Raw genomic sequence first — 56,019 nt, 5'->3', positions numbered from 1 at the left:
ACTGAACGCACCGCGCCTATCTCTGTTTCTTAGTGAATTGGGGGGTGAGGTCGCTGCCGCGAGAGTTCTGGATGGCCCTGCTTTGCTTTCTAAAGCCGAAGGTTTCAATGTCTTATTTGTTGTTTCTGGGACTGAGGCATTAGAGGGTACAAAGGAATGTGCGCTCGCCACTGCACCTTATGGTAAGGCCATAGCCGCCGAAATGAATGATACTGTTCAAAGACTTTTGAGTGGTTTCGAGCATCCCAACCCGACAATAAATGCCGCTCTCGGTCCCACAGATTGGTTGAGCTCCTATTACTACCACGAAAGTGAGAACTGGATCACTGTCGTTGTTGTAATGCGAACCCCATCGGCGCACCAAATAGACCACACAATGATACGGCTGTTCGACCAGCCGGAAGACATCTGTGTGCACAATCTGGCGTGCCTAAGTAGGTAGATATGGGCTCATTCCAGACCTTCGCCGCATCATTCACGAACAGGGCTCTTCCTTATTTGCATCGGGATTTGTGTGTTCTGTGCGCCCATTCGGCTTGCTCTAAGGTGAACACGTCTCAGAAAAGGCATCAACCTTCGTCGCGCAGTAAAATTTCGCGGGAGGTGGAGGCGAATTCGCGTCGCAGCAGGATGAACAGGGTGAGCGTTGTGCTCACCAGCAAGCCGACCGGGCCAAGCAGCCATCCAAGCGAGCCAAGCGCGAAATAAATGCCGCGCAAGCCACCGTTAAAGGCGCGGGCCGCTGTGATGTTCAAATCCCCCGCCTTTTGCGCGCGGGGCAGGGCCAAGGGGTCGTTTTTGTCATTCGGCACCGAAGCCATGACCACGCCGCAATAGCCAAACAGCCGGTTGGACCAGATGAATTTTAAAAAGGCGCTGGTGATGAACAGCAGGGCCAACAGAATTTTAACTTCCCAAATGATTTCAGGCGCATCGAGAGCGAGGTTTTGGGCCACGTCACTCAATTTTTTCGCGTTCGAGATCGCCGCCAAGCCACCGCCGATGGCGATCAGACAGGCGGAGGCAAAAAACGATGTGCCCTCGCGCAGGGTGCCTAAAATCGTTGCGTCAAAAATCCGTGGCTGGCGGGTGATCATCTGGATCATCCATTGTTTTCGGTAATTGGCCACCAAAACAGAGGTCGAGATACGCGATCCCAACGGGCGTTCGATGACATAGCCAATCCCGAACCACGCCAACAGCAAATAGCCGACGGCGAGGGCATCGAGGGACGTGAAAAATTTGAGATGATCCATGAGTTCCATATCATAGCAATACGCAAACCATGTAGACTTGTCATTCTGGTAAATTGGTTATAAAAAGTTACCAATGAAAGCGAGGAGATCACAATGGACATGCCGACCCCCAATCCCGACCTCCTTGCGCAAAAGCCAAAACTTGTGGCGCAACTGCGCGCGGTTCTGCCGTCTGACGCGGTGATCGACGCGCCCGAAGAAGTGCGGGCCTATGAATGTGATGCGCTGACCGCCTATCGTTGCGCGCCTTTGGTGGCGGTGTTGCCGAGCACGACCGAAGAGGTGGCCGCCATCCTGCGCATCTGTCACCAGATGGGCGTGCCCGTGGTGCCGCGTGGATCGGGGACCTCGCTTGCGGGGGGCGCTTTGCCGACGGCGGATTGCGTGATCCTTGGGGTGGCGCGGCTGCGTGAGGTGATTGAGATCAACACCAGCGACCGCTACATCCGGGTGCAAACGGGCATGACCAATCTCTCGGTCACCGCCGCGGTCGAAAGCGACGGATTTTTCTACGCCCCCGATCCCTCAAGCCAATTGGCCTGTGCCATTGCCGGCAACATCGCGATGAATTCCGGCGGCGCGCATTGCCTCAAATATGGGGTGACGACGAACAATCTTTTGGGCGTCACCCTGGTTTTGGCCGATGGTGAGGTGGTCGAGATCGGCGGCGCACATATGGATGCGGGCGGGCTTGACCTTTTGGGGGTGATTTGCGGCTCCGAAGGGCAGCTTGGGGTCGTCACCGAGGCGACTCTGCGTATTTTACCAAACCCGAAGGCGCGCGTCCGGTGTTGATCGGATTTGACAGCAACGAGGTTGCGGGGGCCTGTGTGGCCGACATCATCAAATCGGGTCTGATCCCGGTGGCGATTGAGTTTATGGACCGTCCGATCATCCGCGCCACGGAATCCTTTGCCGGGGCGGGTTACCCCGATTGCGAGGCGCTTTTGATCGTCGAGGTCGAAGGATCGCCACAAGAAATCGCGGACCAACTGGCCCGCATCACCACCATCGCCAAACGCCACAATCCGGTTGAAATTCGCGAAAGCCAAGGCCCGGAGGAAAGCGCACGGATTTGGTTGGGGCGCAAATCCGCCTTTGGCGCGATGGGGCAGATGGGCGATTATATTTGCCTTGATGGCACGATCCCGGTGGGTGCGCTGCCCACTGTGCTCAAACGCATCGGGGAGCTGTCCGAGGCCGCAGGGCATATGGTCGGCAATGTGTTTCATGCGGGCGACGGCAATATGCACCCGCTGATCCTGTTCGACGCGAACGAGCCCGGCCAATTGGAAAGCGCTGAGGCGTTGGGCGCGGATATTTTGAAGCTCTGCGTCGATGTGGGCGGCTGTTTGACCGGAGAGCATGGCGTGGGGGTTGAGAAACGCGATCTGATGACCCATCAATTTTCCCCCGCCGATCTTGAGGCGCAAATGGCGGTGAAGGATGTATTTGATCCGACGTGGATTTTGAACCCGGCGAAGGTTTTCCCGCTTGCTGTGAGCGCGGGTCGGAGGGGTGCGCAATGAGTATTATGGCCACGGTAAAAGACATATCCTGCGACAGTGAAGCGCAGCTTGCCGATATGATCCGCACGGGCGGGCCGTTTGTGGTCACGGGCGGCGGGACAAGCCGGATTGGGCTGGCTGAGGGAGATCGGTTGCTTTGGACCGGCGCGCAGTTTGACTATGATCCGGGGGCTCTGACGCTTGTGGTGTCGGCTGGGATGGCTGTGGATGCGGTGAGCGCACGGCTTGCAGAAGAGCATCAAAGATTGGCGTTTGAGCCGCCTGATTTAGGGCCGCTACTTGGACGCGACGGGGCGCGCAGCATCGGCGGGATGGTGGCGACCAATGCCTCTGGCCCGCGCCGGGTGGCGGTTGGCGCCTGTCGCGATGCCTGTCTCGGTGTGCGCTTTGTCGATGGTCGCGGCAAGATCGTCAAGAACGGAGGGCGGGTGATGAAAAATGTCACCGGGCTTGATCTGGTGAAGCTGATGGCGGGCAGCCAAGGCACGCTAGGGGTCTTGACCGAAGTGAGCCTCAAGACCCAGCCGATCCCGGAAACCACCGCGACGTTGATCTTTGAAGGTCAAACGGAGGTGGAGGCGGTCAACACGATGTCGCGTGCTTTGGGCACGCCTTTTGACATTACGGGTGCGGCGCATCTCCGCCAAGTGGCGGATGGCACGCCCGCGCGCACGCTTTTGCGGCTCGAAGGGATTGAAAGCGCGGTGCGCTACCGGGTGGAGGCATTGCAACAACGGCTGTCTGATCTGGGTGAGGCTGCCGTAGAGTGGGAGGCCGCGCAGAGTGAGGCGACATGGCGCGCGATCCGCGATGTGACGCGGTTTGTCGGCGTGCCCGGCGATGTGTGGCGGCTGTCGGTGACGCCGTCTGAGGCACCGGGTTTGGTGGCCGCAATCGCACCTTTGGATGTGATTTATGATTGGGGCGGCGGTCGGCTTTGGCTTTTGATGTCTGCGGGCACGGATGTGCGCGCCAAGATGGGCAAAGGTCACGCCACTTTGGTGCGCGCCAGCGACGAGACCAAGCGCGCGCTTGGCGTGTTCCCGCCGGAAAACAGACTCGTTGCGCAGTTGTCCAAGGGGCTGCGTCAAAAATTCGATCCAGAACAGAAATTTAACCCTGGGATGATGGGCTGATGCAGACGAATTTTACTCCCGAACAGCTCACCGATCCCGGTATTGCGCGCGCCAATGAGATCTTGCGGTCCTGTGTGCATTGCGGGTTTTGCACCGCGACATGTCCAACCTATGCGGTCTTAGGCGATGAACTAGACAGCCCACGCGGGCGGATTTATCTGATCAAGGATATGTTGGAAAATGACCGGCCCGCCGACGCGCGCACGGTCAAACATTTGGATCGTTGCCTGTCCTGTCTGGCCTGCATGACGACCTGCCCGTCGGGGGTGCATTACATGCATCTGATTGATCACGCGCGCGTGCATGTTGAGAAAACCTACAAACGCCCGATGATGGATCGGCTGCTGCGCTGGACCTTGGCGCGGATCATTCCCTATCCGAACCGGTTTCGCATCGCGCTTTTGGGGGCCAAAATTGCCAAGCCTTTGCGGCATCTTGTGCCCGATCCGCGCCTGAAAGCGATGTTGGAGATGGCCCCGAAGGTCATTCCGCCAGTGTCGCGCAATGACGATGCACAGGTGTTCCCGGCGAAAGGCCCACGTAAAATGCGGGTGGCTTTGATGACGGGTTGTGCGCAAAAGGCGCTTGATACCGATATCAACGACGCCACCATCCGGCTGTTGACCCGGTTCGGCTGTGACGTCGTCGTGGCCAAAGGTGCTGGCTGTTGTGGTGCGCTGACCCATCACATGGGTAAAGAGGCGGAGAGCCACAGTGCTGCGGCCAAAAACATCCGCGCTTGGATGGCGGAAATCGTGGGCGAGGGCTTGGATGCGATTGTGATCAACACCTCGGGCTGTGGCACTACGGTGAAGGACTACGGCCATATGTTTCGCGGCTCTGGGATGGCGGAAGACGCGGCTCAGATCGCCGCTTTGGCCAAAGATGTCTCCGAAGTTTTGATGCAACTCGACCTGCCCGCGGGCAAACAGGAGTTGAAAGTCGCCTACCACGCCGCCTGTTCGCTGCAACACGGCCAACAGATCAAAACCTATCCCAAGGACCTTTTGAAACGGGTGGGATTCGAGGTGGTTGAGCCACGCGATGGCCATTTATGTTGCGGATCTGCAGGCACCTACAACCTTTTGCAGCCCGAAATTTCAAAAAATTTGAAAGCCCGAAAAATAAAAACTTTGTCGGAGAAGACACCAGATGTCGTGGCTGCAGGCAATATCGGCTGCATGATACAGTTGGGATCAGGCATAGATGTGCCGGTGGTTCACACGGTTGAATTGCTTGATTGGGCAACAGGTGGCCAAAAACCGCCCAAATTGTTCTCGAATCGGCCATAATCCCGCCCTGAAGTCCCATTACCGCTGGGGGGCGAACAGGGAATGGGACCTACAATGAAATATTTGCTCACCGTCGTCTTTCTGCTCCTCTCGTTGGGGCAGGCACAGGCCGATAGCGCGCTCAAGGCCTTTCGGACCGGGGACGACAGTCGCGGATGGGAAGCCGTCGGGCGTCTCGATTTCGCCGGGCGCAGCTTTTGCACCGGCTCTTTGATCACCGAAACTTTGGTGCTGACGGCGGCGCATTGCATGTTTGACATCTATTCGCACAAACCCCACGCACCCAGTGACGTGACCTTTAAGGCCGGGTGGCGCAATGGCTCGGCTCAGGCCTACCGCACGGCTCGTGCCATCTATGTCCACCCCAGCTTTTCGATTTCCACCGGAGATCGCCATGATCGTCTGGTCAATGACATCGCTCTGATCGAATTGGACCGCCCGGTGCGTGATGGCTCTGTGCAGCCCTTTCCAACCGCTGCGCGTCCTGAAAAAGGCCAGGCCGTGGGCGTGGTTTCCTATGCCCATGACCGGGCCGAAACCCCGTCCTTGCAGGCGAGCTGTCTTGTGATGGCGCGTCAGGGGGGCGTTTTGGTGACCTCTTGCGATGTTGATTTCGGCTCCTCCGGTGCGCCGATTTTTGACATGACCGGTTCGCGCCCGCGCATCGTTTCGGTGATCTCCGCCAAGGCGCGATATCACGGCCAAAAGGTTTCGGTTGGCACGTCGCTTGACGGCTCCTTGGGCGATCTTTTGAAACTGGCCGCTACCGGAAAAAGCAGCTTTAAAAAGGTCGACGCTGGCCCGTTGCCCGAGTTGACGGACACCGAATTTGTGGTCGGTGTGGCCGGGCATTGAGCGAGCATTGAGCCACCTCTTGAAACCTCTTTCCCCCATCCCCAAATTTACAGGGTCGGACGCCTAGATAGGGTCCGGCCCTTCGCCTGTCCTGCCCAATTGGGCGTGTGGAAGGCTTAACATTTGGATTCGCTCACTGGAGGATACCCATGCGTAACTTTGATCTTGCCCCGCTGTACCGGGCCACTGTCGGCTTTGACCAAATCGCGGATATGATGGACCGCGTTCTGACCCAAGAGGTCACTCAGCCAAGCTACCCGCCTTATAACATTGAAAAAACCGCTGATGATGCTTGGCGTATTTCGCTGGCCGTTGCCGGGTTTTCAACCGAAGACATCGCCATTGAACAGCGCCATAACGCGTTGATCATCGCCGCGCGCAAAGCCGATGGTGAGGACGAAAAGTCCAAAACCTATCTGCATCGCGGCATCGCCACCCGCGCCTTTGAGCGTCGGTTCCAGCTTGCCGATCACGTCAAGGTGACGGGCGCGTCGCATGTGAATGGCATGTTGCACATCGAGCTTCAGCGCGAAGTGCCAGAGGCGCTTAAACCGCGTCAGATCGAGATCACCGGCCCCAATACGGTGGAGACCAAGGTGATTGAAACCGCGCCGGAGACTGTCGAGGTCTAATCGACTTCCTGGTCTACATCCTCAAACAAAAACGCCCGCCATTTGGCGGGCGTTTCCATGTTTTTCAGGGCAGATTACATCTTGCCGATGGACCAGAAGAAGGTCTCACCCGAGCTGTCATCCACACCGTCATTATCGGTGGAGACAAACATCTCGCCGTCTTTGGTGATGGCAAGGCCTTCGACCTTATCCACCACATAGCCGCCAAAGGATTTCAGGTCCGGGATCAGGTCGCGAACTTCTTCTTTCGACACAACTGGAAGCTCAGAGCCAAGCGGCGCAGGCACCATTTCAGAGGCCGGGATGCGGTAGATCTTTTTGATCTTGGCATCGGCGCCGATCTGATTGTCACGCTCGATGACGTAGAAGTAATCACCATAGGCCACGAGGTCAGACAGACCAACCCAGCCCGTGCCCGGGGTCGCCAGCGGATAGGACACAGCGCCCCATTCCTCGGTCTCAAGGTTATAGGCGACCAGTTTCACGCTGTGCTTGGCGTCGTCTTTCCATTCGCGCTGAACCGGCATCCAAAGCGTGTCACCAACCTTGGTGATGCCTTCAAAGCCAAAACGGGTCTCAACGTTCAGCAACTCAGCCGGCAGGCCGATCTCTTTTTTGATCTCGCCCTTGGCGTTCACATTGTAAATCGCATGGGGGGTGACGCGGTCTGTGCGGCCTTCGGACGCAACCCAGAAGCCGCCTTTGCCGTCCAGCGTGATGCCTTCCATGTCGAGTTTCTGCGCCGCATCGCCATTGGCACGGGTCACGCGGATCGCATCGACGATTTTCGCCGGTTTGGCCGACGGGTCGATTTTGAAAATGGTCGGCTGATAGCCATAAAAGCTGTCGTTGACGGCGTAGATCATGCCGTCTTCATCCGCGACCATGCCAGAGATTGCGCCCCAGCCGGTCAATCCGTCCATGCCTTCAGAGGTCAGCGTCGGGTACTGAGCCGGAGCGTCTTGCAACTCATAGACCATGACATGCGACCGCACGCCGCCGTCTTCGATCAGATCGGCTTCGTTGGCGGTCACAAACAGATTGCGCGACGGGATGGCGATCACGCCTTCGGGCGCGATACCGGAGGGCAGGAGTTGCTTGAACACCGGGTTGGCCGCATCGGTCACATCATAGACGGACACGGTCGAGGCGCGCTCGGCCAGAATGAAAGCGTAGGTTTTGTCACCGAATGTGGCGACTTCCATGCCCTCAGGTTCCGCGCCTTTGGCGTCGGAGCGTTTGTCCGGGTAATGGCCGGATTGAATGATCGGCGTTTCAAATTCGGAGTTCGATTCCCACACCAATGCGCCATCTTTTTTGAACACGGTGACAGAGCGCGAACCGCCGTCCATGTCGCCTTCGTTGGCAATCATGAAGTGATCGTCGTCGAGCCACTGAACCCCATCGGGTTCGCGCAGGCGGCCCATTTGTTCGCCGGTGAAATCAAGCGAGGCGCGCTCGTCTTCGGTATCAATGCGGACCAGATCGACAGTGCCAGCCGGGAAGTGTGAGATCACCGCACCATTGGCGTCGATCACAACCATTTCGTTGTTTTCTTGCATCGTGACGACGGTTTCGTTCAACCCGTTCACGTCAACAAACTCGGGCTCGGGATCGTCAGCGCCGATTTCGGCGAGACCTGTCACATCGGTGGTTTTCAGAGTGGCACAGTCGGCCAGATCATCCGCGACGGAGACCATCGACACCCAACCCGCGGGCATTTGACCGATGCGGCCATCGCCTGCGTCTTCGTCGCGCTCGTTCTCGATCGCGATGACAACAAAGCTGCCAGCTGCATCATGTGCAGTCGAATCCGGCTGGCCGCCCAGATCACAGGTGCCGGTGATGGAGCCGTCGGCCATGTTCACGGAGACCAGTTTGCCCGAGGGTTTGACATAGCTCTCAGAGGTGTTGACGGCGACAAAGGCGGTGTTGCCGATCACGGTCACGGAGGTCGGTTCGCCGCCCATGTCGACATTGCCTCTGGCAACCGGGTTTTTCGGGTCGGTGATGTCGATCAATCCGATCACGCCCAAGGGGCTGTCGGTGTAAACAAGCGTCATGCCGTCCTCGGAGGCACCGATGATTTCGGCGGAGGTGGGGCGGGCGCGATCTTCGCCCTCGGCCATATTGTCCGGCGTGGCAAAAGATGCGATGCGGTTGAAATTCATCTCGGCATTGGCCGCAGTCGTGCAGAGCGCAAGACCGGAGGCCGCCAGCAACAGGTGCTTTTTCATCATATATCCCTCGGGGTTTTCGTTCCCACGCGGTGTGGCGCGCCTTGGTATCGTGTTCGTGACGTTTGTATTTCAGTTTTGTGAAACGCGACTCTGACCCTGCGCTGTGCATGGATGCGTCCCTGTGCTGTGCGTGAATGCGGATCACTATTCATGTCAGCGGTGTTGACTTAAATGCAGCGGAGAGCGAGATACAAAGCAATGGAGGTCCCTCATGAGTCTGTCATCGCTTTTCGCCAATCGCACATCCCGGATGAAAGCCTCGGAAATCCGCGAGCTTTTGAAGCTTTTGGATCAGCCCGATGTTATTTCTTTTGCCGGGGGCATCCCCGATCCGGCCTATTTTCCGCGCGACGCCTTTGCGGCGGCGATGGCCAAGGCCACCGATGTGCATGCGGCGGGGGTTTCGCTGCAATACGCCACCTCTGAGGGCTATACGCCGCTGCGCGATTGGATCGTGGGCTATATGGCGCGGCTTGGCGTGACGTGCGAACGCGACAACATCCTGATCACCGCCGGATCGCAACAGGCGTTGGATTATCTTGGCAAAGTGTTCCTCGACAAGGATGACACGGTGATGGTCGGCTGGCCGACCTATCTGGGCGCACTTGGCGCGTTTAATGCCTATGAACCGCTCTATGATCGACTTGACCCGGCCGACAACCGCAGGCCGCAAGACATCCTTGCGGCCGCCGAGCAGAACGGTGGCAAAGTCAAATTTTCCTATCTGTCGCCGGATTTCGCCAACCCCACCGGAGTGACGCTTTCCGTTGAAGACCGCCGGGCGATTTTGGCACAGGCACAGGCGTTGGATTGCGCCATTGTCGAAGACGCCGCCTACCAATCGCTGCGCTATTCCGGCGAAGATCTCCCGCCGATCCTGGCGCTTGAGATGCAAGAGACCGGCGACATCAACGCGTGCCGCACGATTTATCTTGGCTCCTTTTCCAAAACCCTCGCCCCCGGTTTGCGGGTCGGCTGGGCCGTGGCGGCCAAGCCTGTCATTTCGCAATTGGTGCTGACCAAACAGGCGGCGGACCTGCAAACCGCAACGATCAACCAGATCGCTGTCGCCGAAGTGGCGCGGGCGGTGTTTGACACCCATGTCGACACTTTGCGCAGCGTTTACGGCACGCGGCTTCAGGCGATGCTGACATCGCTTTCGACGCATATGCCCGAAGGCGTGTCCTGGACTGAACCTGCGGGTGGGATGTTTGTCTGGGTCACTTTACCGGAGGGCATGGATGGGGCCGAGCTGTTGAAACAGGCGTTGCAGGCCAATGTGGCCTTTGTGCCGGGGGCTGCGTTTTTCGCTGATGGCTCAAACACCAACACGCTGCGGCTGAATTTCTCGATGTCGGCTCCGGCCAAAATTGAACAGGGCATCGCGCACCTCGCTCAGGTTATTCGAGCGCAGATGTAAGGCAGAGTGAGGCGGTGCAATCCCGCCTCAACTCTAAGTCTTATGATCGCAAATCTCAGTAGCCGAACCGGCCCAGATCGCGAAAATTGATCTGTTCAAGAAGCGGAACGATCACATCTTGTTCGCCGCCTTCCACCTGAACCAAAACGCGCCCTTCGATCAGCGCCGACACTGTGCCGTCCTGATCGACGAATTTTTCGCGCCCCACGCGGATGGTTTTCAGGCCCATCGCCCCGGCGTTTTGCAGCATCCCGCCCATCATCCCGATCATCGGGCTGTCGACGACGATGGTCATGGTAAACTCTTCTCCCGCGTCATTGAAATAGCGTTTCGCCGCTGCCGTGCCGCCGCCCATCATGGCAAAGCCCGCCACCGTGTCGGCGTCGTCTTCCATGGTCCACCCGTCAGGCGCGGCGGGGAAAAAGTCGGACAAGGCGCCCGTTTGCATCTCTTTGAGCAACTGTTTGGCATAGTCGAGTTCGTCAATGGCATAGCTGACATCGCCCTCGCCATAGGCTTTCAGTGCGCTTTCAAGCGTGTCTGTGACCTCGTCGGCAAAAGCGGCGGTGGTCATGGTGGTGAGCAAGGCCGTGGTCGTGAGCATTCTCGTGAAACGGTACATAATGGTCCCTCCAGCAAACAATGTATAAAGCTAAGCGTCTCCCTTGGCTTCGGGCAAGGGGGAAGAATAAGGCGCAGGCGTCAGTTCTGATCGGTCCAGACAGTTCAGACATCCATTTTTTGTTTGCGACTGTTGGGTTAGGTTTGTGCACCGGACCATGGCGCGATGAGCAAGAGGAGAGACAGATGGGTCATTTGGGTGAAAGCGGCGGGTTTTTTGTCGCTGTTGCGCTGCCTGTGGTGCTGATCGGCGCTGCGGCACTGACGATTCCTTTTGTGGTGACACCGAAAGGGACGCGCTCACAGCGGCGTTTGTTTCTTTCGGTTCTGATGAGCGCTCTTCTCCTGTTTGGGCTCAGTGCTGTGCTGTTTGCGGTGCTCTATCAGGCGGAGGGCAAACCGCTTTGGCAGGTTTTCCCACAGCAACCGCAACAGGTATGTGCCTTTTTGGCCCGCCGCGCCGTGCTTGCCACCCTTGTCTGGGGGCCGCTGATGCTTTTGGCTTGGCTGAGCCTCGCGCGCCGAATTGAACGGATCAAGGCCGAGGAGGGGATGCGCCTCCACCCCATGGACGACGCATCGTAACGGTAGGTGCCTGACCGGCACAGGATCAAAGCCCCTCGCGCTTTTATCGGAAGCCCGCTAAACAGAACCTTGAATATGGGCTGCACGGCACTGTGCCGGATTGGCGACCCCTCAGACAGGAGAGACAAACATGCTTGGTTTCCTGCGCTTCTTGGTGATCGGTTTCGTGCTTTTGAGCGTGCTTTACGGCCTTTTGATCATTTACGTCCGCTCGCTGACCCGCGAAAGATTAGAGGACGAATGGGCGGAGGAGGGTTCCATTGGCGACAGGGACGCTTATGTGGAGGAGGGGATCAAAGAGTATGAGCGCTCGTTTCGGCCAAAGCTGTTGCTGCTCGTCTATATCCTGCCGCTGATTGCCTTTTGCGTGATCTTCTATGTGACCAATTTTATGTAAGGACGGCCCCGATGCGCTACGTCAAATGGACCCTGATCGCTCTGATCGTTTTGCTGGTGGGGGGATTTCTTCATTACACCCTGCCACAACATGACATTGTGCGGATCGTGAACACCTATGAGGAGCGTCAGGATATTTCCGGTTGGACGTCGATGTTCTGGCAAGCGCCCGACAATGGCTCGACCACAACGCAAAACCGCGATGTGCAATTCATTCAGGCGGTGCGGCCAAACGGCAAATCCATCGTCTACCGCAATGAGGACACCGGTTGGGGCTGGCCGCCCTATTTCAAATTTGACACCGCGAATCTCTACACCGAAGCCAATGACGCGATTTCCAACAAGGAGACCCCGGAATGGGTCTCTGTGACCCATTATGGCTGGCGGTCTCAGGTCCTGTCGCTGTTCCCGAATGCCATGGGGATCAAACCGGTGTCCGGTCCCGACGCGACCATCATCCCATGGGTCAATATCGTGATCCTGACCTTCCTCGCCGTGGTGGCGTTGTTGATCTGGCGGATGCTGGCGCAGTTCCGCGAGCGCACGATTGATCCGCTGGTCGAGGATGTCGAAGACGCGTGGGATGTGATGGATGAGAAAAAGGACAATGCCGTCGATAAGGTCAAAGGCTGGTTCAAAAAACGCTAAAGGAAAGGGGCCAGAAGGCCCCTTTTTCATGTCTCGTTTTCGTGTCGCATCATTCGCCGTAAGGCACCCAAATCGTTTTGACCTCGGTCGCCTGCGCCAACCAATCGCGCGCTGCATAGGTTCGCGTCTGACCAAAGTTGACCCAGGTGCGTTTGAGGTTCCCGGCACTTTCCAATTCGATCGTTTTGGAAATGTCAGCACCGGAAAACGACCACACCGCCTCAAGATCCATGTGACCCGCCATCGGTTTCGCCAAATCGCTATGCGATCCGGTGAGGATATTGACCACGCCCGCAGGCACATCGGAGGTGTCGAGCACCTGATAAAAATCGGTGGCGGCCAAGGGATAGGCCTCGGAGGCCACGGCGACCACCCGGTTGCCCATGGCAATGGCGGGGGCGATGACGTCGGTCAACCCGCCCAAAGGCCGGTCATCACAAAACGCACCGATCACGCCCACCGCCTCATTCATCGCCAAGGCCACGCCGCGCATCGGCACGGGTTTCGCCGCCCCGTCGAGCTTGTCGGCCCAAGCGGCAAAGGTGAACAGCGTGTCGATGGCCTCCGCCACTTCCTCTTTGGCTTTTGCCTCAGTTGTGCCGGTCAGGTCGCGAATGCGCTGAGCAAATTCATCCGCTCGGGCCGAGAGGTTTTCCCCAACGAAATAGAGCACTTGTGCACGGTTGTGCGCTGTGGCTTTGCTCCAGCCTTTCGCCCCCTGCGCTGCTTCCACCGCGTTGCGGATGTCTTTGCGCGAGGCCAGAGAGGCATGGCCCAAAAGTGTGCCCTTGGGCGCATAGATCGCTTGCGAATAGCCACTGTCAGGCCGCGCCTGCTTGCCGCCGATGTAGAGTTTTGCTGTGCGATCGAGGTTCAGAACCTCCACCGTGTCGGGTTTTGAATGCGCCATCGCGGGCTTGACGGTGGTGGCCTTGCCCTTGGGCTTGGTGTAGGCCATCAGACCCTCCCAACCGCCCTCACGACCAAACCCGCTTTCGCGCACACCACCAAATCCGGCGGCCGCATCGAACATGTTCGACCCGTTGACCCAAACCACGCCGGCGACCAGTTTGGGCGCAATATCAAGCGCCAGATTGACGTTCTCGGACCAAACCGAGGCGGCCAGGCCAAAGCGGGTGTTGTTGGCGACCTGAACCGCTTCTTCGGGCGTGCGGAAGGTGGTCGAAACCAACACCGGACCAAAGATTTCCTCCTGCATCAGCATCGCAGAAGGGTGCAATCCGCTGATCAAGGTCGGCGGGTAGAAACAGCCCTCGGGCGCGGGACAGGGTTGATTGACCGTGCCCTCCATACCGCCTTTGGCAATCAGTGCCTCGATCCGTTCCAACTGTTTCGGGTCCACAATGGCCCCCACGTCGATGCATTTGTCCAACGGGTTGCCAATGCGCAGTTTCGACATGCGGTCAATCAGCCGGGCGTGGAAATCCTCCGCGATGCCTTCTTGCACCAAAAGCCGCGAGCCTGCGCAACAGACCTGCCCTTGGTTAAAGAAAATCGCGTCCACCAGCCCCTCGATGGCGCTGTCAATATCGGCGTCTTCAAAGACGATATAGGGGGATTTTCCGCCCAGCTCCAAGGTCAGAGATTTGCCTGATCCGGCTGTCGCCTGACGGATGCGACGCCCCACGGCGGTCGATCCGGTAAAGGCGATTTTGTCGATGTCTGGATGGGTGACGATCATCTCACCCACGGCCCCATCGCCGGTCACGATATTGACCACGCCTTTCGGCACACCCGCCTCTTGGCAAATCTGCGCAAACAAAAGCGCGGTGAGCGAGGTATATTCGGCGGGTTTCAATACCACCGTGTTGCCCATGGCAATCGCGGGCGCGACTTTCCACGCGAGCATCAATAGTGGGAAATTCCACGGGATGATCTGACCACAAACGCCAAGCGCCGCGCGGTTGGGCAATTCTTCGTCCATCAACTGCGCCATGCCCGCGTGGTAATAGAAATGCCGCGCCACCAAAGCCACGTCGATGTCACGGCTCTCGCGGATCGGTTTGCCGTTATCCAGCGTCTCCAGCACCGCAAACAGGCGCGCGTGTTTTTGCACCAGACGGGCCAAAGCATAAAGCACCTTGGCACGGGCTTTGCCGCCGCGTTTTTCCCATTTGGCTTGGGCTTTTCGCGCGGCCGCCACGGCCATGTCCACCTCGCCCAAAGAGGCTTGGGTCAAATGCGCAAGCACCTCGCCCGTCGCCGGGTTTTTCGCCAAAAACACCTCACCGGGCGCTGTCGCAGGCGCGGTCATTTTGCCATCAATGAAATGGCCAAACCGGTCGCCCCCCTCCACCAGCCACGCCAAAGCCTCCGCCGCCGATTCCGGTGCTGCGCCATAGTCCATGGTCTCGAAAATCTCTTTTACGGTCATCATTGTGATCCTTCTTGCGGGCGCTTAACCGATGGCATGGCGGTAGCCCGCCGAATAGTGACCTGTCACATGATGCTCCAACTGGCGCTCGATGTCGCCCAAAAGCGAGGAGGCGCCAAAGCGGAACAGATGCGGTGACAGCCAATGGTTGCCCAGCTCTTCTTTGATCAAGGACAGGTAGACCAAAGCGTCCTTGGCCTTGGAAATCCCGCCCGCCGGTTTGTAGCCGACGCGGTAGCCGGTGCGGGCGTGGTAGTCGCGGATCGCGCGGATCATCACGAGGGAGACGGGCAGGGTGGCGTTGACACTTTCCTTGCCTGTGGAGGTCTTGATGAAATCGGCCCCGGCCATCATGCAGACCTGCGATGCGCGCGCGACATTGCGCAGCGATCCCAACTCACCGGTGGCCAAAATCGCTTTGACATGGGCCTCGCCACAGGTGGCGCGAAACTCGCGCATTTCGTCATAAAGCGCTTGCCAGTTCCCGGCCAAAACATGGCGGCGCGAAATCACGATGTCGATCTCTTTCGCCCCGGCCTTGACGCTTTCCTCAATCTCTTTGACCCGCAGGTGATAGGGCGACAGCCCCGCCGGAAAGCCGGTGGACACGGCGGCAACCGGGATGCCGGTGCCGTCCAGGGCCGCGACAGCCGTTTCCACCATCTCGTGATAGACACAGACCGCGCCGGTGGTGATCGGCCCCATGCCGAGCGCATCCAGAATGTCGGTGCGCACCGGATGGGCCGCCTTGGCGCAGAGCCGTTTGACCCGGCCCGGCGTGTCATCGCCCGCCAAGGTGGTCAGATCAATCATGGTGATGGCTTTCAAAAGCCACGCCGCCTGGTGATCCTTTTTGACACTGCGCCGCCCCGGCAGGGTGGCACACCGCCGTTCAATCGCCGAGGTGTTGGCCTGAACGCCCCGGATCACATCCAGATCAAGCGCCATGCCCGGATTGCGCGGTTCATGGATCTGCGGCAGATGCATGCCTGAGGTGGCGGCACTGGTGTCAGCTTTGGTCATTTCGGGTGTGCCCATGGAAAGCTCCGTCCTTGCTTACTCACAAGCTGGCATGTGTGGAGGGATTTGGCAATCATTGACCAGTTGGTCAAATGGGCTGGGCCACGCCTTTTTGATGTTTCACCCGGTATTGCCGCGGCGTCATGCCGAAACGGGTGCGAAACAGCCGATGAAAATGGCTCATGTTTTGAATGCCGATTTCCTCAGAAATCTCAGAGAGCGAATCCGGCGTGCCGCGCAATTGCCGGGCGGCATAATCCATGCGCAGCCCGTTTACGAAATCCGAGGGTGTCATTCCCAAAGACGCCTGCATCGTGCGCGCGACATGGGCATGGGCTTTGCCGCATTGCGCCACCAACCCGGAGGCGCCATCACGAAACACCTCCGGTTTCTCCGCCGCGATCATGGCCTCATTGAGCCAAACCGGCATGGCGACGCTTTGATCGCGCGCCTCACTGGCCAGTTCCGCGATCAGGGGCAAAAGAAAGGCTTCGAGGTAGAGCGCGGTGCGTGGCGCGGCGTCCAGCGCCTTGGCGGCCGCCGAAAGACGCGACAAATGCCGCATGTCGCGATGGACCACGGTCGGTGCGGCACCGGGGCCGGGGAACACCTGTGCAACCTCTGCAAATCGCGCCAATACCTCTTTGATTCGGCGCTTTCGAATGATGACATTGACGATATGGCTTTCCTCGCCGACGCCTTGCAATCCATGCGGATGACCCGGCGACAAAAACACGATGTCACCTTCATTCAGCGCCAGTCTCGCCTCAGGCGTCACAAGACGCGCCCGTCCATTGTGCAACCAGAACAGCTCGTAAAAATCTTGGTTATGCAGCGCTTTTGGCCGCGCACGAGACAAAACTGAGCGTGAAAAATGAAATTCCTCGCCCTTGGCTAAAATGTCTTTGGCCCAAATGTCTTTGGTCGCAGTCTCGATGGGGATCAGTTTCGCTGGCATCATGTGCAAAACCTAACACAGGACCTTCTTTGGATCGCATGAAATTCCGCCACGTCATGAAAATTTCGCGATGCAATCGCGGTTTTGCTGCATTCGCGAGCATGGTGCTCTTCAGGTGACAGCGCGGCCTAAACCGGGTAAGGCCACGGGCAAGCATAGACCACCCTGAGGAATCGCCCAGATGACCGACATTCTTTTCGACCGTTCCGTGAAAATTGCCCCCTCCATTCTCGCGGCCGATTTCGCCAATTTTGGCCGTGAGATCGAAGCCGTTGAGGCCGAGGGCGCCGATTGGATTCATGTCGATGTGATGGACGGGCATTTCGTCCCGAACCTGACCTTTGGTCCGGCAATGTGCAAGGCGATCCGGCCACATATCAAGACCGTGATGGACGTGCATCTGATGATCTCTCCGGTCGATCCCTATATCGACGCCTTTGCCGAGGCGGGTGCCGATATCATCACCGCCCATGTCGAGGCCGGTCCGCACATCCACCGCACGCTGCAAGCCATCCGTGGGGCCGGCGCAAAGGCAGGGCTGGCACTCAATCCGGGCACCCCTGTTGAGGTGGTCGATTACCTGTTGGATATGGTCGATCTGGTCTGTGTGATGACGGTGAATCCGGGCTTTGGCGGTCAGAAATTCATTCACTCTCAGGTCGAAAAAGTGCGCAAGCTGCGGGCGATGATCGGGGATCGCCCGATCCACATCGAGATCGACGGCGGCGTTGATCCGATCACAGCCCCGTTGGTGGTGGCCGCAGGGGCAGATGCGCTTGTGGCAGGATCTGCCGTGTTCAAAGGCGGTTCGGTGAACAACCCGGCGCCATATGGCGACAACATCCGCGCCATCCGCGCCGCTGCCGCAAAAGTGCTATAAGCGCCGAAAGGGTCGTTAGCCTGCAATGGTCGCAGGCAATAGGAATGTGATGTCATCGCGGGCGGACAGTTTCGCGATGTCTTCTTCGTAATGCTGCGTGACCATATCGATCACGCCAGCGTCCCAACCCGGCAAATCACAGGGCTCATCAAGCGCGTCTTCTTTGCCGTATTTATCCAAGAATGCCAAAACCGTGCGTTCATATTGGGCGTCGGTTTCGGGCGGATGTTTGGTCAAAAACACCTGAAGCCGTTTCAACCCCTCCGGTTGGATCAGATCGCGCAAAGCGGCGAAACTGCCGCGCAATTTGGCGTCGTTGGGCAGGCCTGCGATCTGGCGCATCACCCGCGGCCAGATCAGCGGCGTGTCCTCTTCGCACCACAGCGTCAAGGGCACGTTGGGCAAGGCGTTGCGCAGGGCCTCCACCGTGTCGTGCCAGCGTAGGTTTTCCGGCTGGACGCTGCGCAAAAACGAACTCGTCGCCCCCCGCGCCTTGCCGGAATCCTGTAGGTTTTGGGCAAACACTGCCGGGTTGCGCAGGGCCAGGCTGAGGCGCAGATCCGAGCTTTCAAACAGTTCGGCAATTGGGGCAACCCGCGTTCCAATGTCGGGGTACAGCCGATCTGCATGAAGCGCCTCGGCCAAGGGCGAGGCCCAGTTGGCGTCGGCCATGATCACCGTCTTGGCGGCGTTGCCCTGAAGAATTTCGTCCAAAAGCGCGATCTCTTCCGCTTCAATCGGTGGTAAACCGTCCAGACGCTCCAAAAGTTCGGTCATCGCCCGTCGATAGAGACGTGCTGGCGGTGTGCGAATGTCGCGTTCGGCAAAGCCTTGCGAATTTTGCCGCAAACCCTCGACGATTCGGGTGGTCCCGGCAAAATGAAGGCCAATATGCAAATGAACCCGCTTGCGCACAGGGGGTTGATCAGTGGTTTGATCGGTCTCGGTCAATGCACCGTCTCCCCTTTGTCCACGGTGAAAAAGAAATCCTCGTCTGGGTCTTTGGCGACGATTTCATCAGGGACGGTTTGTGGCCCATTCAAAAAGACATTCGCGCCAAAATGCCGATGCATCCGCGCCAGTTTTTCCATCCGCCAGCCAGTCAACTCCTGGTAAAACGCGGCGTAGTTTTCTGTGGCACGCAGCGCGTCGATTTTCTCGCGGTGCGCTTTGACACAGGCCTCATGCTGAGCGCGGATGTCAGGGTCGGCCATCAGGCGGTCAAATTCCACCTGCAACTGCGGGATCATCCGCTGAATCGAAGTTTCTTGCTCGTAATTGTTGTTCATGCGGAACCAATAGGCCAGCCCCTGATCGCGGTCCACATGGTTCACCCGGCCCCGGTCGCGTTTGACCAAAAAGCTTTCGGCCGAGCGCACGGCATAGTGATTGAGCTGCACCACGTCATAGCCATAGGTCGAGGCATTCGAACGCCAAGCGTTGCGAAACTCGTTTTTCGGCATCGGCTTGGCCGAGCCGTTGTACCAGCGGATTTTGTCCCAGATTTGCGGTTTCAGCCCCTTGGGCCGATGCACGCCGAGTTTTTTGAACAGGCCGACATTTTTAAACAGGGTTTTAAAGCCCCAGGCCTGATGCGGTTTGTTGGCAAACTCCGGCGCACAGCGATCAAACTGCGCCAAGAGGAATGCGTCCTCATACTCATGCACATCAGCATTGCCGAACAGCCGCCATGTGCAGGAAATCAGGTTGGCATCGGGCACCACATCAAACAGCGCGCTCATCGTGCCATCCCCGACTTTGATGTTGATGAACTCATCCACATCCATCGAAATCGCCCAATCCGCGCCCGTCACCACCTCTTCGTTCTCGGCACTTTGCAAGGCGTGGTGCTGTGGTTTGAGGCCCGTGTCGTGGAACTTATTGTCGCGGTGTTGGACATAGCCCTTGGCTTGCAACAGGTCCAAAAACGTGTCGGTGCCATCCGTGCAATCATTGGTGTAGACCAAAAATCCCTCGACCCCGATGGCGCGGTGATAGGCGATCCATTCCAAAATGAACGGGCCTTCGTTTTTCATACAGGTGACAATCGCCACCGAATTGTCGCCGCGAGGCGGTTTGGCCACCTTTTCTTCGGGCATCAAAATCGGTTTGTGACCCCATTCCGAGGCGGCCATGTCAATGAGCGCCTGCGCATGAATAAGCGAGGCTTTCGGCACGATCCGCGACACGGTGGGCGCGACGTGGCGCAGCGCCATGTAGCGGTAAAACCCGTAGCGCGTGGTTGGTTCGACCCCGCCGACCCGAACCAGCCGAAACACCGCCCCCTCGGGCAGTTTGGCGGGGGCCACACACCAGCGCCCCCGGCGCTTTTTCTCATCGAACTGGACGCAAACGTGATCGCCAAACTGTACCGTGTCGCCCTCGCGCACCCGCCATGGATAACATTGCTGGCCGATCAGTTGCACAACCCCATGTTCGGCCTCTTGTGCCAGATCGAACACGGAGCCTTCGGGGGCGGGCGGGATCAGGTCATAGACCTCGATGTTGGCCACGGCGCGGGCCTGATGCAAATACAGGTGCCGCAGGATTTCATAGACCAAGACATCCGCCAAAGGCGCGCTCCACGGATCGGCCTCGGGCACCTCCATCCGGTCCTTGCCGGGCGCGCCGGGGGTGACATAGGGATGGGTTTCAGAGGGCAAATGGGGATGGCCCAGCGGCACATCACAATTCACCAAAACCACCGCCATATCGCCACTCAGCTCCGGTAGCCCCTTGGCCAAAGCCTCGGCAAACCCACCATCCGCGCCGGGACGTGCCCGGTCCAAAATCACCGCCCCGTTCATGCCCTGATGCACCGCGTGATAGCGCAGCCACTCCAAAACCACCTCCGCGCTCTCGCCATTGCGGGTGGAGAGCGCCACGTTGCGCCCGGCCATATGCGCGGGCTCGGGGGTGATCGGGGTGATGTCGCAAAGCGCCCCTTGGAAATAGGCGCGGATGCCCTCGGGTGGGACAGTGCCGGTGATCCAGGGCGCATCGCCGACGGATTTCAATTCAGCATCCAGCAACAGGTTTTGTGCCACCGCCTCGCTCATCTGAGTGCTGCGGCTGAAAAACAATTCGGCCTTGCCACTTTCAAGCCCGATGGCTGCCAAAAGCGTGGCGGGGCCAAGTGTGCGGTGGGTCAGGGTGCGTGTGATGAGGTGGGTCATGGGGGAGGAGGGGCTCATGCCTTGGGTCAGGCCTCTGGTGTCAGGGTTTTGAGCCGCGCCAGATGCGCGGCCAATTGCGTTGGGCCGGGCGGGGTGGAGCCGCCCATGAGGGTCAGTTGCCACATCAATTCCACCACATCGCGTCGCGACAACAAGGTTTTGAGCCGCGCGCGATGGGCGGCGACACTGGCCTTATGCAATGGCTCAAACGCCGCCATTTCGGCACGCACAGCATGGGCCACGGGCCGCATGGCGGCGATGCGTGTGTCTGAGGTGACGTTAAAATTCCGTTCGGCCCAATAGCCCGCGCCGATCGGCTTTTGCATATGATTGGGCAGGCCGCGCGCGGATTTGAGCACGAATTCTTCGATCGACCGCACGGAGTAATGATTGAGCCAAGCGCGCTCTTTTTCATGCGGCACGCCGAACAGGTTGATCCGGGCTTGGGCCATGGCAAAGGCCGTGGGCAAGGCGGCGCCACTCGCGGACACCCAATTTGGCAGATCTTGGTCCTTGGGATTTTTCGGGCGATGCACACCCAAGTCACGAAAGGCCTTGGGCCGGTGCAGCGTTTTAAAAAAATGTGCCAGGGGCAAGGTGATGCCGTCGGGCGCAGCCATGGTAAAGCGCTCGGGCACCGGCACATCATCCATGTGCCAAACCCGTTGTTGCCAAACAGATGCCAACGCAGCGGCATCGCGTCTGCCGTCTCGGGCATCAATTCCGCGACAGACCTGGCGTCTTGCATCACCAGATACTCATCGACATCAAAAAACAGTGCCAGATCGGCGCTCCGGTAGCGTTTGTGTTTGGACAGGAGTTTCATCGCCTGCCATTGCACCGATTTTTCGCCCTTGGGCACAAAAGGCACATGGGTGATGAGACCCGCCGCGTCCAAGGCATCGAGCATCTGATCACTGCCGTCGGTGCAGTCATGTGAGGCGATGAGAAAATGGGTAAAACCGGCGGCTTTATGATGGGCGAGCCAGTCCAGAAGCCAAGGCCCCTCGTCGCGGATGCATGTGATCGCGAGTGTGTTCACCCTTAACCTACCCGTAGCTGCGGCGCATGGTCCGCGCGTAACTCTTGTGCGACTCTGTCATTCGGCACCGTGACGGAGCCTGATGTCCAAACTGTGCCAGATGCCTGCCAAGTTCGACCGTTTCGGCCCTGTTTTTCTGGCCTTTGTGGTCTCATATGGCCCGGGCCAAGTCAAGCGCGCGGGAGCAAAGGTCTTGGGTCGGTCTCGGCCCAGACCTATGTTTCGCGCTCAGAGTGCGCATTTGTGTCGCTATCGGTTGAAGTGGTGCGGCGGTGCCGCAGTTGTTTTCCCATTCGAAACAATGCTGTTTTCAACTGTATTTTGGGATGCTTCTGCGATATGCGTCACAGTCGATAGTCTTTTGCTCTGGAAGGGAAAAATGGCACAGTTACCAGTGATCGGTGCGTTGTGGATGGAAGGTCCGCTGAGTTACCTCGAACAGCTTTGTCTGAAGTCCTTTGTCGATGCAGGGCATAAGGTCGTTCTGTATCATTACGGGCCGCTTGAGAACGTCCCAGAGGGGATCGAGCTTGGCGATGCCAACGAATTCCTGCCGCAGACGAATTTCCTGCAACATGAACGCACCGGCTCGCCCGCGCTGCATTCCGATCTCTTCCGCTATAAAATGTTGGAAAAAAGCGACAATGTGATCTGGGCCGACACGGACGCCTATTGCATGCGCCCGTTTGAGACCGAGACCGGCCATTATTTTGGTTGGGAAAGCGACAAACACATCAACGGTGGTGTGCTGGGTCTGCCGAAAGACAGTGATGCGTTGAAGGCGCTGTTGGAGTTCACCTCCGACGAGTTTTCGATCCCAAGTTATTACGGCGAGAAATACCAAGCCGAGTTGGAACAAAAAAAGGCCGAGGGCACGCCGGTCCACGCCTCTGAACAACCATGGGGCGTCTGGGGGCCACATGCGGTCAGCCATTTCTTGCACCAAACCGGCGAAGAAAAATACGCTTTCCCACAGGAGGTGCTCTATCCGTTCACCTTCAAAGACCGCCGGATCATGTTGAAACGCGACGTCGATGTGTCGCCCTATGTGACCGACAAAACCACCTCTGTGCACCTCTATGGTCGCCGGATGCGGATGCGTCTGATCGAGAAAGAGGGCGGCGCACCGCACCCGAAATCCTTCCTCGCCTCGCTGTTGCGCAAGCATGACATTGATCCGGCCAAAGCGCCGATCATGACCCGCCACAAACCGCAGCTCGATGACAGTGCGGTCAAAGACACCGCCGCCAAAGACAACAAGGCGAAACCCTCCGACCCCGCGCAGGGGTTGGTCATTGGTGACCCGGCCTTTATGGCGCGGATTGGTCTTGAGGCTCTCAAAGGCGATAAATCTTTTGGTCAGGTTGCCAAAGAATTTAAGGTCGATAACAAACTGGTCCGCGCGTGCCGCGACCGTATTCGCGACCATGCCAGCGACCTGTTCGTTCCGGTCGACGTGGGCGGTGTTTCCGCCTCTGATCTGATGGCGAATTACATCCATCGCCGGCATTTCCTGCAAACCGCGAACCTGTCGGCCTTTACCCCGCCGGGATCGAAGTTTTTGTTTATGAAGACCTCAAAGGCGGCCTGTTCGACGGTGATGGCCACCTTGATCCGGCAAATGGCACGGGCGCGGGGCGACGAGGGAAATGGCGTGATGGAAACGCTGAATTCGGTCCACTCCCCACCCGCCAACCTGGTGATGAGCGGTTTGAAAGCCTTGAACGAACAGATGATCATGAACGCTTTGGCGGACCCGGATGTGTTCAAATTCACCGTGATCCGCGACCCGATCAGCCGCACCGTGTCGGCCTGGGCCGATAAGATCGACGGCAATGAAAAAGAAAAAGGCCGCCTGATGCGCTATCTTGGGCGCGACGAGAACAGCAATATCACCCTCAAACAATTCATCGCGCTTCTGGCCGAGGATGAGGGCGCGCGTGATCTGGATCGGCATTGGCGGCTTCAGCGCAAAGAGACCAGCTATGATTTGATTGACTATGATTACATCGGGCTGGTGGAAGAGATGGATGCGGCGATGGAGAAAATCGTTGGCACCTGTTTTGGTACAGAAGCTGCGGGGGAGATCGTTGACACCCGTCGCACTCTCGGCCACAAAACCAAGTCCTCTGAGCTGATTGAAACCCTGTCTGCCAAGGATTTGAAAAATCTCGAAAAGGCCTTTGGACCTGATTTCGAAATGTACGAAGAGGTCAAAGCCCGGCTGAGCCAATCCGCCGCCGCGTGATCACCGCTATAAGACACAGTTTAAACGGATCGGGATCAATACCCGATCCGTTTTGCGATTTTGGGCAAGAGTGTTGGTGCCACGGCCACGATGATCACGATCCGCACGAGGTGATGGATCGAGATATAAGCGACTTCAGCATTCATCGCCAAAGCCACCAAGGACATTTCGGTTAAGCCCCCCGGCGCATAGGCCAAAAGCACTTGTTCCACGGTTTGCCCAAACAAAGTGTGAAACAGCATGGCCACCGCCAGCGACAGCGCCATCATCAAAAGCGTGCCCCCCAAAGTGAGCAACAGCGTTTGGGCCACAAGCCGCCCCCCAGCGCCCTTGAACCGCGCGCCCATGGACGAACCAAGGATCACCTGTGCTGCTACGATGATCAACGCCGGGGGCGAGGAATGGGTCAGCCCGGAAATATGCGCGGCCGCTGACAACAAGAGCGGCCCCAAAAGTCCGGGTGCAGGCAGGCGGAGTTTGCCGCCAATCCATGCGCCCAAAACCGCACAGCCGATCAGGATCAAGGCACTTAAAGCCGTCATCGACGTGGCCGGGTCCGAGGCCAAGGACACGCCACGGACCTCATAGCCCAGGATCACCCGAAACCACAGCGCGATGATCGAGATCGACACGACGATCCGCCCGGCATGGGCCAGAATGATCCGCTTTTCATCGCCGCCGAGCGCGCCGCCAATCACCGTCATCTCATTGAGGCCGCCGGGCATGGCGGAGAAAAACGCGGTGATCGGATCAAGCCGCCCGACCTTGATGTAAAACGGCACCACCAGCGCCGCAGCCATCGCCAGATAGATCGACAGCCCCGCCAAGGAGAGGCCCCAACGCGCCAGATGGTGAAAGGTCTCGGGGGTGAAACTTGACCCAAGCATCACCCCGATCACCGGGATCACGACGGGGCGCAAGGCGTTTGGCGCCTCAAGCGGCGCGCCCGCCATCACGCAGGTGAAAATCACCAACATCGGCCCAAGCATCCACGGCAAGGGCAAATGTGCCAGATAAAATCCGGTGCCGCCCGCGGCACCGAGGCACAGGGTCAGCACGATCAGCGCAAGACGCTTGGGGTCGGGGCGTGTGGGGGACAGGGGCTGGGGCAAGGTAACGACCTCGGCTCTTTCGGTTGGGGGCACCATACTGTGCTCAGGGCATGGAGCAAGGTAAGTTGCACGGTTTTTGCGCACATGGGTTCTGCGTGATCTGCGATTTTGGCGCTGAGGCGCGAAAAGAGGGGCAGGGGGGCTGTTACAAATCTTTTGCCGGAGCGTCACAAAGAGGTTTCAGACTCTGTGCTTTATCCCCGCAACGAGATGAGGGGATCAGAATGCTCGAAGTCAAAGGCCTGACAAAGCGGTTTGGGGGCAACCTCGCCGTGGACAACGTCAGCTTTCGCGTGGACCGCCCGATGATGATCGGGATCATTGGCCGTTCTGGTGCGGGCAAATCGACTTTTTTGCGGATGATGAACCGGCTGACCGAGGCGTCTGAGGGTGTTTTGGCCTTTGAGGGGCGCAATGTGTTGCCGCTCGCGGGGAAGGCCAAGCGTGAATGGCAATCGACCTGCGCGATGATTTTTCAACAGTTCAACCTTGTGCCGCGGATGGATGTGGTTTCGAACGTGCTGCATGGCACGTTGGGCCGCCGCTCGACCCTGGCGACGATGTTCAACCTCTATCCCGAGAGCGACATTCACCAAGCCATCGACATTCTCGACCGTCTGGGCATCGCCCAACATGCCGAGAAACGCGCCGAGGCGCTGTCTGGCGGACAACAACAACGGGTCGCGATTGCGCGCGCGTTGATGCAAGACCCGAAAGTGATCTTGGCTGATGAACCGATCGCCTCGCTCGATCCGATGAATGCCCAAACCGTGATGGAAGCACTTAGACGCATCCATGACGAGGACGGCCGCATGGTCATCGCCAACCTTCATACGCTCGACACCGCGCGGCGCTATTGCGACCGCATCATCGGGATGCGTGACGGGCGCGTCGTGTTTGACGGCACCCCCGCACAGCTCACAACCGGTGTGGCGCGCGACATTTATGGCGCGGGCGCGGATTTTTCCGAGGCCGCCACATCCACCGAAATTCGCGATCACCACGACATTGAAGCGGCCGAAATCCGCAATGCCGAAGTCGCGATCTAATCGCTTTCATCCCGGCGCGCCTCTTACCGAACCTTGGGCGGGCCATACAACCTGGAGAGACAGATGAAAAACCTGCTTGCTGCTGTTCTTGCGACCACCGCCTTTGTCGGCGCGGCGCATGCTCAAGAGATCAAAGAATTCAACATCGGCCTTTTGGGCGGCGAAAACGCCCAAGACCGTCTGAATTCCAACGAATGCCTGCGCGCCTATGCCGAAGAGGCCCTTGGCGTTCCGGTCAAACTTTTTGCCCCCGCCGATTATAACGGCGTGATGCAGGGCCTTTTGGGCGGCACAATCGATATGGCCTGGCTCGGCGCGTCCTCCTACGCGGGGATCTATGTGCAAGACCCAGAGGCTGTTGAGCCGGTTTTGGTGAAAATCAACCTTGATGGCTCCTATGGCTACCACTCCATTGGCTTTGCCCGCAAAGAGACTGGCATCACCTCGCTCGACGACATGGCTGGCAAGAGCTTTGGCTTTGGCGATCCGAACTCCACCTCCGGCTATCTGATCCCCTCCATCGAAATCCCGCAGTACAAAGACGGTATCACCATGGAGTCCGGCGACTATTTCGGTGAGGTTAAATTCACCGGTGGTCACGAACAGACCATCGTTGCCGTCAACAATGGCGATATCGACGCTGGCGTGACCTGGGCCGATGGCCAGGGCGCATGGGAAGACGGGTACAACTCCGGTGCCTTCCGCAAGGCCGTGGACGCGGGTCTTGTGGACATGAACGATTTCGTGGAAATCTGGCGCTCCAAACCGATCCCTGAGGGTCCGGTTGTGCTGCGCAAATCTTTGCCGGCTGATGTCAAAGCCACCATGACCGCGCTGGTCGAAAATATGATCAACACCGACGCCGATTGCACCTACGGCATGGCTGCGGGCGAAACCTTGGGCTTCCAGCCGATCACCCATGCCGCCTACGAATCCATCGTGGCCGCACGTCTGTCGCAAGCCAACTGAGATCATTTGATCTGACCAAGACCCCGCGCTTTGGTGCGGGGTCTTTTTACAAGGACCTCCCGACATGGCCGATCTCTCCGCTGCGCCCCTGGACGCGACGCGCGCTCATTATCTTGCGCTGACCCGTCAACGCCGTCTCTATGGCGGGATCATGCTTTTGGTCTTTGTCCTACTGATGGCCTCCGGCTTTGGCATTGCCAATGACCGCAATGCCGGCGGGTTTTTGCCCGGTCTGCCGCATATTCTCGATTTCCCCGCCGAGGTGATGTCCGAGGCTGGACCAAACGCGCCAACCTGCCGGATCATTTGAAGAATGCCCTTCCGGCATTGGTTGAGACCATCAATATCGCGGCAGTTGCCACGCTGTTTGGTGCATTCTTTGCCATTCTCTTGTCGATGCTGGCGACGCGGGGCCTCGCGCCTTGGCCGCGTTTGATCCCGGTGTTTCGCCGGATCATGGACCTGATGCGCGCCGTGCCTGAGATTGTCATCGCGCTTGTATTGATTTTCGTCTTGGGCGGCGGGCCGGTGCCCGCGGCCATCGCGATTGCCTTTCACACCGTCGGGGCGCTGGGCAAGCTGTTCTCCGAGGTCAATGAAAACGCCGATCAAAAGCCGCTCGAAGGCCTCGCCTCTGTCGGGGCGATCTGGCCGCAGCGGATGCTTTTGGGGCTGATCCCGCAGGTTGCGCCGAACTGGTTTTCCTATGCGCTGCTGCGTTTTGAAATCAACATCCGCGCCTCCGCGATCCTCGGCTTTGTCGGCGCGGGTGGCATTGGCTACGAGCTTAAAAACGCGATTTCCTGGGGGCAGGGCAAGTTTGACGAGGCCGCTGCCGTGTTCATCCTGCTGTTCCTGACCATCGTGTTTTTCGACCAACTTTCGTCTTATGTGCGCAACCGCCTGACCTATGGATCTGACAAAGGAGCCGGCAAATGAGCTTTGTGTCCCCCTCTGATGATCCCAAACATATGCACAATCGCGCCGCCGCGATGATCGCCCGCAAACGGCTTTTGACCTTTGTCGCGCCGGTGTTGGTGTTGGGCTATTTCGTCTATATTTTCTTCGCCTTCGACATTATGGGACTGGCTGAACGCGCCCGCCTCGATAATGCGGTGACGCTTGTCTCGGACACATACAGCTACAAAACCGTGGTCGAGCGTAACAACCGGACCGGCACCATTGACGTCGCGGTCGAAGGCGAACGCAAAGGCACCTATGACGCCAGCAACTATCCCGGCTGGGTCACGGTCGGAGATGACGCCGCTGTGATCACCCTTGATGATGGCGGCACCATTGAGATTATCGGCGACATTGTCCGCTATGACGTGCCGGGGTTTGGCCTCATCGAGGCGACGCAAAACCGAACCGATGGCGTGACGCTCAATCTCGATACCACGGCTTTGCCGGACTGGATTTCCTATTCCAAAACCCGCGTGACCATAACCACCGACGCGGCGCGCCTGTCGCTGACCAAAGCGCGCACCGAGGTCTTTGTCTATGACTTCGGCTGGGAGTTGTTCTGGGTCACGTTGGACAGCCCCTATTCGGGTCATTCGTTGATGGAGGTCCTCACCGGGCCGCAACTCGACCCGACCCGACCGAACATCGCAGGCGCATGGCATGACTTTTGGAACAACGCCATTTGGCGGCATGGCGAGACCGCTTGGGCGCTGTTTGAAACCATCCTCATGGCCTTTCTCGGCACTTTTGGTGCGGCGATCATCGCGCTGCCTCTGGCCTTCATGGCGGCCAAAAATTTTGCGCCCTTTATCGCGGTGCGGCTGTTGGCCCGACGGTTGTTTGACTTTCTGCGCGGTGTTGATGGTTTGATCTGGACCATCCTTTTGTCCCGTGCCTTTGGCCCCGGACCGATGACCGGCGCTTTGGCGATGCTGTTCACCGACACCGGTTCTTTTGGCAAATTGTTCTCGGAAGCCTTGGAAAACGTCGACGGCAAACAAATCGAAGGCATCGCCTCCACAGGTGCGAAACCGCTGCAACGCTACCGCTTTGGCGTCCTGCCGCAAATCGTGCCCGTGCTCTTGTCGCAAGTGCTCTATTTCCTCGAATCGAACACCCGGTCCGCCACCATCATTGGTGCGATCACCGGCGGCGGTATCGGGCTTTTGCTGACCCAAGCCATGATCACCCAAAAGGATTGGGAAGAGGTCACCTATTACATCATTCTCATCGTCTTGATGGTGATGGGGATGGACACGATCTCAAGCTGGCTGCGGCGCAAATTGATCAAGGGCGACTGAGTATTTGATCTGCAAAGAAGACAGCACTTGCAGTCTTTATCGTGATCGAAATACTCCCGCCGGAGGCATCCGCGATTTCAACGAGGTAAATCATGCCAAAACTCAGTGCCACCGCCCCCTTTATCCATGACGGAGCCGAGGTGACCCGGTCGACCTTTGGTGCCTATTGCGAGGTTGGTAAAGGCGCGCGGGTCTTGAACTCCGAATTCATGGATTACGCCTATTGCGATCAATACGCGGACATCGCCAACACCACTTTGGGCAAATTTGCGAATATCGCTGCTTTCACCCGGATCGGCCCCACCGATCACCCCTATAAAAACGCATCCCTGCATCATTTCCTTTATCGCTCGTCTTACTATTGGGACGATGCCGAAGACGATCCGGCGTTCTTTGCCGCGCGCTCTGCCCGGCGCTCGATCATCGGCCACGACACATGGATCGGCCATGGCGCGATCATCAAACCCGAGGTAACCATCGGCAATGGCGCCATCGTGGCCTCGGGCGCGGTGGTGACCAAAAATGTCGCGCCCTATATGATTGTCGCGGGCGTGCCCGCCGTGCCGCTGCGGGCGCGCTACCCGGACGGGATTGCCGAACGGATGGAGGCTTTGGCCTGGTGGGACTGGAGCCATGCGGCGCTGAAGCGCGCGCTTGCCGATTTTCGCGCTCTGCCTGCCGAGGCGTTTCTTGAGAAATACGAATAGGCGGACGGGTAGGTGGACAGGCGGCGGGTCTATTCCGCCGCCATCCGCACATCCCGACCGGAGCGCGCCAAGCGTTCTCCGACCCGCCCCGACAGATAGGCGATGCGGCCGTTTGAGATTGTGGCTTCGATCTCGCGGGTCTCTTCATCCATGATCACGAAATCGGCGCGTTTGCCAAATTCAAGATTGCCGCGATCAGACAGGTTCATGATCTCGGCGGGTTTGGTGGAAATCATCGCCCAGGCGGCAGGCAGGGGCAACACCCCCTTGTCCACCAAGGCCCAAGCCGCCGCCGCCAAAGCCGGGTAATGATAATCCGAGACCAGCGCGTCACACAGGCCGCGTTCGATCAGGCGTTGGGCCGAGATGTTGCCCGACTGCGACCCGCCACGCGCCACATTGGGCGCGCCCATCAGAACCGGGTCATTCATCGCCTTGGCAGCAGCCGCCGCCTTTTCCGAGATCGGAAATTCGGCGACATGCGCGCCCAAAAGGCGGAATTCTTCGCGGGTTTCCGCGTCCGGGTCATCGTGCTGCCATAGGTGACGCCCAGCACATCAAAGGCCTCGGCCAGCGCGCAAAGGTGACGCGGCACTTCGGATTTGCGATCCTTGGCCTCGCGCAAAACCTTGATGAATTCTTCCGAACTGCGCCCGCTGCGTTTGGCCCATGTGGCGAATTCCATCGGGTCTTTCTTGGCGACGTCAATCGCTTCGGGCAGGTGGTTGTTGAAAATCACGTAATCGACGCCAAACCGGCGGATCGCGGCCAAAAGCCGATCCCGACTGTCGACCATATGGGTTTCACAGCGGATTTGCAGGCGAATATCAATCAGGGCGGTTGGGGCAAAGGCCTGCAACACGCCGAGCAACTCCTCGGCATAGTCCGGCCCGCGCAATCCGCCTTCCCAGCTCCAACACTGGGCAAACCACGCCGTCGTGACCCCATGCGCCGCCGCATCGCGTGCGGCAGAGGAGAGGCCCGAGCGGATCGGGAAGGGCGCGCGCGGACGCGGCGCGATGTGGCGTTCAAACGCATCGCCATGCAAATCAATGATGCCCGGAAGAATCAGATAGCCCGACAGATCGACCTCGGGAAAGGCGCCGCGCGAAATCCGGCCCTGTTCGACACAGAGCGAACGGCGTTGCAATATGCCGTCACGAAGAAGGGTTGCGCCCGTAAAGCGCAGCGGGGGAAGGATCGCCATAACTCACACCTGCCACTTAAGACGTTTCTAATAATTCAGGAATAAATACAGAGGCTTTGTATCGCCTGCGTGACGTTTGGATCAGTCCGGTGTGACAGTTAGCGTCACCCGATCTCCGGCAAACCATGTCAGGCCACGCTCGACGGGGATGCCGTCGAGCGTGGAGTTCAGGCTGACGGTGTGCAACAGCGGGTCCCCTTCGCGCAGGCCCAAGTGCAGCGCCTGAGTGGTGGTGGTCCTTTCGGCACTGACGCGGGTTTCGACCCGTACATAATCTTCGATCCCAACGGCTTTGAGCCCCTCCGTCACCGAGGTGGTTTGGGTCAAATGGGTGTCGAGACCAGCGAGCCGGGTGATCGGGAAAATCGAAATGAAATGCGCGACGGACGTGTCGCCTGACAGGGATAAGCCTTCATAAATCAAAACGTTTTCTCCGGGGGAAAGTGCCAAAACACTGGCCTCAGTGGCATCACAGGGCCGGGTTTCAAGGCGCAACACCCGGCGGTTGGGCAACCGTCCCGTGGCGCGGATATTCTGGTGAAACCGCACCCGTTTGCCGAGCGGATAATCCACCGGTGCGCTTTGCACAAACACCCCCGCGCCACGCCTTGAACGCACGATGCCGCGCTCGCCCAGATCGGACAGGGCGTGACGCACCGTATGCCGATTGACGCCAAACCGGGCGGACAATTCCGCCTCGGTTGGCAATTTATCCCCCGGCTTATAATGCCCGCGCGCGATCTCTTCGCTCAGGGTTTCGGCGATGGATTTCCATACGGGCGTGCGGGGCATCGTGCGGGGCATGGGGGTCTCCGTCATAATAATTTCACGAATTAGGGCTTGCTGTATGGGCGCGGATCAGGGATGATTTGTCTAGTTGTATAGGATAACAGACAAATCCGCAAGGTGTCTAGATGAACAAAATGAACCCGACCCCCAGTCAAGATGAGGCGCCAGATTCCGCCGCACGAAAGGCTTGGATGAGTGTTTTGGCAAAGTCCAATCCCAAAGATTTGAATGCGGCAATCACGGCTTACGGTGCGCTTCCGGCGTTTGACTGGCTGCGTCGGCCGGAGATCGGCGGCGTGATGGTGCGCGGCCGTATGGGTGGCACGGGCACAGCGTTTAATCTGGGCGAAATGACCGCCACGCGCTGTTCGCTGCGCCTTGAAACGGGCGAGGTCGGCCACGCCTATGTGCAGGGCCGCGACACACGCCACGCCGAACAGGCGGCGATCGTGGATGCGATGATGCAGGGGGCAAACGCGTCCACTGTGCAGGAAACGATTGTGACGCCATTGGCAGATGGGCTTGCGTCAGAGCGCGTTAAGCGCGCCGAAAAAGCAGCCGCCACAAAGGTTGATTTCTTTACGATGGTGCGGGGAGAAGATTGATGGACATGCAAAGCCTCTCAGGTGGTTTCACCAACCCACCACAGGACTCGTCGCGCGCCTTTCGCGCTGCTCTTGAAACGCTGGCGCGGCCCGGAACGATCCATGACATTTCGGGCGCCAAGGCCCCAGCACCCGTATCCGAAGCGGCGGCAACCCTGATCCTGACGCTCTGTGACCCGGAGACACCGATCTATCTGGCTGGGGCGCATGACACGCAGGACATCCGAGATTGGGTCGCCTTTCACATCGGCGCGCCGATTGTGGGTCCAGAGCGCGCGATGTTTGCGCTTGGAATATGGGAGGCCCTTTCGCCGATCACGGCCTTCCCCATCGGCACCCCGGAATACCCGGATCGCTCGACCACGGTGATCGTGGAGATGGAGGCGCTGCGCCAAGACGGGATGCGCCTGAGCGGGCCGGGGATCAAAGACAGCGCCCTGTTGGCTCTGCCCGATCTTGCGCCGTTTCAAATGAATGCCGGGTTGTTCCCGCTGGGCCTTGATTTCTATTTCACCGCCGGAACCCGACTTGCGGGTCTGCCGCGCACGACCAGAGTGTCCGATCTGATGGAGGCGAACTGATGTATGTGGCTGTCAAAGGCGGCGAGCGGGCGATTGACAACGCCCATGCGTGGCTGGCCGAGGAGCGCCGGGGCGACCCCTCTGTTGCGGAACTGTCGGTGGCGCAAATTCGCGAACAATTGGCGCTGGCCGTCAACCGGGTGATGACCGAAGGCTCGCTCTATGATCCCGATCTCGCGGCCCTTGCGATCAAGCAAGCGCGCGGCGATTTGATCGAGGCGATTTTCCTCATTCGCGCCTATCGGACCACCTTGCCGCGCATCGGCCATTCGCGTCCGGTTGAGACCGAAACCATGCTGTGTGATCGCCGGATTTCCGCAACGTTCAAAGACGTACCGGGCGGGCAGGTGCTTGGGCCGACCTTCGATTACACCCACCGTTTGCTGGATTTCAAACTGGCGGCGGATGGAGAAGCGATGGCGGCACAGATGGCCGCGCCGCGACTGGAGTCGACACCGCATGTGACCGAGTTTCTCAACAAGGAGGGGCTGATCCAGACCGAGGACCGTTCGGAGGACACGCCGCCGGATTTGACTCGCGAGCCGATGGAACTGCCCGCCAACCGCGCGCTGCGGCTTCAGGCGCTGGCGCGGGGTGACGAAGGGTTCGTGCTGTCGATGGCCTATTCGACCCAGCGCGGCTACGGCAACAGTCACGCCTTTGTCGGTGAGTTGCGCATCGGCAAGGTCGCGGTGGAACTGGATATTCCCGAGCTTGGCTTTGCCATTGAGATCGGTGAGGTCGAGTTGACCGAATGCGAAACGGTGAACAAATTTGCGGGTTCCAAGATCGAGCCGCCGCAGTTCACCCGCGGCTATGGCCTGACCTTTGGTCAAACCGAACGCAAAGCGATTTCCATGGCTTTGGTCGATCGTGCGCTGCGGTCCAAAGAGCTTGGCGTCGAGATGTCGAACTCTCCGGCACATGACGAAGAATTCGTCCTGTATCATTGTGACAACATTCAGGCGACCGGATTCTTGGAACATATCAAATTACCACATTATGTGGATTTCCAATCCGAGATGGAATTGGTCCGCAAAATGCGTGCGGAAATCTTTGCAGCCCAGCACAAGGAGGCGGCAGAATGAGCGACTACAACTTCGCCTATCTCGATGAACAAACCAAACGGATGATCCGGCGCGCGATCCTCAAAGGCATTGCGATCCCCGGCTATCAGGTGCCGTTTGCCTCCCGCGAAATGCCGATGCCTTATGGCTGGGGCACAGGTGGGGTGCAGGTGACAGCGGCCTGTTTGACGCCGGAAGACACGTTGAAGGTCATCGACCAAGGAGCCGATGACACCACCAATGCTGTGTCGATCCGCAAGTTCTTTGAAAAGACTGCCGAGATTGCCGTGACCGAAAAAACCGGCACGGCGACGGTGATACAAACCCGCCACCGCATCCCTGAGGAGCCTTTGGCAGAGGGGCAGATTTTGGTCTATCAGGTGCCGATCCCAGAGCCGTTGCGGTTTTTGGAGCCGCGCGAGACCGAGACGCGCAAAATGCACGCGCTTGAGGAATACGGCCTGATGCATGTGAAGCTCTACGAAGATATCGCGCGCCACGGCCATATCGCCACCTCCTATGCTTATCCGGTCAAGGTCGAAGGGCGCTATGTCATGGACCCATCGCCAATCCCGAAATTCGACAATCCGAAAATGGACATGGCGGCGATCCAACTGTTTGGGGCTGGGCGCGAACAACGCATCTATGCCGTGCCGCCCTACACCAAAGTCGTTTCGCTTGATTTCGAAGATCACCCGTTTGATCCCTCCAAAGCCGATCACCCCTGTGATCTCTGCGGTGCGGAACACACGTATCTGGATGAGGTGATCATTGATGATGACGGCGGGCGGATGTTCGTGTGTTCCGACACTGATTATTGCGCCGGACGGCAGGCCAAGGGCCACCGTGGGTGTCTCAGCCCGACCGAGGAGGCCGCCCAATGAACGCGCATATCACACCGCTTGCGCCCGTCCCGCTTTTGTCTGTCAAAGACATCCACAAAACCTACGGCGGACGGATCGGTTGCACCGAAGTGTCATTTGATCTTTATCCCGGCGAAGTCATGGGGATCGTGGGCGAATCCGGCTCCGGCAAATCGACACTGTTGAATTGTCTCGCGGGCCATATTCCGACCGACAGCGGGCGGGTCCTGTTTGACACCCGTGATCGCGGCTTGATCGACACGTTGACCATGTCCGAACCCGAACGCCGGATGCTGGCGCGTACCGATTGGGCCTTTGTCCACCAACACGCCCGTGATGGGTTGCGCATGTCCGTGTCCGCAGGCGGCAATGTTGGCGAGCGGTTGATGGCCGTCGGTGCGCGCCATTATGGCGATATTCGGGCGCAGGCGGTGGATTGGCTTGGCCGGGTCGAAATCGACGAGGATCGGATGGATGACCGCCCCACGGCCTTTTCCGGTGGGATGCAGCAGCGGCTGCAAATCGCCCGCAATCTGGTCACCGGCCCGCGCCTTGTATTCATGGACGAACCCACCGGCGGCTTGGATGTCTCCGTTCAGGCGCGGCTTTTGGATTTGTTGCGCGGATTGGTGCGCGAAATGGGCCTGTCTGCGATTATCGTCACCCATGACCTTGCGGTGGTGCGGCTTTTGGCCGACCGTCTGATGGTGATGAAATCAGGACATGTGGTGGAAACCGGGCTGACGGATCAGGTTTTGGATGATCCGCAACACGCCTACACGCAACTGCTCGTGTCCTCCGTGCTTCAGGTTTGACACCATGCTTTATGCCTACCGCCTTGTGACCTCTGGATTGGAACTGATGCCGATTGAAAGCGACCTCAAAGAGGCGCTTTGGATCGACCTTCTGAACCCATTGCAGACGCAGGTGGAGGCACTGAAGGCCCTTGGTGTGACGGTGCCGACGCTGGCGGATATGGAGGAAATCGAAGTCTCCAATCGGCTCTACCGCGAAGGCGATACCGAAGTGTTGACCGTGGTTTTGCCGGGTCTCAACAAGATGAAGGAACCGAGCTTTGGCCCGGTTGCCTTTTTAATCACGCCCGAGCGTTTGATCACCGTGCGCTATCACACGCCGCGCCCGTTCGAAACCTTTGCCGCCCACGCCGGCCAATCCAGCGCGGGCTGTTCCGGGCGCAGACGGGTGTTTTTGGGGCTGGTCGAAGAGATCGTGGCGCGTCTGGCGGATTTGCTCGAAGGCGTTGGCAAAGCCTTGGATGCGCAATCCCATATCGCGTTTCGCGACCCGCCGCCGCGCGGCGATGAACTGGCTTCGGCGCTGCGGATTTTAGGGCGGCAAAGCGAACAGGTGGCGAAATACCGACATGCGCTTTTGACGGTTGAGAGGGCGCTGTCGAGTTTTGGCCTTGGGTTGGATGAGCGCGGCGACAAGGCGCAGCGTGAGATTTTAAAAGCTCTGGTGCGCGATTGTCAGGCGCTTGCGGTGCATGGCGATTTCTTGTCGGCGCGGGTGTCGCAACTGACCGATGTGAACTTTGGATTGATCAATCTGGAGCAAAGCAACACCAGTCGCATTTTCTCTGTGGTGGCGGTGCTGTTCATGCCACCCACCTTGGTCGCCTCCGTCTATGGCATGAACTTCCCGAACCTGCCGGGGATCGAAAACCCCTACGGCTATCACATCGCGACGGTGCTGATGATCGGCTCGGGGCTTGGCACTTATCTTTTATGTAAATGGAAAAAATGGCTGTAACCCTATGATCCATCTAGAAAACGTTTCCAAATCTTTCACGCTGCACAATCAGGGCGCGGCGGTGATCCCGGTGATGGCGGGGGCGACATTTGACGTGGCGCCCGGCGAATGCGTGGCATTGATCGGCAATTCGGGCGCGGGGAAATCCACGCTGATGCGGATGATTTACGGCAATTATCTTAGCCAGTCCGGCCGCATCATGGTTGGCGATGTCGATGTCGCCACGGCCGAGCCGCGCGAAATCATCGCGCTCAGACGCGCCACCTTGGGCTATGTCTCGCAATTCCTGCGCGTCGTGCCGCGTGTGCCGACGCTTGAGGTCGTGGCCGAACCGCTGCTCTCGATCGGCACGCCGAAAGAGGTGGCTTTTGCCCGCGCGCGCGATCTTTTGGCCCGGCTCAACATTCCCGAAACGCTTTGGTCGCTGTCGCCCACAACCTTTTCGGGCGGCGAGCAGCAGCGCGTCAACATCGCGCGCGGTTTCGCCCACACTTATCCTGCGATGTTGTTGGACGAACCGACGGCCTCATTGGACGCGACCAACCGCGAAACCGTTTTGACCCTGATCGAAGAGGCCAAGGCGCGCGGTGTCGCGATCATCGGGATTTTCCACGATGCGCCCGCGCGCGCACGGGTGGCGGATCGCGAGATTGATGTCTCCGATTTCACCCCCGCGAAGGAGGTCTGAGATGGTCGGTCGCCTTCATGCCGTGGTCGGGCCCTCTGGGGCGGGCAAAGACACGTTGATTGACGCGGCGCGCGCGGTGCGGCGCGATCTGGCAGTGGCACGTCGGGTGATCACCCGGCCTAGTGCCGCAGGCGGCGAGGATTTCGAAGGTGTCAGCGTCGAGGAATTTGACCGTCGCTTAGAGGCCGGAGAGTTCGCGCTGCATTGGGAGGCGCATGGGTTGAAATACGGCGTTCCGATCGAGATTGAGACGGCGCTCAATGAAGGCCGCGACGTGCTGTTCAACGGCTCGCGCGCGATCTTGCCCGAGGCCTATGCGCTTTATCCCAACATGGGTGTTTTGCTGATCACCGCATCTCCCGAGGTGCTGGCCGACCGTTTGGCGTCACGCGGGCGAGAAACCCGCGCTGAGATTGAAAAACGGCTGGCCCGCGCCGAATATGATATTGCGCCGGGCTTGCCCGTGCGCCGCGTCAACAATGATGGCGCCCTCGACGAGGCGGTCGCGGCCTTTCTTGCCGCCCTTCAGCCCGAAAGAGTGTAACGGTGGACCAGATGAAACCGACCATCATCTGCCTCGCCAAACAAGCACAGGTCACGGATGACAAAGGGCGTGGGCAGCAGCGGGGCAAGGATCGGGGCGAGGGCGTCCTTGGTGGCGACGGCCTCCTCTTTGGTCAATTTGCCGGACAGGGTGAGGTGGAATTTGAACTCCTCCATCACATAGGGATAGCCCCACTTGGCCAACAAGGCCTCTTGCCGGGGCGTCAGGCCCGCCGCGCGGCGGCGCGCCAATTCGGCCTCGCCAGCGGGCGCGCGGTGGGCATCCAAGGCGCTCACGACTTCCCCCGCCAGACGTTCCAAAGGTGCGAGATCGCCCGTGGGGGTCAGAGCCAGAAACCGACCTATTTGGCTCAGACGCAGCCCATCCAAAACGACCGGTGCTTGGGTGCGGCCATAGGCTTCGAGATCGGCAATGAGCGCCTCCAGTGGCCCAGAGAGGCGAAATGGCGGCTTCAACGTGCCGTGAAACCCGTATTTGCGCGGGGCCTCGGTGATCTGTGCCACGGGGCAAGGCAGGCCGGGCAGATCCGGGTGTGCAACGACCACACCCAAAACCGGGTCCCAGCCCAACCAAGCCGCGGCGAAATCCGCCAAGGCCCCCGGTTCGGGGGCGTAATAGATCGCGTATCTTTTAAACTTTTCCATGTCAAAATCCCCCATGGCGCAGTCCTTAGCCCTCTTGTGTCACACCTCTGTGACATTGATCGGGCAAACCCTGCGTCTCTCAACAGGACGACACGATGACTGATTTTACGCTGACCAATGCCCGAATTGTACTTGAGACCGAGGTTATCCAAGGCACTCTACGCGTGGAAGGGGGCAAAATCGCCGATGTGAGCACGGGCGGCAGTTCTGTACCCGGCGCCGTTGATGTGGCAGGGGATTTGATCATTCCGGGGCTGATCGAGTTGCATACCGACAACCTAGAACGCCACATCGAACCGCGTCCCAAAGTCGATTGGCCGCATAAGGCGGCGATCATCGCCCATGACGCCGAACTGGCCTCGGTTGGTATCACCACGGTGTTTGATGCAATGCGGGTGGGCTCCATCATTCGGGCCGGGGATGCGGGGGGCTATGCCAAATACGCACGCTCCCTGTCACGTGAACTGATGATGCTGCGCAATCAGAACGCTTTGAAAATCAGCCACTTCCTGCATCTACGTGCCGAGGTGTGTTCGGAAACGCTTGAGGCGGAAATGGCCGAGTTCGGCCCCGAGGATCGCATCGGTCTTGTGTCTTTGATGGACCACACACCGGGGCAACGGCAGTTTCGCGACATTTCCAAACTCAAAGACTATGTGCAGAAAAAACGCGGCATGTCCGATACGCAATTCGAAGAGCATGTCAGCCATCTTTTGGAGCTGCGCGACACCTATGGCGCGCGTCACGAAGAGGTCGCCGTGGCCGAGGCAAACCGATACGGTGCGGTTTTGGCCTCGCATGACGACACCACAGCGGATCATGTTGAGGTGTCGCGCCAGCATGGCGTGCGGGTGGCAGAATTTCCGACCACGGTGGAGGCCGCACAGGCCTGTAAATTGCACGGTATCGCGGTGATGATGGGCGCGCCGAACCTCATTCGCGGCGGCTCGCATTCCGGCAATGTCGCCGCCCATGATCTGGCCGAGCGCGGGCTGTTGGATGTGGTGTCCTCGGACTATGTGCCCTCGGCGCTGATGTCCTCGGCCATTCTTTTGGCGGATCTGTGGGACGACATCCCGCGCGCGATTGCCACCGTGACAACGAATCCGGCAAATGCCGTGGGTCTGATGGATCGTGGCCGCATCGCGGAGGGGCTTCACGCCGATCTGGTCCGTATCGCGCGGATCGAAGGCACCCCGGTCATTCGCGGCGTCTGGTCGCATGGGCGTCAGGTGGGGTAACATCGCCCCGGGTCTGGGGCGTGACCAAATATGCCACCTGAAAGGAATGTTTAGCAGGGCATGTGGCAATCCCCGCAGCGTTTGCGCCCGGATTTTCTCTTATGGACTTGTCACGTTTATCTGTCGCCCCAAGTGCTCGTTTAAGCCACCTTCCGTTCGAAAGCGACGGGGCCTTTCCAGCCCAATGCTGAGTGCCGTCAGCGCGGATTGTAGAAGCCGTTGATGTATTCAAAGATGGTGATCTCGGCCGGTCTGCGGCTGCGCAAATGCCCGCTTATCCGATTCCGGCGACTGGCAGCGGCGTCGCATTGTTTCTAAGGTGTGTCTCAACACGAACGGGACGGGTAGATCACCGGATAATGAGATGAACGGAACGGTGGCGCTGAGAGGCAAGAAGAAGATGTGGATGCTGAGGCAGGTGTCAAACGACCTTGGGACAGGTGGCGTTCGAATCATCTCGGGCGTAGCTTGTCTGCTCCAATGCGTTTTTGCTTTGCAAGCACATGCCGGTGAATGGGATGAAGCCGCCTGGGATTGGCGCGCCGGTGACCTCATTTTCCGATCCGGTATCGACCCGATGGATGATCTCATTGCTCAGGCTTCTGAGGCTGAATTCGGATCGGTGGCGATTGTTCGGGCAGGGAGCGGCGGGCCGCATGTCGTCTATGTCGATCCGCTGCGCGGTGTGACTGAAACGATGCTGGACGACTTCATCGCGGACCTCGGAGAAGAGAACTATGCCGCCTATCGCGTCAAGGACATGGCCGATTGGGGCCAAGGCGACAGCCCGATTTCTTACAACGCGCTTCTCGTGGCTTATGGCCATGATGCAGATCGTTTTCGTCTCCTTGGGGGTGATGCGTATTATGGCGCAGAGATGGTATTTTTGGCGGCTCTTGGCGCAGGTGTCGCGCTTGGCGCTTCTACAAAACGTGCCGAACTCGCGAAGAACAGTCCGGATCTCAAGGAGGCTTTTTTGGCCGATTGGCAGGAAAACCCCTACTGCACCTATGTCACCACCCGAAAGGAATGCTGGAGCGCCATTCGCGGGACCGCGGTCTTGACATCTGGGGCGATCCAGAGTGATCCGGGGCTCGAAAAAGTCTACCCCTTGCCTGATTAGGGCCTGATTAGGTCCTCGTTCCGACAGTCGCCTAGATGGAGATCCCCCTTGAGACGCAGAGAATTCGTATTGGGAACCGCCGCATTGTCATTTTCGGGCAGCCATGCAACGGCAAGGCCGGACGCCGACAGCTATATGGACCGCATGGAACGTGAGTTGTCCGCGCGCATTGGAGTCTATGTCAAAAACCTCGGGACAGGGCAGGCCTATCAGCGTCGCGCAGGTGAACGTTTTGCGATGTGCTCAACATTCAAAGCCTCCTTGGCTGCCCTGTGTCTTTGGCGGTCGGACCATGGGGAACTTGATCTGAACGAAGCTCTGGCTTTCAACGGCATGAGTTTTCTGCCGACATCCCCCGTCACCAAAGACCACGCCAGTGCTGGCAAGATGGACATTCGATCCCTGTGCAAAGCGGCGGTTGAATTCAGTGACAATACGGCGGCAAATCTGTTGCTTGCGCGCGTCGGCGGCCCCAAGGCGGTGACCGCATTTTTCCGCGAAATGGGCGATGACATAAGCCGGTTGGATCGTATTGAACTGGCGCTCAACTCTAACATTCCCGGGGACGAGCGGGACACCACGACGCCTCTGGCCATGGCCCACAACCTCCAACAGATGACAATGCCCTCAGGCGTCCTGTCCGTTGCTTCCACCGACCTTCTCACCAAATGGATGCGCAATGAACAAAACGCGAAAAATCGGATACGCGCCGCTGTATCGAGCGACTGGGTGGTCGCCAACAAGCCAGGGACAACACCGAATGGTGCCGCGAATGACATAGCCGCGCTTTGGTCTCCGGGAGGTGACGCGCTTGTCATGGCCATCTACATCGACACTGAAAAAGGCAACACGCGCGCCGCTGTCGCCGCCATACGCGATATTTCCGCATCAGCACTAGGCATGGTGTCGTGACAGCCAGAGCCGACCACTCAGCTTGTTGTCACCGCCTGACAGGTGAGCGACGATATCGGTGCGAGGGCTTGGCTGGGCAGTTAGCCGAATGTGGAGTGGTTGCTCGGGGGCCGGGGCTATGACGCCGACTGGTTCAGAGAAGCATGGGAAGACAAAGGGATACGGGCCAGCATTCCCGGACCTACAGCGCCAGACCACCGTAAAATACGACAAACACCGGTACTAACACCGCAACCGGATCGAAATCATGTTCGGCAGGCTCAAGGATTGGCGGTGCATGACTCCCCGATGCGACAGATGCCCAGAGATCTTCCTCTCCGCCGTCGCGGCAATCGCTCTTTACTGGCTTTGAAACTCAATGCGTCCAGAGCCGAGTTAAAGCTAAGCAGATGGCCCGTATCAACCTTTCCGCAACGAGATCGAAAACATCCGTGTTTTCATTCATAAAAATGGCTACCAAGCCTACTCGTGGAAGAATGGAGAGAGTGTTTTGGTTTTTTAGGATCGGTCCCGTCCCGCATGGGGCCCGCGCTTTCGTCTGGCGCACTCAGCGTAGGTATGGCTGAGCCGACGCGATCCGATGCCGTCCTGGCAACAGGACCCAAGCCAGCGCCACCGCGAGGATGGGCAGGGCTCCGATCGCGAGGATGGTCCAGCCTTGGGAGGTGACGATGGCGCCCGAGGCAAAAACACAGATCGTTGATGCCAAGGAGATCCGCGTATCGTTCACACCCTGTATGACCGGTCTTTCATCGACCGAGACGGCGCTGGTCAGCAGGGTCGTGGTGCCGATGAAACCGAGATTTCAACCAACTCCCAGCAGGCTCAGCGCCCCATAGAAGTGATTTTGGCTGATCCCACTTGCTGCGGTCAGGGCCGAGGCGATCGGCAGGGCCAACCCGGCGACCATCACAGATCTGGTACCGAACCGTTTGATGACAAAGCCCGTTGCGAAGCTGGGCGCGAACATCGCGACCACGTGCCAGCGCACGACATCCCCCGCCAAAGCCTCTCCATAGTCGCAGCCGATCATGGCAAGGGGCGTCGGGGTCATCAGCAATACCATGATGCCTGGCGAGACAGCGCCCACGCAGACGGCGATCAGGACCGGGCCGCGTTTCAGGATGGCAAAGATCGCCGCGCGGGTCGGGCGGGTGCGCCTGCCGTTTTGCACGGCTCGGGGGATGTGGACGAAGGCGAGGGGCACCATCGCAGCATGATCAAAGCACGCTGGACGGCAGTTCAGGGCCGGGAGCTTCAGGCAGTAGGAAGCCGGAGGGACCGCGCGGCTTGTCCGCTTCAGCGGTTGCGCCGCGGCATCTGGAGTTGACGGTCAAATAACCAGTTGCTTGCAGACAAAGTCGGCGCGTGATCCGATGTCGGCGTACGGCAGCTCTGTGATTTCGTATCCGAGGGCAGTGTAGGTCTCCCGCATGACAGCACAGGTCGCTTCGGCCTCGGCGCGGGTCTGCTTGCGCTCGGTGTCCTGTGTGAAGATCTCGTCCCAGAACGGGGCCAAAAAGACGCGGGCGTTGTAGCGGGCAGTCTTGGCTACTGCGGCGACGTGGGACGACACGAGGAGGCCGCTAAGCGTCAGGTAGCCCATGATATCAGGAATGCCCCGGTCGAAGATTACGGGGCCTGAGAGGGACTGTGCGGCGCTGTAGGCGCGCAGGTCCAACTCCAGCATCCGTTCGGCATAGGGCCATAGGGCACCTCTCCTTGCGCCGTTCCAAGTGATCTCGGATAGTGGTAGAGGACAAGGCTCTGATTGCCGTCCTGGATCTCGGCCATATACTCTGTGCTGGCCCAAGGGAGCGAGATTACTGCTTCGTCGTCGTGGTTGCCGATGATCAGATGCTTGCGGCCGGGCAGGCTGTGAAACCAGTTCTCGAACTGTGCCGTATCATCAGCGCGACCGAAGGCGAAATCACCCAAAATCCAGAGGTCATCATCATGCGCGACGCAGGCCTGGAAGTTGGCAATCAGCGCCGCGTTCATCTCCGCGGTTGAGGCGAAGGGGCGCCTGCAGAAGTCGATGATGCGGTGGTGGCCGAAGTGCAGGTCGGCCGAATACCAGTTGGCCATACCTGTGCCCTCCGTGTTCGTCAGACCTCAGTTTAGGGACGACATCATAAGGGGGCAAATGTCTGTCAGTTCAGAAGGATTCTGGACGGTGAGACGTTTGGAAAATTAGCAGATGCCAGTCTTGCCCGGGCAAGATGCCAAGTAGAACCGGATAAGTTCCAATCTTTGGCGAACATCACACAAGGTGTTGTGATGTCCGGTCAAAATTGGAATCTGACACATTCTCAAGTGATTGATCCAGAATGTTTTTCTATCTTGGGTTCACAACCAAGTTGGGATTTTGTCCGGGGAAGAGTGGAATCTCAACGGCGTCGCGCTGAAAAGTCAATGAAACGGCCACTCAGATCGCAGTCTTGCCCGTACGATGATGCCCCGCTGAACGCATTGACCGACAGCGCGCCCATTTCGGTATCGCCAGAGAACATCGAGTACGCGGGCAGAGCGCCTCCCTTCTTGGCACCCAGAATGCGTTCGCCCTGCCGCGCAAGCGACAGGGCGAAATTTAATCTTACAGTTAAGATGGTTAAGGCGTTTCCCCTTCTCGACCACTCGGTCGTAGGGCTAGCTATCTCTTGCGGTCCGGATGATGTCGGAGAGCATATCTGAAATCAGAGCGCCAAGATCGTTTCACGCACATACACTCGCGCGTCACCACCTGAAATTGCCGAGCCAAGCCCCGCGGCCTTGATCCGCATCATCATTGCCATCGGCGATACACCGAGGTGTTGGGCGGCTGTCTTCGGCGTTTGAAACTTCTCGAGGAATGCCTCGAGTTCGTCATAAGTGACGAGTTCGGCGGCGGCTCGTAGTCCGTTGCGACGTCGCCGCTCCGATGGGAGTAATCCAGCAGAAACAACTTGTCGAATTTCGCGGCTGCTTAGCGCCAGGCGTTGCCGCACCTCCTCCAACGTCATGTCGGAACGCTCTTGGCGACGTATCGCGGCGAGCAGCTCTTTATGGCTAATTCGGAGCCCCGACAGCCCGATCGCAGTTCGGTCAATATAGGAACCGGGCAGCTCACCCGCCTCGAGAAAGCGAAGGATTTGCCCCGCCGGACACCGCAAGACGAATGTGGCATGCGAAAGGCTGATCATGTCGTGGCGGACACCATGGCAGGACTGAAATGTCGCCTGAGCTTCCATTCCCTTGAGAAGATCATCCAGCACATCAATACTGAAACGCGGCTTCTTGAATGCCTTTGTCGCAATGCACGTGACCACCCTTTCTGACACAAGACCGTCGAACATGGTGATCCCGATGCCCAGAAATTTTGCGCTCTGCTCCGCCCCGAGGCTCGTCGCCAGTGTTGTTATATGCGCGGTGCATGCCCTGAGACGTGATCTGACATTGAAACCGTCGGGAATTCGCCCATCCGGTAAAAAGCCGTCGAGGATCAACGCACGCCCTACCCACTTTCTGGAGCGGTCGGTTGTCTCTGCAAGCTTCTTTATGCAGGCATCCACCTGCACTTGGGACGGGGCATAATGATGTCTGGACAACAGGCAGTAGTCGCCTTGATCCTTGATAAGGCCCAGCATGATGTCCCGAAACGCTTGCCGCTCGTCCCGCATTGAGGCCTGAAGCGCCCAGCCGTGGAACCAGGTCTTACTGAGCCTTGTCGAATGACGTCCGAGCGCTTGGTCGACCTCATCTAGCAGTTTCCCGTGGCCCACACGGGTGATCGAGAAGCCCAGCTCAGTGAGCTCGCGCCGCTTTGCAGGTGGAGACGCATTGGGTCGTAAGGTGCCTTCGGCGATAAAGGCGCCCAACCCCAGGCACCATCGCTCCAAGGTGTCGATCTGGATATCACCCAACCAGTCGATCATCAGCGTGTCAGCTTCAAGTCTCAGAAGAGCCGCGCGTTCGAAGTCCGACAGCGCTTGCCGTTGTACCCGTTCCTCCAATCGATGCAACCATCCCCCCGACAGTTCGGCGCGCAGGACATGATCATAGCAGGTCGTGTAATCTGCGTAAGGCAGCTCAATCAGCGCTGTTTCGTGGTGGCTGCAACAGGGCATGAAACGTGGCAGCCATTGCCATCGGATCGCACAGCCGTCCGCTTGGCTACCCGTCGACGACAGATCCTCCAGCCAGCAGTTGGGGCAAATGGACAGATCGTGTTTGCGGATGGACCGGGTCAGAAAACGCTGCCCATGCAGGTCAGTGTATTTCTCACTGACCTTGCGTGGACTGTGTAAGATCAGGTCTGAGCCAGACGAGCCGGTGAGCGCTGCCAGGGCTTTGAGATGCTGCGGGTCACCTGCACAGATAGCCGCTTTGCCAAGTCCCATTGCCGTGCAAAACTCGGCGGTAGACCGCGAAGCATTTGCCGAAGCGTTTCGGGACAAGGTCGAGAATGCCGGCTCGCCCACCGTGGCAGCCAAGGCGATGGGGAGCGCAGAGATCGCTTGAGTTTCCATGTGCAAAGCTACTCCCCCCACCTGTCCAGGTTGACATCTGCGGGTATGCTGACGAAGTCCTCAGCGATGAACGGGTTCATCTCTGGAAGGCAGTCGAACCTTTGCGCGTGGGTTGATCGAAAATGTTCAATCTCCAGCACCTTGTCGCCTGCGACCAGTGCCGCTTTCAGGGCCAAGATGCAGATTTCACACAATTCGCCGAACGCGTAATAGGATGCGTGAAGCAGCCTCTCGGCGAAATCTCGTGTCTTCACGGTCTTGCTAAGTTCCAGGCCCACTCCCTGACAGTAGCACGCTAGAATTTTGATTGCGCGCGATGCGTCCACGCCGGGATCAAGGTCGGTCATATGCACGACGCTGTACCGGCGCTTGAACTGCTGGTCTGAGTTGAGGATCTCCGCGAAATCCGGGGTGCCGATCAGGATGGGGACGACCTGCCCTTTCTGGGGCTGTACCAGTGACTTGAGGGCGTCCCGCATGGACTGGCGGTCTCTGGCCCCGGCGGCACGAACATGCTGGATTTCGTCCAAGACCAGAACTCGAGTTTCCAATCTCTCGATGTAGGCGGCGACATACTGCCATATGTCCTCTGCGGAATCTCGGGCCTTCGGCGTCCAGCCATACTCCAACGAAATCAGCATGCGGAGCTTGCGGAGGGTCACATCGTCCCGAAGCGGAACGAACACGTGACCGCGCGGAGAATGCCCTACGGCCGTCCGTTGCAGACCGAGCGTTTCAAGAGCGCGCAGAACGCTCTTGGTCTTCCCGGTGCCGCTGCGCCCAAGAACGACGACACCCCGAGCGTCGGCGGGGTGTCCAAGTTCTCTTGCGGCCATAAACTCCCGAAGCGAGTTTTCTATCTGACGCGCAATGCGTTGCGCGTCAGCGTGGTCGATGAAAATGTCGCGGCGCAGTGCCTGAACTCTGCGATCAACGTCGCTCGGTCGGAGGGCGAGAGTCATAGATCCTCTCCTTCCTGCCACCAGTCGGTATCTTCCTCAGGGTCATCGAGATCGACTTCTTCATCGTCTGATGTGGAAGGTGCGTCGCCCGGTAGCGCTCCGCCTTGGCCAGCGTCAGGGTCGCCGATGACGTAGCCGATCCCGTCGTCAGCCAAATCGAGCGCGTCCAGTTCCGGTATTTCATTCTCGACGACAGACAGGCCGAGGTAGAGTTCCTTTTCCAGGCGCGCGATATCCTCCGCAGTTGCCTGTTGAGGTAGCACGCCCATGATCCGCATGGCTTCATTCGCGCGCGACCGCATCGCCTGAAGCGCATCCCATATGGTATCGGCGGCAAGGGCCGCTTGCCCAACGTAACGGCGTCGCAGAATTCGTCCGACGGCAATCCATTCGTCGAGTTTCACCCCGTGGAAATTCTCGACGCTGCACTCGACCTCGAGCCATTCTCTCCCGGTCCACACACTGATCATTCCTATGTCATTTGGCTCCAGGTGAAGCGTAACTTTCGTATTCTCCGGCCGACGTCTGAGTTTCTGCAGTTCGCGGGAGTTATAGGCCACGCCGAGCACGGTGATGCCTTTTGACGTTACCTTTCGCTCCAGAGATATCCCGAACGCCCTCCGTCGCATGGATCGGGGCAACTGTGGCGGAAGTCCAACTGTGCCGCTGAGACGCTCCAATGCCTTCGCAGGGGTCTCTCTGAAGAGGCCGGCATTGGGCGTGTTGTGGTAGACGTCGACAACATACCGAATGAAGATCAGGGCCAATTGGTCGTCCGTCAGGACGGCCGTTTCCTCCGTCGGATAATCGCCGCGTTCCTTGGGGTTTGCGAAGGTTTGTCCAGGCAGATAGGGCATCACCCTGTATGTGAAAGTCAAAAATGGGCGCTCGATCGTCCCGCGAAACTGTGGCTCTCCCACGGTGGGATAGGAGTAGGCGGCACATGTCTCATTGACCGCTCGAGTGGTCGCGCCTGCGCGGAAAGCAGATCCGGTGTCGCTTTCGACGCCTTCAAATGGAAATCCGTGCCAAATGGACTCCGCGCCTGCGGCAGCTGCCAAATCCGACTTGTCTCGTGTAGACATTTCCAGCGCTCGAATGGCTGACGCTGAATTTTGTGATGACGCAACGAGCAAACCCACGATGTATCTGGTCGCGACGTCCAGGACGACGTAAAGCCATCGACGCCCGCGTGGCAACCGGTCGATCGTCTTCTGATCGAGCCCCTCTCTGATAGGCCCATTCATAATAATCGTACGCGCATCAATCTCCCACTCGTCCACTTGGAATGTCTGACCAGGACGGGTTGCCCGATTGGTCTTGCCAACACCCAAGTAGCGGCGCTTTGCGATCGCGCTGCCCTCACGACCAGCGTCGACCTCCAAGCGATCAAAACGCTTCAGCCATTCCCACAGCGCGGTCTTTCCACGTGTTTGTAACAGCGGAAGCATGGCGGCCTCTCGTCGCTCGTTTTCGCGACGCAGCGCGTTGATCGTGTTATCAACGACTTCACGGCCTGTATGGCGCTGGTTCAGGAGAAACTCTCTGAGTTGCTGTTGGATGAAAAGGTAGCTGTCTTGGTTGATATCGAGCTTGGATGCCCTTCCGCGCTTATCGATAAGCGCATCCATACGGCCACCGGCTTTTTTGACAGCGCGGTACCACCGCAAGATGCTTGCCGGGGATGCGTCGAAGCCAAAGCTGTTGCCGTTTGAGCTGAAGTACTTAGCCCCGTAGATCTCATGGAATGTCTTCCACTCCTCTGCGGCATAGGCTTTGATGTGAGGGTAATGTTGTCCGACGTCATCGGGTCGAAGGGTCAGTCCACCTTCCGAATACCTCCTTGTCAGACCACAGACGAAAAACCACCGGTTACAGACAAGAGTTTGGTTCGTCCGCGATAAAGCAGAGAGGCAGATGTGGGGCTGAGGTCGAGACTTCGCTTCTTCGACGCTTTGGGGGAGCTTTTCGTAATTCCAGTCTGGTCGCTTCATGATGTCTTGCAGGGTGGCCCAAGAAAGCCTCTCGACCGCGGCCGATCCGTCATCTCGTCGGAAGAACGCGTGCTGGTCGTCGGCATCCTGGAAGAAATATGGGATCGAATTGATGTAGTAGCGTGTGACCCTGTCGAAATTCATTCGGATTGTCATTGCGGCCTCCGAACGATCGAGTGGAGGTTGATGCTTCCGCTGCTCACCAAGCCCAAGCGCCGTTCAAAGATGGCCCGGTACACAGCACGGAAACCCCGAGAGCCGGTGCGACTGAGGATAATCAGATCAGCAATGGTCAGCTCCCCCTCGAGTTTTGCCACCGTCTCTTCGAGGCGAGCATCAGCTTCAGTATCCGGGCACAGAGCGAACCGCAGATAGGTCGCCGCATTCATGGCTGCTGTACGTGAAAAGCACTGCTCTGTGACCAAGCGGACTTCATCCACCAAGCCCGGCACCACGGCACGCCTAATCTGTTCCAGCTCGGCTAGAAAGCGACCGGATGCCAGGCGAGACGTTGGTTTCACAGCCACCGCAACTCTGCGTCCGGTCTTGTGGGTGATCAGCAGGTCGAAATAATGTGTGCCCTTGGTTCCATCCGGCTTGCGAAACTTCACCGGACCGAATTGCTCTTGGACTTGGCGAACTCTCGGATCGACCAGCGTGACCACCAAGTTGCCGTGTTCAATTCCACTGTCCATGCCATAGATACGTGGCAAGCCGGTCTCAAGGTCGGGATACACGGCGAAGATTCTGCATGAAGATCGCGACCTTGGATTGATCCGACGCTGACCGCGGTAAGCGAGCACGGGGTAATCTTCGCGAATGACTTCCCCCATTAGATCATCGGGAAACGCTTTTGTGGCGCCGTAGGCCCTGCGGAAGGCTTCAGGCATCCCGGATAGGTCGCGACCGACCGGCGTGACCGGGGCGTTTAGACTGCGTTCGATTGGCATATTCATGGCAAAGCATCCCTGTTTCCGGGCCAGTGGGCACCGGATTGCGAGGACACGCAGGAGCAAGCCGCTCACGCATGCCTGTTGACTTTTCGCTGCTGTGGTGGGATGAAAGAGGTGCTTAAACCTTCAAGGGCTCTGCATGCTTCGCGCTGCGGAGCCTTTGTTCTTTCATCAGGGTCGGTTTCGCTAGGTCATTGAGACAGCTCCTTCTGGTTGGGCAAGGAGCGAAGCCAGTTCCTCGGGGTCCTCGCCAAGTAGGCGTGCGATTTCTGTTATGACCGGGACGCTCTTCCGGTGACCGCCAATGACCAAGCTGATCGTCGAAGGATTGCGCCCAAGACGGGACGCAAGTTCTTTGATCGAAAGGCCTGCCTCTATCCGCAGACGACATTTGATGATCTCGGCTGTGCCGCGAAATTTCATGTACGAACCTTGGGCAATTTTTGTTGACGGATACCCGAATCATGTGGGTTCGCGATTCGCAAGTCAACAACCATCCGCATCCATGAAAACTCAACCGTGTCAATATAGTTCAGAGTTATTTTGACAATTAACATGTGCGCGCGATTCCAGTTGCACTGACTATCTGCACTTCTGTAATCGATGGAAAACTAGGCGTATCCCGTGGATCGGCACGAGGAAAAGACACGTTGGTACGACCTGATAACGACCGATCAACGTTGTTATCGCCTGATTTACCTTCGATCACGCGAGGCATGGGTCCAAAACTGCGATGTTCATCGCTTCAGCCAACGCCAGATGGCCGAAGCCGCGGTGACTGGATCAACTTCTGAATCAGGAGAGCAGCGGCTCGATCCCACTCACGTCCACCTGCCTAGCCGCAGTGCGCATATCGAAATTGGTCTGCATGTTCATCCAATATTCCGGCGTCGTTTTGAACACACTTGCCAGCAGCAGCGCGGTATCGGGCGTCATGCTGGTTGAGCCCTTCACCAGCCGCTCGATGCGCGTCCGGGGAACATAAAGGCGGTGAGCCAGCGCGATCGCGCCCATCTCAAGCGGATCTAGGTACAGTTCTTTCAGGACTTCACCTGAGTGCATCGGGTCTTGAAGCGGGCTCATGATGTCTCATTTCAGCGTCAATCGACGATCTTGACTTCGGCGGGGCCATTCTGCGTCCAGACGAAGCAGATGCGCCACTGCCCGTTGATCCCCACCGAGTGCCGACCGGCGCGATTTCCCTTCAGTTGCTCAAGGTTGTTATCTGGCGGAAAACGCAGGTCTTCCACCGCAACATCTGGGTCCAGCACCGAAAGCATCGCCCCCTGCGCCTCAAGAGGTCCGCCGGGAAATCCTTGCCGTACTTGCCTTGCAGCACGTTTGCCTTCGGTGCTCTGGATCATGTCCGCAATGTATCATTATGTGATACATGTGCGCGATGACTGTGTCATTGGAAGCTTGCCTGGAAATTAGTGGCGGTGAGGGTGACATGAGCGTCGAGCGGAGGCCGTAGTTCGAAGGCCTGAGGGGCGCGAGCGAACTCGTAAAGTCTGAACAGATACCAGTCATCCCGGCGTTCGTTCGCAACCTCCAGTTCGTTACGTGAGATGTGGAACGGTGTCCGCTCCCAACCGTTTGTCGTCTTCACCTCGATGAGGCGTTCGCGACCTTCGATTGTGAAACTGGCGATGTCATAGCATGCGCCGTCGCCGTCCTCCTTGGAGACCCAACGCACACGCCGAGCTAAGGCGTCCTGGCCGTGTTGCCGCAAGGTCTGACGTTCGTGATGAAAAACTCGTTCCTCACCCGCATGACCGAGAGCCCGATTGCGCTCGTCCCGCCCCGCGACATCGAAACGCCGCGCCACCCTTTGCATTTGCTCCAGCTCTTCTGGGGGCGGTGTATTCCGCAAGGTAGGTGCTGTTCCGACGTAGAGCGCCGGAGGCTCAGCCATTGTGGAAGCGTCTTTGCGGTGAAGCGCGAGCTCCCATTCTGGATGACGCGCCAGCCAGCGAGATGCGGCCTCTGCAAGAGACATCTGGAAATTGAACCGCGGTCGATAGCCTTTGATGATGGGAAGCCCTAATCCGACACAGGCCGCAGAGACGTTGCAGAGTTTGAACTCGATGGAGCCACGGCTCCGTCCTGTCTGATCTTGCAACGCCCGGTTCTGCGCAGCTTTGTTATAGCTGCGCACGGAGAGCTCATCGCTGAGCATCCCGAAATAAGACGCAACGACCGCGTCGTTCTCTGTGTCGGACCAATCACCTGAATTCATTTGGTCAGGTTATGTTGGCCAGGAGGGATTGTCATTGGTCTTAAGATGGGCAGCTATGAGCAGGGAGGCCCGGAACCTGTTCAGACAAGCAGAACCACCTCTGAAGCAGATCGAAAAATTACACGAACCCGCCCCTCTCAAAGTAGGTGAACGGCGATCGGGTCAGAATGCCGAGTCAATCCCCATCCTCGCATGGACGAAGCCAGTCCAAGGTGCCGCTTGACTTGCAGCGGCGAACGTTCACCACTCTCAGGACCGCCTGTTCAAACTGATGCTCGTCACCTGCTTCAAACGCGTGACGGATCAGATCAAACTGCTTGTCCAAACAGTTTCCCAAATCATAATCTGAGACATCATTCATTTTAGAGCTCCTCTTGCAGCCGTCAGTGAGATTTCCTCTTCATGGCACATTTGACCAATTCCTACTTCGTCAGGATCGCTCCAATCAAGGCTCAGACCCTTATTCGTGACGATCATATAGCAACAAGAATCGAGTAAAGTTTTTTTGCCATCATGGCCTTCTGCGAACTTCCCGCCAATCGAAACGATTCGCTGCGGGTCGCTCGACCTGCAGCAACGCGCAGAATACGCCCTTTGCAAAGCCGCGGTGGCAGCGCCCGCCGGAGCGACGCCACCGGCCCAGAGCCGACCTTCAACTCTGGATCAGCATGCCGCAGCGCAGCCTGTCAAAGCCGCCGTTCGCCGCGCTCGCAAATCAGAACGGGGTCGCAAGGTCTGCTGTGCGGACGAAGCTGACTTTGGCTGCGGTTACTCCAATGACCGCAAATAGCAAAGCCGCTAAGGCGAAACGCCATGTCGTGGTCAAACTCGAAACGATCTCGCTGACGCAGGCAGTTGAAAATCTACATCCAATTGAACAGGCATTGATGGGGCGCTGCCCATAGGATCGAGACCGTCGGCTGCAAGCTGGTTGAGCCGCTCTCTCTGTTTATAATCCAAAGCTTGGAACCAGTCGGGATTGAAAAAGACGTTCTCCACATGCTTCATTACAAACTGAAGGCACGCTAAAGCTCGTTGATCATCCGGCAGCGCCAAAAGCTGATCTGCGATGACCTGCCCGGGCGCGCCCTCAATATTTCGCCAAGAAACACAAATCGTAGCGCTGGAGTCACCAGCAAACGAAGAAACGAAAATCTGTTCAAGAAGTTCGTCCGCATACCCTTTCTGAAGCTCTACGCCATGGAGGTCGGTAAAGGGCGACCAAGCGCCTGCAAACATGAATGGTAAAGGTGCCGCAAATTCAAAGACAACCGAACTAATTGTATCGAGACGGTCATCCACCAGTGCAGTGGTCAACGCATCATGCGTAGCCTTTAGTTCGCGTCGCGCAGCTTCATTCCCGATGTTAATCTCGTCCAATATCTGTTGAAGCATGAATTGCTCGAAAGGTTTCAAACCCTTGTCGGCCTCCCGCAACGTTTCTCGCAAGTGCGCTCCAGCATCCTTCCCATAGAGTTCTCTGCTCATTGTGCGATAGGCCACAGCAAGGCACTGATCGGGTCGTCCCGCAAACATCTCATTCTCGATACAGGAGAAAAGCTCTCGGTCATGCTTGCTGCAAAAGCCGTGGAACACTGACGCATCTTTGATGCCGATCTTCTTCACAGATAGCTTTCCGCCGTTCTTTTTCATGTCCGATATGCTCGCAACATAGTGCAGCACGTGGCCATCTTTTGCGATCTTGGTCAGGTTCGGTCCGCGCGAGACAGTATGAGCTTTGATCACGCTGCCATCACAATCACCTAAACCTACGTCGCGCGCACAGCACTTCTTTTGGGAAAAGGCTTTTCGGTTTACATTCACAGCGTCCCAGGGATTTCCCTTCGGCTGAGCATCTCGGCCGAGATGGCACTTTTTGAACTTCTTGCCAGAGCCGCACCAGCACGGGGCATTTCGCTCTCTACCCTTCATGGCTTGAATTTCAGGTAAACTAAGGGTCTGATTTCATTCATAATGTGCACTCTAAGAGTTGTCTTCTTCTTTAGCGAATAACCCATCTGATCAGATTGAGGCCGCTCATGCAACGCGCAGCATCGGTCACTATGGGCTCGAACCGGACTTTCGCCGCAGGCAGCAGCAAGGTCCGGTGAGCGGATAAAGTGCGCTTTCGCCGCAATGACGGCGAATGGCTGCTTTTTTTGGCGAAGGTTCACAAACGTTCCGAACTTTTCTTATTCTATGTGCCACTCGTGGGATGCAGCAACCAGCTCGACGGTATTGCCGTCCGGGTCGCGTGTGAACAACCCGCGCCAGCCGGTCCAAGCAAAGTCTTCGAACCGCGCGTCGTAGCCTTCTTGCCGAAGCCATGCTGAGGCGTCTTCCTGCTCGTCCCAGGACAGGCTTAACGCAAGATGGTGCAGCGAAGATTGGCGTCCAACGGAAAGGGGGTCATCCTCGGCATCCTCGGCATCCTCGGCATCCTCGGCATCCTCGGCAAAGAGCGCTAGTACCGCAATATGACCTCCAAAGCTCTCGCCGAAGCGATAGAATGCGATCCCATCACGATGTCCGCCCCGATCGCTGGGTCGAAGGCGGGGAAGGCCCAACACGTGTCCGTAAAATTCCTGCATCGCCTCGAAGTTGCGACACCGGATAGCAATCTCGCCCAAAGCACGAAGTTGGAAGGGCCGATCCATAATGCCGCACAGACCTTTCGTTTTCCAGGGGATGCCAGAGAGCCAATAAGAACTCTATAGAATCTCTCGAGCGAAAACCATGAAAACCGAGAGCGGTCATCTACACATCGTGGAACGTCCAACAGAGAGGGCTCGTTCCCGACCTTCGCTGCGCCGCAGGGCCAAGCGCCTGGTCGCCCCTCGCGCGGTGTCGCTGCCGGCCCTTTGCGGATGAGGTG

The 56,019-nt window shown here is 58.2% G+C and carries 54 protein-coding genes and 5 pseudogenes (1 of these 59 only partly in view); 29 read left to right on the top strand and 30 right to left on the bottom strand.

Features of this window, described 5'->3' with window-relative positions:
* A protein-coding gene (locus C8029_RS00835; RefSeq protein WP_152002039.1) for a hypothetical protein crosses the window boundary here: on the top strand, positions 1-442 show its 3' portion. Its footprint begins 68 nt before the window's first position; only the last 442 of its 510 coding nucleotides appear in the window; the start codon falls outside the window, past its left edge; the stop codon is at positions 440-442.
* Between the two features lie 127 nt (positions 443-569).
* On the opposite strand, the gene C8029_RS00830 is transcribed toward C8029_RS00835, so the two are convergent.
* Positions 570-1,256 (bottom strand): DUF599 domain-containing protein, encoded by a 687-nt coding sequence (locus C8029_RS00830; RefSeq protein ID WP_009572219.1) that lies wholly within the window; start codon positions 1,254-1,256, stop codon positions 570-572.
* A 93-nt stretch (positions 1,257-1,349) separates the two neighbouring features.
* Between C8029_RS00830 and C8029_RS00825 the strand changes: the two are divergent.
* From C8029_RS00825 to C8029_RS00805, 5 genes and pseudogenes are all read left to right on the top strand, one after another.
* Positions 1,350-2,785: pseudogene (locus C8029_RS00825) on the top strand (FAD-linked oxidase C-terminal domain-containing protein).
* On the top strand, positions 2,782-3,921 hold the full coding sequence (locus C8029_RS00820) for an FAD-binding protein (RefSeq protein WP_009572221.1): 1,140 nt from the start codon (positions 2,782-2,784) through the stop codon (positions 3,919-3,921). Before C8029_RS00825 ends, C8029_RS00820 begins: the two are co-directional and overlap by 4 nt.
* Positions 3,921-5,213, top strand: coding sequence for a glycolate oxidase subunit GlcF (glcF, locus tag C8029_RS00815; protein ID WP_009572222.1), 1,293 nt, complete (start codon positions 3,921-3,923; stop codon positions 5,211-5,213). Before C8029_RS00820 ends, glcF begins: the two co-directional genes overlap by 1 nt.
* Before the next feature lie 54 nt (positions 5,214-5,267).
* Positions 5,268-6,068, top strand: a complete 801-nt coding sequence (locus C8029_RS00810; RefSeq protein WP_009572223.1) for a trypsin-like serine peptidase — start codon at positions 5,268-5,270, stop codon at positions 6,066-6,068.
* A gap of 149 nt (positions 6,069-6,217) precedes the next feature.
* A complete protein-coding gene (locus C8029_RS00805) occupies positions 6,218-6,700 on the top strand; it encodes an Hsp20 family protein (RefSeq protein ID WP_152002038.1) in 483 nt (160 codons plus the stop codon).
* Positions 6,701-6,774: 74 nt separating this feature from the next.
* Here C8029_RS00805 and C8029_RS00800 read toward each other — a convergent pair whose 3' ends face one another.
* Positions 6,775-8,937, bottom strand: coding sequence for an esterase-like activity of phytase family protein (locus tag C8029_RS00800; protein ID WP_152002037.1), 2,163 nt, complete (start codon positions 8,935-8,937; stop codon positions 6,775-6,777).
* Between the two features lie 214 nt (positions 8,938-9,151).
* Between C8029_RS00800 and C8029_RS00795 the strand changes: the two genes are divergently transcribed.
* Positions 9,152-10,360 carry an aminotransferase-like domain-containing protein gene (locus tag C8029_RS00795; protein ID WP_152002036.1) on the top strand — a complete coding sequence of 403 codons (1,209 nt, stop codon included), beginning with the start codon at positions 9,152-9,154 and terminating at the stop codon, positions 10,358-10,360.
* A 55-nt stretch (positions 10,361-10,415) separates the two neighbouring features.
* On the opposite strand, the gene C8029_RS00790 is transcribed toward C8029_RS00795, so the two are convergent.
* Positions 10,416-10,982 (bottom strand): hypothetical protein, encoded by a 567-nt coding sequence (locus C8029_RS00790; RefSeq protein ID WP_152002035.1) that lies wholly within the window; start codon positions 10,980-10,982, stop codon positions 10,416-10,418.
* Positions 10,983-11,167: 185 nt separating this feature from the next.
* Here C8029_RS00790 and C8029_RS00785 point away from each other — a divergent pair, with 185 nt between their 5' ends.
* From C8029_RS00785 to C8029_RS00775, 3 genes are all read left to right on the top strand, one after another.
* Entirely contained in the window at positions 11,168-11,566 is a 399-nt protein-coding gene (locus C8029_RS00785; RefSeq protein ID WP_152002034.1) for a hypothetical protein, read from the top strand.
* Between the two features lie 130 nt (positions 11,567-11,696).
* Positions 11,697-11,963 (top strand): hypothetical protein, encoded by a 267-nt coding sequence (locus C8029_RS00780; RefSeq protein WP_009572229.1) that lies wholly within the window; start codon positions 11,697-11,699, stop codon positions 11,961-11,963.
* A gap of 11 nt (positions 11,964-11,974) precedes the next feature.
* The gene (locus C8029_RS00775) at positions 11,975-12,610 is read left to right on the top strand and encodes a DUF1523 family protein (protein ID WP_009572230.1); all 636 of its coding nucleotides are present in this window, start codon (positions 11,975-11,977) and stop codon (positions 12,608-12,610) included.
* Between the two features lie 49 nt (positions 12,611-12,659).
* On the opposite strand, the gene C8029_RS00770 is transcribed toward C8029_RS00775, so the two are convergent.
* The 3 genes from C8029_RS00770 to C8029_RS00760 all read right to left on the bottom strand — a co-directional run bounded on the left by C8029_RS00770 (position 12,660) and on the right by C8029_RS00760 (position 16,986).
* The gene (locus C8029_RS00770; protein ID WP_152002033.1) at positions 12,660-15,005 is read right to left on the bottom strand and encodes an aldehyde dehydrogenase family protein; all 2,346 of its coding nucleotides are present in this window, start codon (positions 15,003-15,005) and stop codon (positions 12,660-12,662) included.
* 24 nt (positions 15,006-15,029) lie between these two features.
* Positions 15,030-16,043 (bottom strand): deoxyribose-phosphate aldolase, encoded by a 1,014-nt coding sequence (gene deoC / locus C8029_RS00765; RefSeq protein ID WP_009572232.1) that lies wholly within the window; start codon positions 16,041-16,043, stop codon positions 15,030-15,032.
* A gap of 70 nt (positions 16,044-16,113) precedes the next feature.
* A complete protein-coding gene (locus C8029_RS00760) occupies positions 16,114-16,986 on the bottom strand; it encodes a helix-turn-helix domain-containing protein (protein WP_009572233.1) in 873 nt (290 codons plus the stop codon).
* A gap of 178 nt (positions 16,987-17,164) precedes the next feature.
* Between C8029_RS00760 and rpe the strand changes: the two genes are divergently transcribed.
* The gene (gene rpe / locus C8029_RS00755; RefSeq protein ID WP_009572234.1) at positions 17,165-17,863 is read left to right on the top strand and encodes a ribulose-phosphate 3-epimerase; all 699 of its coding nucleotides are present in this window, start codon (positions 17,165-17,167) and stop codon (positions 17,861-17,863) included.
* 15 nt (positions 17,864-17,878) lie between these two features.
* Here the strand turns inward: rpe and C8029_RS00750 are convergent, their stop codons facing one another.
* From C8029_RS00750 to C8029_RS22875, 4 genes and pseudogenes are all read right to left on the bottom strand, one after another.
* Positions 17,879-18,814, bottom strand: a complete 936-nt coding sequence (locus C8029_RS00750) for a hypothetical protein (RefSeq protein ID WP_009572235.1) — start codon at positions 18,812-18,814, stop codon at positions 17,879-17,881.
* Positions 18,811-21,039, bottom strand: coding sequence for a glycosyltransferase family 2 protein (locus tag C8029_RS00745; RefSeq protein ID WP_100220093.1), 2,229 nt, complete (start codon positions 21,037-21,039; stop codon positions 18,811-18,813). Before C8029_RS00745 ends, C8029_RS00750 begins: the two co-directional genes overlap by 4 nt.
* Before the next feature lie 26 nt (positions 21,040-21,065).
* Positions 21,066-21,692 (bottom strand): hypothetical protein, encoded by a 627-nt coding sequence (locus C8029_RS22215; RefSeq protein ID WP_226946205.1) that lies wholly within the window; start codon positions 21,690-21,692, stop codon positions 21,066-21,068.
* 71 nt (positions 21,693-21,763) lie between these two features.
* A pseudogene (locus C8029_RS22875) lies at positions 21,764-22,081 on the bottom strand (glycosyltransferase family 2 protein); the annotation flags it as partial.
* A 379-nt stretch (positions 22,082-22,460) separates the two neighbouring features.
* On the opposite strand from C8029_RS22875, the gene C8029_RS00735 reads away from it, so the two are divergent.
* Complete coding sequence (locus C8029_RS00735; RefSeq protein ID WP_152002031.1) at positions 22,461-24,329, top strand: sulfotransferase family 2 domain-containing protein; 1,869 nt, start codon at positions 22,461-22,463, stop codon at positions 24,327-24,329.
* Between the two features lie 35 nt (positions 24,330-24,364).
* Here the strand turns inward: C8029_RS00735 and C8029_RS00730 are convergent, their stop codons facing one another.
* The gene (locus C8029_RS00730; RefSeq protein ID WP_226946201.1) at positions 24,365-25,441 is read right to left on the bottom strand and encodes an AbrB family transcriptional regulator; all 1,077 of its coding nucleotides are present in this window, start codon (positions 25,439-25,441) and stop codon (positions 24,365-24,367) included.
* A 224-nt stretch (positions 25,442-25,665) separates the two neighbouring features.
* Between C8029_RS00730 and phnC the strand changes: the two genes are divergently transcribed.
* The 5 genes and pseudogenes from phnC to C8029_RS00705 all read left to right on the top strand — a co-directional run bounded on the left by phnC (position 25,666) and on the right by C8029_RS00705 (position 30,430).
* Positions 25,666-26,490, top strand: a complete 825-nt coding sequence (gene phnC, locus C8029_RS00725) for a phosphonate ABC transporter ATP-binding protein (protein ID WP_009572240.1) — start codon at positions 25,666-25,668, stop codon at positions 26,488-26,490.
* A 63-nt stretch (positions 26,491-26,553) separates the two neighbouring features.
* Entirely contained in the window at positions 26,554-27,459 is a 906-nt protein-coding gene (phnD, locus tag C8029_RS00720) for a phosphonate ABC transporter substrate-binding protein (protein ID WP_009572241.1), read from the top strand.
* 64 nt (positions 27,460-27,523) lie between these two features.
* Positions 27,524-28,398: pseudogene (gene phnE / locus C8029_RS00715) on the top strand (phosphonate ABC transporter, permease protein PhnE).
* Entirely contained in the window at positions 28,395-29,723 is a 1,329-nt protein-coding gene (gene phnE, locus C8029_RS00710) for a phosphonate ABC transporter, permease protein PhnE (RefSeq protein ID WP_009572243.1), read from the top strand. The pseudogene phnE (C8029_RS00715) and the gene phnE (C8029_RS00710) overlap by 4 nt, the downstream one beginning before the upstream one ends.
* A 92-nt stretch (positions 29,724-29,815) precedes the next feature.
* Entirely contained in the window at positions 29,816-30,430 is a 615-nt protein-coding gene (locus C8029_RS00705) for an LbetaH domain-containing protein (protein WP_009572244.1), read from the top strand.
* A 29-nt stretch (positions 30,431-30,459) separates the two neighbouring features.
* On the opposite strand, the gene C8029_RS23070 is transcribed toward C8029_RS00705, so the two are convergent.
* The 3 genes from C8029_RS23070 to phnF form a co-directional block, all read right to left on the bottom strand.
* On the bottom strand, positions 30,460-30,921 hold the full coding sequence (locus tag C8029_RS23070; RefSeq protein WP_502707565.1) for an amidohydrolase family protein: 462 nt from the start codon (positions 30,919-30,921) through the stop codon (positions 30,460-30,462).
* A complete protein-coding gene (locus tag C8029_RS00700) occupies positions 30,858-31,637 on the bottom strand; it encodes a hypothetical protein (RefSeq protein ID WP_502707564.1) in 780 nt (259 codons plus the stop codon). Before C8029_RS00700 ends, C8029_RS23070 begins: the two co-directional genes overlap by 64 nt.
* An 81-nt stretch (positions 31,638-31,718) precedes the next feature.
* Complete coding sequence (phnF, locus tag C8029_RS00695) at positions 31,719-32,441, bottom strand: phosphonate metabolism transcriptional regulator PhnF (RefSeq protein WP_009572246.1); 723 nt, start codon at positions 32,439-32,441, stop codon at positions 31,719-31,721.
* Between the two features lie 110 nt (positions 32,442-32,551).
* Between phnF and phnG the strand changes: the two genes are divergently transcribed.
* Genes phnG through phnN form a run of 8 tightly spaced genes read left to right on the top strand, consistent with a single transcriptional unit; the run spans position 32,552 to position 38,547 of the window.
* Positions 32,552-33,031: a phosphonate C-P lyase system protein PhnG gene (phnG, locus tag C8029_RS00690; protein WP_009572247.1), complete on the top strand. Its 480-nt coding sequence runs from the start codon at positions 32,552-32,554 to the stop codon at positions 33,029-33,031.
* Positions 33,031-33,612 carry a phosphonate C-P lyase system protein PhnH gene (phnH, locus tag C8029_RS00685; protein WP_009572248.1) on the top strand — a complete coding sequence of 194 codons (582 nt, stop codon included), beginning with the start codon at positions 33,031-33,033 and terminating at the stop codon, positions 33,610-33,612. The genes phnG and phnH overlap by 1 nt, the downstream gene beginning before the upstream one ends.
* Positions 33,612-34,700, top strand: a complete 1,089-nt coding sequence (locus C8029_RS00680; RefSeq protein WP_009572249.1) for a carbon-phosphorus lyase complex subunit — start codon at positions 33,612-33,614, stop codon at positions 34,698-34,700. Before phnH ends, C8029_RS00680 begins: the two co-directional genes overlap by 1 nt.
* On the top strand, positions 34,697-35,563 hold the full coding sequence (locus C8029_RS00675) for an alpha-D-ribose 1-methylphosphonate 5-phosphate C-P-lyase PhnJ (protein WP_152002029.1): 867 nt from the start codon (positions 34,697-34,699) through the stop codon (positions 35,561-35,563). Before C8029_RS00680 ends, C8029_RS00675 begins: the two co-directional genes overlap by 4 nt.
* Positions 35,560-36,357: a phosphonate C-P lyase system protein PhnK gene (gene phnK, locus C8029_RS00670; RefSeq protein ID WP_152002028.1), complete on the top strand. Its 798-nt coding sequence runs from the start codon at positions 35,560-35,562 to the stop codon at positions 36,355-36,357. The genes C8029_RS00675 and phnK overlap by 4 nt, the downstream gene beginning before the upstream one ends.
* 4 nt (positions 36,358-36,361) lie before the next feature.
* Entirely contained in the window at positions 36,362-37,315 is a 954-nt protein-coding gene (locus tag C8029_RS00665; RefSeq protein WP_152002027.1) for a magnesium transporter CorA family protein, read from the top strand.
* 4 nt (positions 37,316-37,319) lie between these two features.
* On the top strand, positions 37,320-38,003 hold the full coding sequence (phnL, locus tag C8029_RS00660; protein ID WP_152002026.1) for a phosphonate C-P lyase system protein PhnL: 684 nt from the start codon (positions 37,320-37,322) through the stop codon (positions 38,001-38,003).
* Position 38,004: 1 nt separating this feature from the next.
* The gene (phnN, locus tag C8029_RS00655; protein WP_152002025.1) at positions 38,005-38,547 is read left to right on the top strand and encodes a phosphonate metabolism protein/1,5-bisphosphokinase (PRPP-forming) PhnN; all 543 of its coding nucleotides are present in this window, start codon (positions 38,005-38,007) and stop codon (positions 38,545-38,547) included.
* Here phnN and C8029_RS00650 read toward each other — a convergent pair.
* Complete coding sequence (locus tag C8029_RS00650; RefSeq protein WP_152002024.1) at positions 38,529-39,212, bottom strand: DUF1045 domain-containing protein; 684 nt, start codon at positions 39,210-39,212, stop codon at positions 38,529-38,531. The two genes, phnN and C8029_RS00650, sit on opposite strands and share 19 nt — an antisense overlap.
* 95 nt (positions 39,213-39,307) lie before the next feature.
* Here C8029_RS00650 and C8029_RS00645 point away from each other — a divergent pair, with 95 nt between their 5' ends.
* From C8029_RS00645 to C8029_RS00630, 4 genes and pseudogenes are all read left to right on the top strand, one after another.
* The gene (locus C8029_RS00645; RefSeq protein ID WP_009572256.1) at positions 39,308-40,453 is read left to right on the top strand and encodes an alpha-D-ribose 1-methylphosphonate 5-triphosphate diphosphatase; all 1,146 of its coding nucleotides are present in this window, start codon (positions 39,308-39,310) and stop codon (positions 40,451-40,453) included.
* 493 nt (positions 40,454-40,946) lie between these two features.
* Positions 40,947-41,576 carry a C40 family peptidase gene (locus C8029_RS00640; RefSeq protein WP_157789809.1) on the top strand — a complete coding sequence of 210 codons (630 nt, stop codon included), beginning with the start codon at positions 40,947-40,949 and terminating at the stop codon, positions 41,574-41,576.
* A 48-nt stretch (positions 41,577-41,624) separates the two neighbouring features.
* Positions 41,625-42,488 (top strand): class A beta-lactamase, encoded by an 864-nt coding sequence (gene bla, locus C8029_RS00635; protein ID WP_152002022.1) that lies wholly within the window; start codon positions 41,625-41,627, stop codon positions 42,486-42,488.
* A gap of 39 nt (positions 42,489-42,527) precedes the next feature.
* A pseudogene (locus C8029_RS00630) lies at positions 42,528-42,840 on the top strand (transposase); the annotation flags it as partial.
* A gap of 453 nt (positions 42,841-43,293) precedes the next feature.
* Here the strand turns inward: C8029_RS00630 and C8029_RS00625 are convergent.
* From C8029_RS00625 to C8029_RS00560, 15 genes and pseudogenes are all read right to left on the bottom strand, one after another.
* Positions 43,294-43,698, bottom strand: a complete 405-nt coding sequence (locus C8029_RS00625; RefSeq protein WP_152002021.1) for a hypothetical protein — start codon at positions 43,696-43,698, stop codon at positions 43,294-43,296.
* A 123-nt stretch (positions 43,699-43,821) separates the two neighbouring features.
* The gene (locus tag C8029_RS00620; protein WP_226946200.1) at positions 43,822-44,178 is read right to left on the bottom strand and encodes an AAA family ATPase; all 357 of its coding nucleotides are present in this window, start codon (positions 44,176-44,178) and stop codon (positions 43,822-43,824) included.
* Complete coding sequence (locus C8029_RS00615; RefSeq protein ID WP_009572262.1) at positions 44,121-44,576, bottom strand: Phosphoesterase or phosphohydrolase-like protein; 456 nt, start codon at positions 44,574-44,576, stop codon at positions 44,121-44,123. The genes C8029_RS00620 and C8029_RS00615 overlap by 58 nt, the downstream gene beginning before the upstream one ends.
* A 608-nt stretch (positions 44,577-45,184) precedes the next feature.
* Positions 45,185-46,996, bottom strand: a complete 1,812-nt coding sequence (locus tag C8029_RS00610) for a TniQ family protein (protein WP_009572263.1) — start codon at positions 46,994-46,996, stop codon at positions 45,185-45,187.
* A gap of 8 nt (positions 46,997-47,004) precedes the next feature.
* Entirely contained in the window at positions 47,005-47,958 is a 954-nt protein-coding gene (locus C8029_RS00605; protein ID WP_009572264.1) for a TniB family NTP-binding protein, read from the bottom strand.
* The gene (locus C8029_RS00600) at positions 47,955-50,108 is read right to left on the bottom strand and encodes a TnsB C-terminal domain-containing protein (RefSeq protein WP_009572265.1); all 2,154 of its coding nucleotides are present in this window, start codon (positions 50,106-50,108) and stop codon (positions 47,955-47,957) included. The genes C8029_RS00605 and C8029_RS00600 overlap by 4 nt, the downstream gene beginning before the upstream one ends.
* Positions 50,105-50,908: a hypothetical protein gene (locus C8029_RS00595; RefSeq protein WP_009572266.1), complete on the bottom strand. Its 804-nt coding sequence runs from the start codon at positions 50,906-50,908 to the stop codon at positions 50,105-50,107. Before C8029_RS00595 ends, C8029_RS00600 begins: the two co-directional genes overlap by 4 nt.
* A gap of 183 nt (positions 50,909-51,091) precedes the next feature.
* Positions 51,092-51,328 carry a helix-turn-helix domain-containing protein gene (locus C8029_RS22870; RefSeq protein WP_009572267.1) on the bottom strand — a complete coding sequence of 79 codons (237 nt, stop codon included), beginning with the start codon at positions 51,326-51,328 and terminating at the stop codon, positions 51,092-51,094.
* A 372-nt stretch (positions 51,329-51,700) separates the two neighbouring features.
* Positions 51,701-51,988 carry a HigA family addiction module antitoxin gene (locus C8029_RS00585; protein WP_009572268.1) on the bottom strand — a complete coding sequence of 96 codons (288 nt, stop codon included), beginning with the start codon at positions 51,986-51,988 and terminating at the stop codon, positions 51,701-51,703.
* Positions 51,989-52,005: 17 nt separating this feature from the next.
* Positions 52,006-52,269: a type II toxin-antitoxin system RelE/ParE family toxin gene (locus tag C8029_RS00580; protein ID WP_152002020.1), complete on the bottom strand. Its 264-nt coding sequence runs from the start codon at positions 52,267-52,269 to the stop codon at positions 52,006-52,008.
* Positions 52,270-52,313: 44 nt separating this feature from the next.
* Positions 52,314-53,144, bottom strand: coding sequence for a protein NO VEIN domain-containing protein (locus C8029_RS00575; protein WP_152002019.1), 831 nt, complete (start codon positions 53,142-53,144; stop codon positions 52,314-52,316).
* Between the two features lie 175 nt (positions 53,145-53,319).
* Complete coding sequence (locus C8029_RS00570; RefSeq protein WP_009572271.1) at positions 53,320-53,505, bottom strand: hypothetical protein; 186 nt, start codon at positions 53,503-53,505, stop codon at positions 53,320-53,322.
* A gap of 461 nt (positions 53,506-53,966) precedes the next feature.
* On the bottom strand, positions 53,967-54,890 hold the full coding sequence (locus C8029_RS00565; protein WP_226946204.1) for a hypothetical protein: 924 nt from the start codon (positions 54,888-54,890) through the stop codon (positions 53,967-53,969).
* A gap of 117 nt (positions 54,891-55,007) precedes the next feature.
* Positions 55,008-55,076: pseudogene (locus tag C8029_RS22865) on the bottom strand (SEC-C metal-binding domain-containing protein); the annotation flags it as partial.
* A 260-nt stretch (positions 55,077-55,336) separates the two neighbouring features.
* A complete protein-coding gene (locus C8029_RS00560) occupies positions 55,337-55,801 on the bottom strand; it encodes a VOC family protein (protein ID WP_152002018.1) in 465 nt (154 codons plus the stop codon).
* Positions 55,802-56,019 lie beyond the last annotated feature (218 nt).

It is taken from the genome of Roseobacter sp. TSBP12, assembly GCF_009129705.1.
Lineage (GTDB): Bacteria > Pseudomonadota > Alphaproteobacteria > Rhodobacterales > Rhodobacteraceae > Celeribacter > Celeribacter baekdonensis_A.
This window is presented reverse-complemented; position numbering and strand designations above follow the sequence as displayed.

Excerpts from the sequence above, each read along its gene's own strand:
- phnK (WP_152002028.1), top strand. The coding sequence starts at position 35,560 with ATGAACGCGCATATCACACCGCTTGCGCCCGTCCCGCTTTTGTCTGTC.
- C8029_RS00790 (WP_152002035.1), bottom strand. The coding sequence starts at position 10,982 with ATGTACCGTTTCACGAGAATGCTCACGACCACGGCCTTGCTCACCACC.
- C8029_RS00700 (WP_502707564.1), bottom strand. The coding sequence starts at position 31,637 with ATGGCGATCCTTCCCCCGCTGCGCTTTACGGGCGCAACCCTTCTTCGT.
- C8029_RS00600 (WP_009572265.1), bottom strand. The coding sequence starts at position 50,108 with ATGACAATCCGAATGAATTTCGACAGGGTCACACGCTACTACATCAAT.
- C8029_RS00625 (WP_152002021.1), bottom strand. The coding sequence starts at position 43,698 with ATGGTGCCCCTCGCCTTCGTCCACATCCCCCGAGCCGTGCAAAACGGC.
- phnC (WP_009572240.1), top strand. The coding sequence starts at position 25,666 with ATGCTCGAAGTCAAAGGCCTGACAAAGCGGTTTGGGGGCAACCTCGCC.
- C8029_RS00620 (WP_226946200.1), bottom strand. The coding sequence starts at position 44,178 with ATGCTGGAGTTGGACCTGCGCGCCTACAGCGCCGCACAGTCCCTCTCA.
- C8029_RS00770 (WP_152002033.1), bottom strand. The coding sequence starts at position 15,005 with ATGACCGTAAAAGAGATTTTCGAGACCATGGACTATGGCGCAGCACCG.
- C8029_RS00605 (WP_009572264.1), bottom strand. The coding sequence starts at position 47,958 with ATGACTCTCGCCCTCCGACCGAGCGACGTTGATCGCAGAGTTCAGGCA.
- C8029_RS00580 (WP_152002020.1), bottom strand. The coding sequence starts at position 52,269 with ATGATCCAGAGCACCGAAGGCAAACGTGCTGCAAGGCAAGTACGGCAA.
- phnD (WP_009572241.1), top strand. The coding sequence starts at position 26,554 with ATGAAAAACCTGCTTGCTGCTGTTCTTGCGACCACCGCCTTTGTCGGC.
- C8029_RS00595 (WP_009572266.1), bottom strand. The coding sequence starts at position 50,908 with ATGAATATGCCAATCGAACGCAGTCTAAACGCCCCGGTCACGCCGGTC.
- phnN (WP_152002025.1), top strand. The coding sequence starts at position 38,005 with ATGGTCGGTCGCCTTCATGCCGTGGTCGGGCCCTCTGGGGCGGGCAAA.
- phnL (WP_152002026.1), top strand. The coding sequence starts at position 37,320 with ATGATCCATCTAGAAAACGTTTCCAAATCTTTCACGCTGCACAATCAG.
- C8029_RS00675 (WP_152002029.1), top strand. The coding sequence starts at position 34,697 with ATGAGCGACTACAACTTCGCCTATCTCGATGAACAAACCAAACGGATG.
- C8029_RS00805 (WP_152002038.1), top strand. The coding sequence starts at position 6,218 with ATGCGTAACTTTGATCTTGCCCCGCTGTACCGGGCCACTGTCGGCTTT.
- C8029_RS00775 (WP_009572230.1), top strand. The coding sequence starts at position 11,975 with ATGCGCTACGTCAAATGGACCCTGATCGCTCTGATCGTTTTGCTGGTG.
- phnH (WP_009572248.1), top strand. The coding sequence starts at position 33,031 with ATGGACATGCAAAGCCTCTCAGGTGGTTTCACCAACCCACCACAGGAC.
- C8029_RS00795 (WP_152002036.1), top strand. The coding sequence starts at position 9,152 with ATGAGTCTGTCATCGCTTTTCGCCAATCGCACATCCCGGATGAAAGCC.
- C8029_RS22870 (WP_009572267.1), bottom strand. The coding sequence starts at position 51,328 with ATGAAATTTCGCGGCACAGCCGAGATCATCAAATGTCGTCTGCGGATA.
- phnF (WP_009572246.1), bottom strand. The coding sequence starts at position 32,441 with ATGCCCCGCACGATGCCCCGCACGCCCGTATGGAAATCCATCGCCGAA.
- C8029_RS00650 (WP_152002024.1), bottom strand. The coding sequence starts at position 39,212 with ATGGAAAAGTTTAAAAGATACGCGATCTATTACGCCCCCGAACCGGGG.
- C8029_RS00585 (WP_009572268.1), bottom strand. The coding sequence starts at position 51,988 with ATGAGCCCGCTTCAAGACCCGATGCACTCAGGTGAAGTCCTGAAAGAA.
- C8029_RS00810 (WP_009572223.1), top strand. The coding sequence starts at position 5,268 with ATGAAATATTTGCTCACCGTCGTCTTTCTGCTCCTCTCGTTGGGGCAG.
- C8029_RS00665 (WP_152002027.1), top strand. The coding sequence starts at position 36,362 with ATGCTTTATGCCTACCGCCTTGTGACCTCTGGATTGGAACTGATGCCG.
- rpe (WP_009572234.1), top strand. The coding sequence starts at position 17,165 with ATGACCGACATTCTTTTCGACCGTTCCGTGAAAATTGCCCCCTCCATT.
- C8029_RS00570 (WP_009572271.1), bottom strand. The coding sequence starts at position 53,505 with ATGAATGATGTCTCAGATTATGATTTGGGAAACTGTTTGGACAAGCAG.
- C8029_RS00760 (WP_009572233.1), bottom strand. The coding sequence starts at position 16,986 with ATGATGCCAGCGAAACTGATCCCCATCGAGACTGCGACCAAAGACATT.
- C8029_RS22215 (WP_226946205.1), bottom strand. The coding sequence starts at position 21,692 with ATGGATGATGTGCCGGTGCCCGAGCGCTTTACCATGGCTGCGCCCGAC.
- C8029_RS00705 (WP_009572244.1), top strand. The coding sequence starts at position 29,816 with ATGCCAAAACTCAGTGCCACCGCCCCCTTTATCCATGACGGAGCCGAG.
- C8029_RS00785 (WP_152002034.1), top strand. The coding sequence starts at position 11,168 with ATGGGTCATTTGGGTGAAAGCGGCGGGTTTTTTGTCGCTGTTGCGCTG.
- deoC (WP_009572232.1), bottom strand. The coding sequence starts at position 16,043 with ATGGGCACACCCGAAATGACCAAAGCTGACACCAGTGCCGCCACCTCA.
- C8029_RS00800 (WP_152002037.1), bottom strand. The coding sequence starts at position 8,937 with ATGAAAAAGCACCTGTTGCTGGCGGCCTCCGGTCTTGCGCTCTGCACG.
- C8029_RS00615 (WP_009572262.1), bottom strand. The coding sequence starts at position 44,576 with ATGGCCAACTGGTATTCGGCCGACCTGCACTTCGGCCACCACCGCATC.
- phnG (WP_009572247.1), top strand. The coding sequence starts at position 32,552 with ATGAACAAAATGAACCCGACCCCCAGTCAAGATGAGGCGCCAGATTCC.
- glcF (WP_009572222.1), top strand. The coding sequence starts at position 3,921 with ATGCAGACGAATTTTACTCCCGAACAGCTCACCGATCCCGGTATTGCG.
- phnE (WP_009572243.1), top strand. The coding sequence starts at position 28,395 with ATGAGCTTTGTGTCCCCCTCTGATGATCCCAAACATATGCACAATCGC.
- C8029_RS00830 (WP_009572219.1), bottom strand. The coding sequence starts at position 1,256 with ATGGATCATCTCAAATTTTTCACGTCCCTCGATGCCCTCGCCGTCGGC.
- C8029_RS00820 (WP_009572221.1), top strand. The coding sequence starts at position 2,782 with ATGAGTATTATGGCCACGGTAAAAGACATATCCTGCGACAGTGAAGCG.
- C8029_RS00575 (WP_152002019.1), bottom strand. The coding sequence starts at position 53,144 with ATGAATTCAGGTGATTGGTCCGACACAGAGAACGACGCGGTCGTTGCG.
- C8029_RS00735 (WP_152002031.1), top strand. The coding sequence starts at position 22,461 with ATGGCACAGTTACCAGTGATCGGTGCGTTGTGGATGGAAGGTCCGCTG.
- C8029_RS00560 (WP_152002018.1), bottom strand. The coding sequence starts at position 55,801 with ATGGATCGGCCCTTCCAACTTCGTGCTTTGGGCGAGATTGCTATCCGG.
- C8029_RS00680 (WP_009572249.1), top strand. The coding sequence starts at position 33,612 with ATGTATGTGGCTGTCAAAGGCGGCGAGCGGGCGATTGACAACGCCCAT.
- C8029_RS00645 (WP_009572256.1), top strand. The coding sequence starts at position 39,308 with ATGACTGATTTTACGCTGACCAATGCCCGAATTGTACTTGAGACCGAG.
- C8029_RS00780 (WP_009572229.1), top strand. The coding sequence starts at position 11,697 with ATGCTTGGTTTCCTGCGCTTCTTGGTGATCGGTTTCGTGCTTTTGAGC.
- C8029_RS00745 (WP_100220093.1), bottom strand. The coding sequence starts at position 21,039 with ATGACCCACCTCATCACACGCACCCTGACCCACCGCACACTTGGCCCC.
- C8029_RS00610 (WP_009572263.1), bottom strand. The coding sequence starts at position 46,996 with ATGGAAACTCAAGCGATCTCTGCGCTCCCCATCGCCTTGGCTGCCACG.